Annotated in this window: 50 protein-coding genes and 1 pseudogene (2 of these 51 running past the window's edge); 31 read left to right on the top strand and 20 right to left on the bottom strand. The window is 73.8% G+C overall.

Annotated elements, in window-relative coordinates; genetic code table 11:
- The 3 genes in view from V5O49_RS14590 to V5O49_RS14580 are tightly spaced (each overlapping or abutting the next) and all read left to right on the top strand, a layout consistent with a single transcriptional unit that may run on beyond the window.
- Nucleotides 1–599 carry the 3' portion of a TetR/AcrR family transcriptional regulator gene (locus V5O49_RS14590; RefSeq protein ID WP_332902835.1) on the top strand. It extends 139 nt beyond the left edge of the window, so 599 of the gene's 738 nt are visible here — the last part of the coding sequence; its start codon lies beyond the left edge, outside the window; the stop codon is at nt 597–599.
- A complete protein-coding gene (locus tag V5O49_RS14585; protein ID WP_332902834.1) occupies nt 596–1,654 on the top strand; it encodes an ABC transporter ATP-binding protein in 1,059 nt (352 codons plus the stop codon). Before V5O49_RS14590 ends, V5O49_RS14585 begins: the two co-directional genes overlap by 4 nt.
- Nucleotides 1,651–3,315: an ABC transporter permease gene (locus V5O49_RS14580; RefSeq protein ID WP_332902833.1), complete on the top strand. Its 1,665-nt coding sequence runs from the start codon at nt 1,651–1,653 to the stop codon at nt 3,313–3,315. The genes V5O49_RS14585 and V5O49_RS14580 overlap by 4 nt, the downstream gene beginning before the upstream one ends.
- A 73-nt stretch (nt 3,316–3,388) precedes the next feature.
- Here the strand turns inward: V5O49_RS14580 and V5O49_RS14575 are convergent, their stop codons facing one another.
- Entirely contained in the window at nt 3,389–4,177 is a 789-nt protein-coding gene (locus V5O49_RS14575; protein ID WP_332902832.1) for an SDR family NAD(P)-dependent oxidoreductase, read from the bottom strand.
- A gap of 91 nt (nt 4,178–4,268) precedes the next feature.
- Here V5O49_RS14575 and V5O49_RS14570 point away from each other — a divergent pair, with 91 nt between their 5' ends.
- The 5 genes from V5O49_RS14570 (at nt 4,269) to V5O49_RS14550 (ending at nt 9,458) form a co-directional block, all read left to right on the top strand.
- Nucleotides 4,269–4,928, top strand: a complete 660-nt coding sequence (locus V5O49_RS14570; RefSeq protein WP_332902831.1) for a TetR/AcrR family transcriptional regulator — start codon at nt 4,269–4,271, stop codon at nt 4,926–4,928.
- Nucleotides 4,929–4,937: 9 nt separating this feature from the next.
- Nucleotides 4,938–6,389 carry an amino acid permease gene (locus V5O49_RS14565; RefSeq protein WP_332902830.1) on the top strand — a complete coding sequence of 484 codons (1,452 nt, stop codon included), beginning with the start codon at nt 4,938–4,940 and terminating at the stop codon, nt 6,387–6,389.
- Nucleotides 6,382–7,047 carry an MOSC domain-containing protein gene (locus tag V5O49_RS14560; RefSeq protein WP_332902829.1) on the top strand — a complete coding sequence of 222 codons (666 nt, stop codon included), beginning with the start codon at nt 6,382–6,384 and terminating at the stop codon, nt 7,045–7,047. The genes V5O49_RS14565 and V5O49_RS14560 overlap by 8 nt, the downstream gene beginning before the upstream one ends.
- Nucleotides 7,044–7,640 carry an isopentenyl-diphosphate Delta-isomerase gene (gene idi, locus V5O49_RS14555; RefSeq protein ID WP_332902828.1) on the top strand — a complete coding sequence of 199 codons (597 nt, stop codon included), beginning with the start codon at nt 7,044–7,046 and terminating at the stop codon, nt 7,638–7,640. The genes V5O49_RS14560 and idi overlap by 4 nt, the downstream gene beginning before the upstream one ends.
- Nucleotides 7,641–7,898: 258 nt before the next feature.
- The gene (locus tag V5O49_RS14550) at nt 7,899–9,458 is read left to right on the top strand and encodes an HNH endonuclease signature motif containing protein (protein WP_332902968.1); all 1,560 of its coding nucleotides are present in this window, start codon (nt 7,899–7,901) and stop codon (nt 9,456–9,458) included.
- A gap of 82 nt (nt 9,459–9,540) precedes the next feature.
- On the opposite strand, the gene V5O49_RS14545 is transcribed toward V5O49_RS14550, so the two are convergent.
- Nucleotides 9,541–10,203 (bottom strand): histidine phosphatase family protein, encoded by a 663-nt coding sequence (locus tag V5O49_RS14545; RefSeq protein WP_332902827.1) that lies wholly within the window; start codon nt 10,201–10,203, stop codon nt 9,541–9,543.
- Nucleotides 10,204–10,299: 96 nt separating this feature from the next.
- Here V5O49_RS14545 and V5O49_RS14540 point away from each other — a divergent pair, with 96 nt between their 5' ends.
- Both V5O49_RS14540 and V5O49_RS14535 read left to right on the top strand, forming a co-directional pair.
- Complete coding sequence (locus V5O49_RS14540; RefSeq protein ID WP_332902826.1) at nt 10,300–10,776, top strand: hypothetical protein; 477 nt, start codon at nt 10,300–10,302, stop codon at nt 10,774–10,776.
- A 40-nt stretch (nt 10,777–10,816) separates the two neighbouring features.
- Entirely contained in the window at nt 10,817–12,274 is a 1,458-nt protein-coding gene (locus V5O49_RS14535) for a flotillin family protein (RefSeq protein ID WP_332902825.1), read from the top strand.
- A gap of 28 nt (nt 12,275–12,302) precedes the next feature.
- Here the strand turns inward: V5O49_RS14535 and V5O49_RS14530 are convergent, their stop codons facing one another.
- Complete coding sequence (locus V5O49_RS14530; RefSeq protein ID WP_278236163.1) at nt 12,303–12,893, bottom strand: RNase H family protein; 591 nt, start codon at nt 12,891–12,893, stop codon at nt 12,303–12,305.
- 212 nt (nt 12,894–13,105) lie between these two features.
- Between V5O49_RS14530 and V5O49_RS14525 the strand changes: the two genes are divergently transcribed.
- The 3 genes from V5O49_RS14525 to V5O49_RS14515 are packed head-to-tail and all read left to right on the top strand — an operon-like array spanning nt 13,106 to nt 14,859.
- The gene (locus V5O49_RS14525; protein WP_332902824.1) at nt 13,106–14,194 is read left to right on the top strand and encodes a VIT1/CCC1 transporter family protein; all 1,089 of its coding nucleotides are present in this window, start codon (nt 13,106–13,108) and stop codon (nt 14,192–14,194) included.
- 21 nt (nt 14,195–14,215) lie between these two features.
- Nucleotides 14,216–14,566: a GNAT family N-acetyltransferase gene (locus V5O49_RS14520; protein WP_332902823.1), complete on the top strand. Its 351-nt coding sequence runs from the start codon at nt 14,216–14,218 to the stop codon at nt 14,564–14,566.
- A complete protein-coding gene (locus V5O49_RS14515; protein ID WP_332902822.1) occupies nt 14,563–14,859 on the top strand; it encodes a GNAT family N-acetyltransferase in 297 nt (98 codons plus the stop codon). The genes V5O49_RS14520 and V5O49_RS14515 overlap by 4 nt, the downstream gene beginning before the upstream one ends.
- Nucleotides 14,860–14,898: 39 nt before the next feature.
- Here the strand turns inward: V5O49_RS14515 and pgm are convergent, their stop codons facing one another.
- The 3 genes from pgm to V5O49_RS14500 all read right to left on the bottom strand — a co-directional run bounded on the left by pgm (nt 14,899) and on the right by V5O49_RS14500 (nt 18,544).
- Nucleotides 14,899–16,584, bottom strand: coding sequence for a phosphoglucomutase (alpha-D-glucose-1,6-bisphosphate-dependent) (pgm, locus tag V5O49_RS14510; protein ID WP_332902821.1), 1,686 nt, complete (start codon nt 16,582–16,584; stop codon nt 14,899–14,901).
- Nucleotides 16,585–16,642: 58 nt separating this feature from the next.
- The gene (locus tag V5O49_RS14505) at nt 16,643–18,244 is read right to left on the bottom strand and encodes a Na+/H+ antiporter NhaC family protein (RefSeq protein WP_332902820.1); all 1,602 of its coding nucleotides are present in this window, start codon (nt 18,242–18,244) and stop codon (nt 16,643–16,645) included.
- 108 nt (nt 18,245–18,352) lie between these two features.
- On the bottom strand, nt 18,353–18,544 hold the full coding sequence (locus V5O49_RS14500) for a hypothetical protein (protein ID WP_332902819.1): 192 nt from the start codon (nt 18,542–18,544) through the stop codon (nt 18,353–18,355).
- A gap of 133 nt (nt 18,545–18,677) precedes the next feature.
- On the opposite strand from V5O49_RS14500, the gene V5O49_RS14495 reads away from it, so the two are divergent.
- The gene (locus tag V5O49_RS14495) at nt 18,678–19,898 is read left to right on the top strand and encodes an SH3 domain-containing protein (protein ID WP_332902818.1); all 1,221 of its coding nucleotides are present in this window, start codon (nt 18,678–18,680) and stop codon (nt 19,896–19,898) included.
- Between the two features lie 31 nt (nt 19,899–19,929).
- Here V5O49_RS14495 and purB read toward each other — a convergent pair whose 3' ends face one another.
- Nucleotides 19,930–21,414, bottom strand: a complete 1,485-nt coding sequence (gene purB, locus V5O49_RS14490) for an adenylosuccinate lyase (RefSeq protein ID WP_332902817.1) — start codon at nt 21,412–21,414, stop codon at nt 19,930–19,932.
- A gap of 95 nt (nt 21,415–21,509) precedes the next feature.
- Between purB and V5O49_RS14485 the strand changes: the two genes are divergently transcribed.
- Both V5O49_RS14485 and V5O49_RS14480 read left to right on the top strand, forming a co-directional pair.
- The gene (locus tag V5O49_RS14485; protein WP_332902816.1) at nt 21,510–21,740 is read left to right on the top strand and encodes a hypothetical protein; all 231 of its coding nucleotides are present in this window, start codon (nt 21,510–21,512) and stop codon (nt 21,738–21,740) included.
- Entirely contained in the window at nt 21,737–23,299 is a 1,563-nt protein-coding gene (locus V5O49_RS14480) for a hypothetical protein (protein ID WP_332902815.1), read from the top strand. Before V5O49_RS14485 ends, V5O49_RS14480 begins: the two co-directional genes overlap by 4 nt.
- Before the next feature lie 16 nt (nt 23,300–23,315).
- Here V5O49_RS14480 and V5O49_RS14475 read toward each other — a convergent pair whose 3' ends face one another.
- Complete coding sequence (locus tag V5O49_RS14475) at nt 23,316–23,717, bottom strand: phage holin family protein (RefSeq protein ID WP_332902814.1); 402 nt, start codon at nt 23,715–23,717, stop codon at nt 23,316–23,318.
- A gap of 75 nt (nt 23,718–23,792) precedes the next feature.
- Here V5O49_RS14475 and hisC point away from each other — a divergent pair, with 75 nt between their 5' ends.
- Entirely contained in the window at nt 23,793–24,872 is a 1,080-nt protein-coding gene (hisC, locus tag V5O49_RS14470) for a histidinol-phosphate transaminase (protein WP_332902813.1), read from the top strand.
- 4 nt (nt 24,873–24,876) lie between these two features.
- Here hisC and V5O49_RS14465 read toward each other — a convergent pair whose 3' ends face one another.
- Nucleotides 24,877–26,616, bottom strand: coding sequence for a pyruvate dehydrogenase (locus tag V5O49_RS14465; RefSeq protein WP_332902812.1), 1,740 nt, complete (start codon nt 26,614–26,616; stop codon nt 24,877–24,879).
- A 112-nt stretch (nt 26,617–26,728) separates the two neighbouring features.
- On the opposite strand from V5O49_RS14465, the gene V5O49_RS14460 reads away from it, so the two are divergent.
- From V5O49_RS14460 to V5O49_RS14450, 3 genes and pseudogenes are all read left to right on the top strand, one after another.
- Nucleotides 26,729–27,070, top strand: coding sequence for a hypothetical protein (locus V5O49_RS14460; RefSeq protein WP_332902811.1), 342 nt, complete (start codon nt 26,729–26,731; stop codon nt 27,068–27,070).
- 37 nt (nt 27,071–27,107) lie between these two features.
- A pseudogene (locus V5O49_RS14455) lies at nt 27,108–27,497 on the top strand (VOC family protein); the annotation flags it as partial.
- Nucleotides 27,480–28,376, top strand: coding sequence for an alpha/beta hydrolase (locus V5O49_RS14450; RefSeq protein WP_332902967.1), 897 nt, complete (start codon nt 27,480–27,482; stop codon nt 28,374–28,376). The pseudogene V5O49_RS14455 and the gene V5O49_RS14450, both read left to right, overlap by 18 nt.
- Nucleotides 28,377–28,529: 153 nt before the next feature.
- Here V5O49_RS14450 and V5O49_RS14445 read toward each other — a convergent pair whose 3' ends face one another.
- Both V5O49_RS14445 and V5O49_RS14440 read right to left on the bottom strand, forming a co-directional pair.
- Entirely contained in the window at nt 28,530–29,735 is a 1,206-nt protein-coding gene (locus V5O49_RS14445) for a Fic family protein (RefSeq protein WP_332902810.1), read from the bottom strand.
- Nucleotides 29,736–29,785: 50 nt separating this feature from the next.
- Nucleotides 29,786–30,475 carry an SDR family oxidoreductase gene (locus V5O49_RS14440; protein WP_332902809.1) on the bottom strand — a complete coding sequence of 230 codons (690 nt, stop codon included), beginning with the start codon at nt 30,473–30,475 and terminating at the stop codon, nt 29,786–29,788.
- A gap of 121 nt (nt 30,476–30,596) precedes the next feature.
- Here V5O49_RS14440 and V5O49_RS14435 point away from each other — a divergent pair, with 121 nt between their 5' ends.
- Complete coding sequence (locus tag V5O49_RS14435; RefSeq protein ID WP_332902808.1) at nt 30,597–30,884, top strand: DUF4440 domain-containing protein; 288 nt, start codon at nt 30,597–30,599, stop codon at nt 30,882–30,884.
- Between the two features lie 51 nt (nt 30,885–30,935).
- Here the strand turns inward: V5O49_RS14435 and soxR are convergent, their stop codons facing one another.
- Nucleotides 30,936–31,406 carry a redox-sensitive transcriptional activator SoxR gene (gene soxR / locus V5O49_RS14430; RefSeq protein ID WP_332902807.1) on the bottom strand — a complete coding sequence of 157 codons (471 nt, stop codon included), beginning with the start codon at nt 31,404–31,406 and terminating at the stop codon, nt 30,936–30,938.
- A gap of 52 nt (nt 31,407–31,458) precedes the next feature.
- Between soxR and V5O49_RS14425 the strand changes: the two genes are divergently transcribed.
- Nucleotides 31,459–32,190: a thiamine pyrophosphate-dependent enzyme gene (locus V5O49_RS14425; protein WP_332902806.1), complete on the top strand. Its 732-nt coding sequence runs from the start codon at nt 31,459–31,461 to the stop codon at nt 32,188–32,190.
- Nucleotides 32,187–33,182 carry a transketolase family protein gene (locus V5O49_RS14420; protein WP_332902805.1) on the top strand — a complete coding sequence of 332 codons (996 nt, stop codon included), beginning with the start codon at nt 32,187–32,189 and terminating at the stop codon, nt 33,180–33,182. Before V5O49_RS14425 ends, V5O49_RS14420 begins: the two co-directional genes overlap by 4 nt.
- A gap of 42 nt (nt 33,183–33,224) precedes the next feature.
- On the opposite strand, the gene V5O49_RS14415 is transcribed toward V5O49_RS14420, so the two are convergent.
- Nucleotides 33,225–35,291 (bottom strand): BCCT family transporter, encoded by a 2,067-nt coding sequence (locus tag V5O49_RS14415; RefSeq protein ID WP_332902804.1) that lies wholly within the window; start codon nt 35,289–35,291, stop codon nt 33,225–33,227.
- Between the two features lie 319 nt (nt 35,292–35,610).
- Between V5O49_RS14415 and pdhA the strand changes: the two genes are divergently transcribed.
- The 4 genes from pdhA (at nt 35,611) to V5O49_RS14395 (ending at nt 41,585) form a co-directional block, all read left to right on the top strand.
- Nucleotides 35,611–36,807 (top strand): pyruvate dehydrogenase (acetyl-transferring) E1 component subunit alpha, encoded by a 1,197-nt coding sequence (gene pdhA / locus V5O49_RS14410; protein ID WP_332902803.1) that lies wholly within the window; start codon nt 35,611–35,613, stop codon nt 36,805–36,807.
- Nucleotides 36,804–37,811, top strand: coding sequence for an alpha-ketoacid dehydrogenase subunit beta (locus V5O49_RS14405; RefSeq protein ID WP_332902802.1), 1,008 nt, complete (start codon nt 36,804–36,806; stop codon nt 37,809–37,811). Before pdhA ends, V5O49_RS14405 begins: the two co-directional genes overlap by 4 nt.
- A gap of 25 nt (nt 37,812–37,836) precedes the next feature.
- Nucleotides 37,837–39,354, top strand: a complete 1,518-nt coding sequence (locus V5O49_RS14400) for a dihydrolipoamide acetyltransferase family protein (RefSeq protein ID WP_332902801.1) — start codon at nt 37,837–37,839, stop codon at nt 39,352–39,354.
- Between the two features lie 191 nt (nt 39,355–39,545).
- Nucleotides 39,546–41,585 (top strand): bifunctional copper resistance protein CopD/cytochrome c oxidase assembly protein, encoded by a 2,040-nt coding sequence (locus V5O49_RS14395; protein WP_332902800.1) that lies wholly within the window; start codon nt 39,546–39,548, stop codon nt 41,583–41,585.
- 24 nt (nt 41,586–41,609) lie between these two features.
- On the opposite strand, the gene V5O49_RS14390 is transcribed toward V5O49_RS14395, so the two are convergent.
- From V5O49_RS14390 to V5O49_RS14375, 4 genes are all read right to left on the bottom strand, one after another.
- On the bottom strand, nt 41,610–42,503 hold the full coding sequence (locus V5O49_RS14390) for a carbohydrate ABC transporter permease (RefSeq protein WP_405001186.1): 894 nt from the start codon (nt 42,501–42,503) through the stop codon (nt 41,610–41,612).
- A complete protein-coding gene (locus V5O49_RS14385) occupies nt 42,500–43,402 on the bottom strand; it encodes a carbohydrate ABC transporter permease (protein WP_278236189.1) in 903 nt (300 codons plus the stop codon). The genes V5O49_RS14390 and V5O49_RS14385 overlap by 4 nt, the downstream gene beginning before the upstream one ends.
- A gap of 61 nt (nt 43,403–43,463) precedes the next feature.
- On the bottom strand, nt 43,464–44,762 hold the full coding sequence (locus tag V5O49_RS14380; protein ID WP_405001185.1) for an ABC transporter substrate-binding protein: 1,299 nt from the start codon (nt 44,760–44,762) through the stop codon (nt 43,464–43,466).
- A 214-nt stretch (nt 44,763–44,976) separates the two neighbouring features.
- Nucleotides 44,977–46,149: an FAD-dependent oxidoreductase gene (locus tag V5O49_RS14375; protein ID WP_278236191.1), complete on the bottom strand. Its 1,173-nt coding sequence runs from the start codon at nt 46,147–46,149 to the stop codon at nt 44,977–44,979.
- 185 nt (nt 46,150–46,334) lie between these two features.
- Here V5O49_RS14375 and V5O49_RS14370 point away from each other — a divergent pair, with 185 nt between their 5' ends.
- Nucleotides 46,335–48,464, top strand: coding sequence for a S9 family peptidase (locus V5O49_RS14370; protein WP_332902798.1), 2,130 nt, complete (start codon nt 46,335–46,337; stop codon nt 48,462–48,464).
- A gap of 22 nt (nt 48,465–48,486) precedes the next feature.
- Here V5O49_RS14370 and V5O49_RS14365 read toward each other — a convergent pair whose 3' ends face one another.
- Complete coding sequence (locus tag V5O49_RS14365) at nt 48,487–49,125, bottom strand: TetR/AcrR family transcriptional regulator (protein ID WP_278236193.1); 639 nt, start codon at nt 49,123–49,125, stop codon at nt 48,487–48,489.
- A 126-nt stretch (nt 49,126–49,251) separates the two neighbouring features.
- Between V5O49_RS14365 and V5O49_RS14360 the strand changes: the two genes are divergently transcribed.
- Together V5O49_RS14360 and V5O49_RS14355 are read left to right on the top strand one after the other, a co-directional pair.
- A complete protein-coding gene (locus V5O49_RS14360) occupies nt 49,252–52,119 on the top strand; it encodes an efflux RND transporter permease subunit (RefSeq protein WP_332902797.1) in 2,868 nt (955 codons plus the stop codon).
- The gene (locus V5O49_RS14355) at nt 52,116–54,662 is read left to right on the top strand and encodes a YhgE/Pip domain-containing protein (protein ID WP_332902796.1); all 2,547 of its coding nucleotides are present in this window, start codon (nt 52,116–52,118) and stop codon (nt 54,660–54,662) included. The genes V5O49_RS14360 and V5O49_RS14355 overlap by 4 nt, the downstream gene beginning before the upstream one ends.
- Nucleotides 54,663–54,679: 17 nt before the next feature.
- On the opposite strand, the gene V5O49_RS14350 is transcribed toward V5O49_RS14355, so the two are convergent.
- Complete coding sequence (locus V5O49_RS14350) at nt 54,680–54,901, bottom strand: hypothetical protein (protein WP_332902795.1); 222 nt, start codon at nt 54,899–54,901, stop codon at nt 54,680–54,682.
- Nucleotides 54,902–55,026: 125 nt separating this feature from the next.
- On the opposite strand from V5O49_RS14350, the gene V5O49_RS14345 reads away from it, so the two are divergent.
- Nucleotides 55,027–56,178, top strand: coding sequence for a chymotrypsin family serine protease (locus tag V5O49_RS14345; RefSeq protein WP_332902794.1), 1,152 nt, complete (start codon nt 55,027–55,029; stop codon nt 56,176–56,178).
- Here V5O49_RS14345 and V5O49_RS14340 read toward each other — a convergent pair.
- A protein-coding gene (locus V5O49_RS14340) for a GntR family transcriptional regulator (protein WP_332902793.1) crosses the window boundary here: on the bottom strand, nt 56,121–56,379 show its end. Its footprint extends 488 nt past the window's final position; only the last 259 of its 747 coding nucleotides appear in the window; its start codon lies off the right edge, out of view; the stop codon is at nt 56,121–56,123. The genes V5O49_RS14345 and V5O49_RS14340 overlap by 58 nt on opposite strands.

Below are 56,379 nucleotides of genomic sequence, written 5' to 3'. Positions count from 1 at the left end.
GCACGATCGCCGCCGACGCGGGTGTCAGCCCGGCCCTGGTGATCCACCACTTCGGGTCCAAGGACGCCCTGCACCGCGAGTGCGACGAGCACGTGCTCGCCTGGATCGTGGAGTCGAAGCGGCAGAACATGGGCCGCGCCACCGACGGTCAGCTGTTGCAGGTGCTCGCCGAGTCCGACGAGTACGCCCCTCTGCTCGGCTACGTGATGCGGTCCCTGCAGGCCGGCGGCGACGTCGCCCGGGCGTTCGTGGAGCACATGGTCGACGACGCCCGGGTCTACACCCGCGAGGCCGTCGCCGACGGGATCGCCAAGCCGAGCGTCGACGAGGACGCCCGCGCCCGCTACCTGGTGCTGTCCGCGCTCGGCACACTGTCCCTGGCCCTGACGCTCCACCCGCCCGAGGACTCCGAGAACCTCGGCTCCACGTTGCGGACGTTCATGGCGGAGCACTACCTGCCGATGATCGAGATGTTCGCCCAGGGGTTCCTCACCAGCCGCCGCATGCTCGACGACTACCTGCTCTACCTCTCCGACCCCCCGGCGGACGGCGAGTCCGACGACGCACCCGCCACCGAGACCCCGAGCGAGGAACCATGACCAGCACCGCACCGACCGGCACCCGGAGCGCCGACGCGCCCCCGATCGAGATCCACGACCTGCACAAGCACTTCGGCCCCACACGCGCCCTGGACGGCCTCGACCTGACCGTGGCCGAGGGCGAGGTCGCCGGCTTCCTCGGCCCCAACGGCTCCGGGAAGTCCACCACCATCCGGGTGCTGCTCGGGCTGCTGCGCGCCACGGCCGGCGACGCCCGGCTGTTCGGCGCCGACCCGTGGCGCGACGCCGTCGACCTGCACCGCCGGCTCGCCTACGTCCCCGGGGACGTGACGCTCTGGCCCCACCTCACCGGCGGCGAGGCCATCGACTTCCTCTCCCGGCTGCGGGGCAAGCCCGACCCGCGCCGCAAGAAGGACCTGCTGGAGGCGTTCGAGCTCGACCCGACGAAGAAGGCCCGCACCTACTCCAAGGGCAACCGGCAGAAGGTCGCGCTCGTGGCCGCCTTCGCCACCGAGGTGCCGCTGCTCATCCTCGACGAGCCCACCGCCGGTCTCGACCCCCTGATGGAGGCCGTCTTCACCGAGCACGTGCGCCAGGCCGCCGCGCAGGGCACCTCGGTGCTGCTGAGCAGCCACATCCTGTCCGAGGTCGAGAAGGTCTGCGACACGGTGACGATCATCCGTGCCGGCCGGGCCGTCGAGTCCGGGACGCTGGACGAGCTCCGGCACCTGACACGATCGAGCGTCACCGCCGTCGTGGAGGGCGACCCGGCCGCGGTGGCCCGGATCGACGGGGTGCACGACGCCGTCGCAGCGACCGACCCCGAGGGCACGCGGCTGACCTTCGACGTCGACAACACCGCGATGGGCGCCGTGCTCACGACGCTGTCCGGCCTCGGCGTGCGCTCGTTCACCGCCGCGCCGCCGTCGCTGGAGGAGCTGTTCCTGCGCCACTACGGCGACGACGTGTCCGACGACGGAGCGTCCGACGACGGCGGCGCCGCGGACGGCGCAGGCTCCCGGTCCGGTACGGGCTCGGGGCCCGGCGCCGGTCGGCACGCCGCAGCCACGACGAGCGAGGCGGGTGCGCGATGAGCGCCGCGGTGGCCACGGCGCCGGGCGCCCGGGCCGAGCCGGCCCGGGGGGCCACCCTGACCGGCACCGGGGCCCTCGTCCGCTTCATGCTGCGTCAGGACCGGGTGCGCCTGACCGTGTGGGCCGTCTCGGTCGTGTTCTTCTACACCTACTTCACGTTCGCGCTGAACCTGTTCTTCGACGACACCGCCGCGATGCAGGGGCGTGCGGCACTCATGGAGACCCCCGTCGGGATCGTCATGGGCGGGCCGGGCTACGGCCTCGAGGACTACTCGACCGGCGTGGCGATGTCGAACGAGGGCATCACCTGGATGGTCCTGGCGCTCGCGATCCTGTCGATCCTGCACGTCGTGCGCCACACCCGCGCCGAGGAGGAGTCGAACCGCTCGGAGCTCGTCCGGGCCGCCGTCGTCGGACGCCATGCGCCGGCCGTGGCGGCCGTCGTCACGCTCGTGCTCGCGCAGGCCGTCATCGCCGTGCTGTCCGCCGGGGCTCTCGTCGCGGTCGGCGACCTGGCCGTGGCCGACTCGTTCGCGCTCACCGTCGGGTCCGGGCTCAGCGCGATGGTGTTCGGAGCGGTCGCTCTCGTCGTGTGCCAGGTGGTCGGCCACGCCCGCACCGCGACCGGCGCGAGCCTGGCGGTGTTCGCCGTCGCCTTCGTCGTCCGGGCCGTGGGGGACATCCGCGAGCTCGGCGGGTCGACGCTGTCCTGGTTCTCGCCGATCGCGTGGGCCCAGCAGATGCGCGCCTTCGTCGACCTGCGCTGGTGGCCGATCGCCCTGAGCGTCGTCGTGATCGCCGTCCTGCTGGTCGTCGCCGCCCTCCTCGCCTCGCGGCGGGACTTCGGCGGGAGCCTCGTCGAGACCCGTGCCGGTCGGGCGGACGCCGGGCCCGCGCTGCGCGGCCCGCTCGCCATGGCGTGGCTGCAGCAACGCTGGGCGCTGCTGTGGAGCTGCCTGGGCCTCGGGCTGATGTGGTTCGCCTCGGGCACGATGCTCCCGGGCATCGGCGACATGATCGGCGACATGATCATCGACAACCCGATGCTCGCCCAGCTCTTCGGGGCCGACCCGTCCCAGCTCGCCGTCGGGTTCATCAGCGTGCTGGTGCTGTACGGCGCGGTCTGCTGCGCGGCCTACGCCGTCGTCATGGCGCAGCGGCCCAAGGCCGAGGAGTCCTCGGGGCGCGCCGAGGTCGTCTTCTCCCACCCGGTCTCCCGGCACCGCTGGCTCGGTGCCCAGGCCGCGGTCGCGGGGGTGGGCACGGCCGTGCTGCTCGCCGTCAGCGTCTACGCGTTGTGGGGCGGCGCCGTGATCGCCGGCTGGGGCGATCAGACCTTCTCCGACTACTCCGTCGTGGTGTGGACCTACCTGCCGGCGCTCGCCGTCTTCCTCGGGCTGGTCCTGGCGCTGTACGGCTGGGCACCGCGCCTGACCGGGATCGGGTGGGCCCTGGTGGCCTACACCTTCGTCGTCGGGATGTTCGGCCAGGTCTTCGACCTGCCGGACTGGGTCTACCGCGTCTCGCCGTTCGACTGGGTGCCCGAGGTGTTCTCCGGCGAGCCGTACGCCGGTGACGTCGCGGTCCTGTGGGCGGTCGCCGTCGGGCTCGGTGTCCTCGGGTTCGTCGGGTTCCGCCGTCGCGACCTCGCCACGGGGTAGCGGCTCGGCCGGCTCGGCCGGACCAGCCGGACCAGCCGGACCGGCCGGACCGGCCGGACCGCTCCGGCTCGCTTCAGCCGGCCGTGAGGCGGGACGCCGCGGCGAGCACCACCCGGCGCGGCAGCGCGCCCACCACGGCGCCGGCCAGGGCGTTCGCGCGGCCGGACACGACCGTGGCCGGCGGCCGACGGCGGTCCAGCGCGCGGAAGAGCGTGTCGGCGACCTGCTCGGGGGTCTGGAAGCGCCCGACGGCGGCGTCCTCGGTCCCGACGACGTCGAAGAACTCCGTGCGCGTCGCGCCCGGGCAGAGCGTGATCGCGTGCACGCCGGTCCCGCGCAGCTCGACCGACAGCGCCTCGGTGAAGCTGAGGACGTAGGCCTTGGTCGCGCCGTAGACGGCCATGCGCGGGACGGGCTGGAACGCCGCCGTGCTGGCTACGTTGACCACGGCCCCGGAGCCGTGGGCGACCAGGTCGGGCAGCAGCGCGCGGGTCAGGTCGGTCAGGGCCGCCACGTTGAGGGCGACCTCGTCCTCGATGCGCTCGGGGTCCTCCTCCAGGAGGGCTCCGTGGGTGCCGAACCCCGCGTTGTTCACGAGGGTGCCGACCGGCTTCGTGGCCGCCCGGGCGGCCTTGACGACCGCGGTGACGCCGTCGGACGTGCGCAGGTCGGCCGGGACGACGTCGGCCTCGACGCCGTGCTCGGCGCGCAGCCGGGCCGCGAGCTCCTCGAGGCGGTCGGTCCGGCGGGCCACGAGCACGAGGTCGGCGCCCCGGGCGGCGAGGCGGGCCGCGACGACGGCGCCGATGCCGGAGCTGGCGCCGGTCACCACGGCGGACGAGCCGTGCAGGTCGAGGGTCATGGCGTTCTCCTGGGTCGAGGTGCCGGGGTTCCTCAATGTAGGCAGCGCCTACCAATGTTGTCAACGCCTACATCGACGCTATCCTGAGGGCGTGACCGGTACCTACCACCACGGCAACCTGCGCGCCGCCCTGCTCGACCGCGCGGAGGAGGTGCTGGCCGACGACGGCGTCGACGGACTCTCGCTGCGCGGCCTGGCCCGCGACCTCGGCGTCAGCCACGGCGCCCCGGCCCGGCACTTCCGCGACCGGCAGACGCTCCTCGACGCCCTGGCGTTGCGCGGGTTCGAGCGGCTCGACGCGGCGCTGGCCGCCACCGGCGGCACGTGGCAGGAGCGGCTGCGGGGGCTGGCGCGCACCTACGTCGACTTCGCCACCGCGAACCCCGCCCTGCTCGCCGTGATGTACGCCGTCAAGCACGACCCCGACGCCACCGCGGCGCTCCGGGCCGAGGCCGGCCGCGGCCAGGAGCTGCTGCGCGACACCCTGCGCGCCGGTCAGCGGGCCGGGGAGGTGGTCGAGGGCGACGCGGACGAGCTGGGGACGGTGCTCTTCGCCGCCGTGCACGGGGTCGTCCAGCTCGCCGCCGGCGACCTCCTCGGCGGAGCCGACGTCGACGACGTGCTCGAGGCCACGGTCGCGGTGTGCCTGCGCGGGATCGCGCCGTCTGCGGGGTCCGTCCTGACCGCCGGGTCCGCGCCGGCCGCCGGGGCCGTCCCGCCCGTCGGGGCGCCGTCGTCGGACGCGGGCTAGCGTGACCCGGTGACCACGACACCCGACGACGGCCCCGACGAGGCGGTCGCGCCGCTGCACGAGCCGCTGGCGCACGGGCTGCGCCCCCGGCACCTGACGATGATGGGGCTCGGCTCCGCGATCGGCGCCGGCCTGTTCCTGGGGTCCGGCGAGGCGATCGCGACCGCGGGCCCGGCGGTGCTGATCAGCTACGCCGTCGCCGGCGCGATCGTCGTGGCCGTCATGCGCATGCTCGCCGAGATGGCCTCCGCCCTGCCGGCCTCCGGGTCGTTCTCCGTGTACGCCGAGGTCGCGCTCGGCCGGTGGGCCGGGTTCCTGCTCGGGTGGCTCTACTGGTTCATGCTGATCATGGTCCTCGGCGTGGAGGTCACCGGCGTCGCCGAGATCGTCACCGCGTGGTGGCCGGCCGTGCCGCAGTGGGTGGTCGCCGGCGTCGTCGTCGCCGTCTTCGGCGGGATCAACCTGGTCGGGGTGCGGCAGTTCGGCGAGGCCGAGTTCTGGTTCGCCCTGGTCAAGGTCGCCGCCATCGTGGCGTTCCTCGCCGTCGGCCTGCTCGTCGTCCTCGGCGTGATCCCCGTCGCCGGCAGCGTGCTCGGCGACTGGGCCACGCACGGCGGCTTCGCGCCCGCCGGCGTGCCGGGCATCGCCGCCGGGCTGCTCGCCGTCGCCTTCGCGTTCGGCGGGATCGAGATCGTGGCGATCGCCGCGGCCGAGGCCCGCGACCCGCGCGACGCCGTCGCCCGCGCCACCCGCACCATCCTGTGGCGCATCCTGGTCTTCTACCTCGGGTCCGTCGCGATCATCGTGGCGCTGGTGCCGTGGGACGACGCCGACGCCCTGACCTCGCCCTTCGTGGCGGTCCTGGAGCTCGCCGGGTTCGACGGCGCCGCGCGGCTCATGGAGGTCGTCGTCGTCCTGGCGCTGCTCAGCGCCTTCAACGCCCAGATCTACGGGACCTCGCGGATGCTCTTCTCCCTCGCCGAGCGCCGCGACGCGCCGGCGGTGGCGACCCGGGTGTCCCGGCGCGAGGTGCCGTGGGTGGCGGTGCTGGTGTCGGTGTTCTTCGGCGTCGTGGCCGTCCTGCTCAACTGGCTGCTGCCGGAGGTGCTGCTGTCCGTCCTGCTCAACGCCGTCGGCTCCGCCCTGTTCGTGGTCTGGCTGCTCATCACCGTCTCCCAGCTGCGGCTGCGGCCGCACCTGGAGGCCGAGGCGCGGCGCACCGGGGTGCCGCTGCGCCTGCGGATGTGGGAGTTCCCGTGGCTGACCTGGCTCACCCTGGCGTCGCTCGTCGGCCTGGCCGCCCTCATGCTGTCCGACGACGCGGCGCGCGCCCAGCTCGTCGCCACGGCCGGGCTGGTGCTCGTCATCCTGGGGGCCCACGCCCTGCTGTCCTGGCGACGTCGGGGCCGTCCGGGTGCCCCGACGCCGCCGGAACAGTGGGAGCATGACGTCCATGGCTGAACTCCTCGCCGTGTGCCGCGTGCACGAGCTGCACCCCGACCCCGGCACCGTAGGCGTGACGGCGATCGACAAGCGACCGGTCGACGGGCGCGTGCGTGCCGGACGGTTCGGCCTGTACGCGGACGTGCAGGCGGACCGGGCGAACCACGGCGGCGTGGACCAGGCGGTGTACGCCTACGCCGAGGAGGACGCCGGCTACTGGGCCGAGGAGCTGGACCGCGACGTGACCCCGGGGCTGTTCGGGGAGAACCTGCGCACCCGCGGTCTCGACGTCTCCGGCGCCCTGATCGGTGAGCGGTGGCGGATCGGCACGGCGGTGCTCGAGGTGACGCAGCCGCGCACCCCCTGCGCCACGTTCGCGCGGCGGCTCGGGTCGCCCGAGCGGTGGGTGCGGCGCTTCACCGAGGCCAACCGCACCGGTGCGTACCTGCGGGTCGTGGAGACCGGCGAGCTCGGCGCGGGCGACGCGGTGGAGGTGGTGCGGCGGCCGTCGCACGGTGTCTCCGTCGCCGGCTGGTTCGGCGCCTGGAACGCCGGCCCCTCGGGGTTCGCCGAGGCGGCCCGCCTGGCGACCGCGCTGCGGCGCTCCGCGGACGACGACGAGCTGCGACTGAGCGAGGACATGGACACCCGGACGACGAAGGCGATGACCCGATGAGTGCCACGCACGCCCCCACCACGGCCGACCACGTCGTCCTCTGCGACGACGCCGGCCACCGGACCGGCACGTTCCCGCGGGCCGAGGTCCACACCACGGACACGCCGCTGCACCTGGCGTTCTCCTGCTACCTGCTCGACGCCGCGGATAACCTGCTGATCACCCGCCGGGCGCTGGTCAAGCGCACCTGGCCCGGCGTGTGGACGAACTCGTTCTGCGGCCACCTGCGGTGGACCGAGGAGATCGAGGACTCGATCGCGCGGCACGCGGAGCACGAGCTGGGCGGGGCCGTCACCGACGTCGCCGTGGTGCTGCCCGACTTCCGCTACCGCGCCGTGGACGCCTCGGGCGTCGTGGAGAACGAGATCTGCCCGGTGTACGTCGCGCGCGTCGACGGCGGGCTGACGCCGAACCCGGACGAGGTCTCCGAGCACGTGTGGGCGCCGGCGGCGCAGGTGCGGTCCGCCGTGGCCTCGGCGCCGTGGGCGTTCAGCCCGTGGATCGGGTGGCAGCTGCAGGCGCTCGCGGCGGTCCCGGCCGCGGAGCGGACCCCCGGAGCCCGGGTGCTGGCCGGGGCGCTCGGGCTCGACTGAGCGGAGTTCTCGACTGAGCGGAGCGCTCGGGCTCGACTGAGCGGGAGCTCTCCACAGGCTTCGCCGCACCCCTTGCGGCCCGCACGGCCCGCCAGTAGTGTCGAACACATGTTCGAGAGCGACGCTTCCCACCCGGCGCGGCACGCCGTCGGGCCTCGTCGACCTCGGACCTCGGGGTCCGCTGCGGCCTGTGCCCCGGTCGCAGCGGACCCGGCGCCCGGCGCCGGCACCCGCGTCGAGCGTGCCCTCGTGTCGCTCATGGCCCGGTCCGTCGGCGCCGTCGCCGGCGTGATCGGTCCGGTCCGCGGATCGGCGCGGCGCCCCGGACGTGCCCCCGAGCTGTGGTGGGAACCGGCGGCGGTGAGCACGGCACCGGCCGCGGGTACGCCGTCTGCGCCGTCTGCGACACCTACCTCGCTGCCTGCCCCGGGGCCGACGCCGGTCGCCGGGCCGGACGTCGCACCCGGCCCGCCGTACGGCGCCCCGCTGCACGCCCTGCTCGACGCGCCGCCCGGCCCGGAGGTCGCCCGCGGGCTCGCCGCTCTCGATCCTGCCGACCTCGACGACCTGTCCCTGGTGGAAGTGTTGGCCGCGTGGGAGCGGCTCGCGGCCTGGGCCCAGGCGGGGTCGGCGCGGGTGCTCGCCGAGTCCCTGGAGCGGACGAGGGGATCGTCCCGGCACGAGTTCGTCGTCGACGAGGTCGCAGCCCGGCTCGGTCTCAGTCGCGCGGTCGCCGAGCAGCACGTCACGGTCGCCCACGGGGCGCACACCCTGCCGGAGGTGGCCGACGCCCTGGCCGAGGGCTCCGTGGACCGGCGCAAGGCCGAGGCGCTCGTGGCGACGGGTCGGCTCCCCGACGACCGGCGTCGCGAGGTCGTGCGGGAGCTGCGCCCCGAGCTCGAGCACCTCACCGTCCGGCAGATCCGCGACCGGATCCGCCGTGCGGAGATCGCCGCGGATCCCGAGGGTGCCGCCGAGCGCCACGAGTCCGCCCGGCGCGCCCGGCACGTGACGCTCGAACCGGTCGACGACGCCATGGCCTACCTCACCGCGTACCTACCCGCGGACGACGCCGCTCGGGCGTTCGCGCGGATCGACGACCAGGCTCGACGTGCGCGGAGCGAGGCGGGGGAGGCGCGCGGCCTCGGCGAGTGCCGAGCCGACGCGATGGTGGCTCTGCTCACCGGAACAGCCGGCAGCACGGACGGCACCGACGGCCCGGACGACGCCCGCGGCCGGGCCGTGCCCTCGAGCGCGGTCGTGCCCGGCGGCGCGCCCGGCACTGCTCGTGTGCACGTGACCGTCGCGGCGTCCACGCTGCTCGGCACCGACGACCTGCCCGCGATCCTCGCCGGCCACGGTCCGATCCCGGCGGCGATGGCTCGCACCCTCGCCACCGACCCGGACGCCGTCTGGCAGCGGATCCTCACCGACCCGGTCACGGGGGTGCTCACCGACACCTCGTCCCGGAGCTACCGACCGGGACGGGCGCTGCGCGCGGCCGTCGTCGCGCGGGACGCCACGTGCACGTTCCCCGGCTGCCAGGTGCCGGCCCGGCACGCCGACCTCGACCACATCGAGCCCTTCGACGCGGCCGACGACCGTCCGCAGACGACCGGGGACAACCTGCACGCGCTGTGCCGCACGCACCACCGCGCCAAGACGGTCGGGGGGTGGGACGTCGTGCGCGACCCGGTCTCCGGGATCACGACCTGGACGTCCCCGAGCGGCCGGCGCTACCGGCGGTCCCCGCATCCGGCCGACCCTGCCGCCGGGTCGCGGGCGGATCCTGGTGGGGGACCACCCGCTCCGGGCTGACCGCTTCGGAGCTGACCCTCTCCGGGCTGACCGAGTCCGTCGTCCGCACCCGGCGCCGTGCACCACACTCGCCGACACCTGCCTACACCGCGTGGTCGTCCCCGACGAGGTTCCACGCCTCGATCGTGGGGCGGCCGTGCGCGCTGCCGAGCGCGCAGATCGCCGCGCAGCCGAGCTCGAGGTGGACGCCGAACGAGGCGTCGACGTCGAGCCAGCTCGTGGCCAGCACCCGGAGCAGGTGACCGTGGGCGACGACGAGCACGCTGCCGCCCCCGGCGAGTACTGGGCGGGCGCGCGCCAGGAATCGGTCGGTGCGCGCGCGGACCTCGGCCAGCGTCTCCCCGCGTGCTCCGGTCGTGCCGGGGTCGCCGGTGCCCGGGTCGACCGGCCCGGGGACGTCCACCCCGTCGCGGAAGATCTCGTACGGGTGCCCCAGGGCCTCGCCCACCTCGGCGGACGTGCGTCCTTCCACCGGTCCGTAGTCCCACTCGGACAGGTCGGGGTCGACGATGCCGTCGGCGAAGCCCGCCAGCTCGGCCGTTCGGCGCGCGCGGGTGAGGGGCGAGCAGAACACCGCCACCGGCGCCAGCCCGGCCAGCCGCCGTCCCGCGGCGCGTGCCTGCTTCTCACCCTCCGGCGTCAGGGGGACGTCCGTCCGACCGGTATGACGCCCGGCGCGCGCCCACTCGGTGTCGCCGTGCCGGAGGAGGACGAGCCGGGGCGAGTCCGTCGCGGGGAGGGCCATGGCCCGATCGTCCCGCATCGCGTCGGAGGTCGCGCCCGGAGGGCGAATTGTGGCAGTCTTCACACGTTTACCACATCTGCGTCCTGGAGGGCGTCCGTGCTCGTCTTCGCTCTGATCGGCGCCGCCGGTCTCGTCCTGCTCCTGCTGTCGCTCGTCGTCGGGGAGATCGTCGACGTGGGGGACGGTGCCCTGTCCGGGACCTCCCTGGGCGTCGGTGCCGTCGTCTTCGGTGCCGTGGGCTCCGTCGTCACCGTCAACGGCTGGGCCCCGTGGATCGCCTACGTCGCCTCGGCCGTCGTCGGTCTGCTGGCCGTGCTCGTGGCCCAGCTGCTCATCCGGCGGCTCAGCGCCACCGAGGACAACGCCCACGTCGACCTGGTCGGCGTCCAGGGCACGGCCATGACGGACATCTCCCAGTCCTCCGGCGAGGTCGCCCTCGACGCGGTGAGCGAGCTCGAACGTCGTCTGGCGTGGTCGATGGAGCCCATCGCCTCCGGGACACGCGTCGTCGTCCTCGAGCACCAGCCCAACAGCGTGCGTGTCGGGCCGTACCGGCCCGAGGACGCGCGCTGACCGTCACTCTCCGAGAGGAGTCGCGCTCCGGCGCGCAACCATGGACAGCTCCACCAGCTTCGTGACCACGATCGCCGTGGCCGCCGTCGTCGTCGCCTTCCTGGCGATCGGCATCTTCGTGGCCCAGCGGATCCGCCGCGTCCCGCCGAACCAGGCCCTCGTCATCGTCGGCCGGGGTGCCGGCCGCAAGGACATGGCCGGGCAGAAGGTCGTCATCGGCGGGCGCACCTTCGTCTGGCCGATCCTGCAGCAGGGTTTCGCCATCTCGCTCGAGCAGCGCCAGATCGGGATCACCGTCGAGGGCGTCGACTCGAACCGCATCAAGATCGCCATCAAGGCGTCCATCAACTTCAAGGTCCGCGGTGACGACGAGGGCGTGCGCCGTGCCGCGCAGCGCTTCCTGTCCCAGCAGGAGCTCCTCACCGAGATCATCGCCGAGTCCCTCGAGGGCTCGCTCCGCTCGATCGTCGGCGACATGTCGATCGAGGAGATCATCTCCGACCGCAAGGGTCTGTCGGACCGCGTCGTGGAGTCCACCAAGCGGGACCTGGCCGAGCAGGGGCTGCAGGTCGACATCCTCAACATCTCCGACATCTCGACGCCCGGTTCGGACTACCTGGAGAACCTCGGTCGTGCCGAGTCGGCCCGCGCGCTGCAGGTGGCCGAGGTGTCCGAGGCCGAGGCGCGCCGCGCCTCGGAGTTCGCGGCCATCGAGGCGGCCGAGCAGATCGCCGAGCGGCAGAAGGCCCTCGACCTGAAGAAGTCCGCGATCCAGGCCGACACGGACAAGGCCCAGGCGGAGGCCGAGGCGGCCGGACAGCTCGCCCGGGCCGAGCAGGACCGTCTCGTCGCGCTCCAGGAGCGCGAGGCGCTCTCGGAGAAGGCCCGCGTCGAGCAGGAGCGCCTCGACATCGAGGTGCGCAAGCCGGCCGAGGCCCAGGCCTACGCCGAGGTCCAGGAGGCCACCGCGCGGCGCGACTCGCAGAACGCCGCCACGGAGGCCGAGGCGTTCAAGCGGACCACCATCGCCGAGGCCAACAAGTCCGCCGCGATCCAGGACGCCGAGGCGGCCGCGGAGGCCGTGCGCCGTGCCGGTGAGGCCGACCGCGACAAGCAGGTCGCGCTCGCCGCGGGTATCCGGGCCGAGGGCGAGGCCCGCGCCGCCGCGACCGAGGCCGAGGGCCGTGCGGAGGCGTCCGCCACCGATGCCAAGGCCGAGGCGCTGAAGAAGTACGGCGAGGCCGCGCTCGTCCAGGAGCTCATCGAGCGCCTGCCGGAGATCGTGCGGGCCGCGGCGGAGCCGATGGCCTCGATCCAGGGGATGACGGTCGTGTCCACCGACGGGGCGTCCGCGGTGACCAAGAACGTCAGCAGCGTGCTCGGCGAGGGCCAGGCGGTCGTCAAGGAGCTGACCGGTATCGACCTCCACCAGCTCCTCAGCGGGCTGGCCGATCAGCAGGAGCGGGGCACGTCGGTGGCCGCGTCCAACGGCGGCTGAGCTCACGAGCCGGGACGCTCGGCCCCCGTCAGTCGAACAGGGTGCCGAGCTCCCAGCCCGGGCCGCTCGTCGGCGTCGACGACGCACGTCGCGCGCCGACCGGCTCGGGCTCGGGGCCGTCCACGGGACCGTGCGACGTCTCGCGGGCCGCGGAGTCGTCCAGGAGCAGCCCGTCGAGCTCGCCGCGCCCGGCCGCCCAGTCCTGGGCCGCCAGCTCGGCGAGCTCGCGCGCACGGGTGGTGAAGGGGCTGTCGACGTGGCCCCGGACCCAGCGGAACCGGACCGGCCCCGGGCGTGCGGAGATCGCCTCGTCGAGCGCCTGGACGGCGTCGCGGTGCGGGACCTCCTCGCCGGAGGCCGTCCGCCACGCGTGCGCCTTCCAGCCCTCCAACCACTCGGAGGCGCACCGGATCGCCCACTGCGACCCCGACTCGACGAACAGGGGCTCGTCGCCCGGGTGGGCCTCGACGGCGTGGCGCAGCGCGGTCAGCTCGGCGACCTGCGCCGTCCCGTCGGCGGCGCCGCCGGAGTCGAAGCGGCCGGAGCCATGGGCGACCCATGCCCAGCCGATCGCGTCGCCGTCGGTCGGGCAGGAGCCGTCGGTGCTGACAATGATCACGCCGGTGTCCCTCGGAGTCCGCGGATGCTGTCGCGTGTCGGGCGACGGGTTCCATTGTGCCTTCTCCCGGTGACATCCAGGTGAATCCTCCGGGTGCGGATCCTCCGGCGTCCGGCTCGCGGAGGTCCGCAACCCTCCCGGGCGGTCCCGGCAACCGGCGGCGGCGACCACCGGAACGCACGGACCGCCGTCGGACGCCATGATGGTGCCCCATGGACGCGACCACGCCTGCCCGCACGCCGGCCGAGATCCGCCGGTGGCGACGCTATCTCGCCGCCGAGCGCGCCGAGGCCGCCGTCTACCGCGACCTCGCCTCGCGGCGCACCGGCGAGGATCGCGAGATCCTGCTCGCCCTCGCGGCGGCCGAGAAGCGGCACGAGCAGCACTGGCTGGACCTGCTCGGCGACGACGTCGGCATGCCGCTCCAGGGCGACCTGCGCACCCGGACGCTGGCCTTCCTGGCGCGCCGGCTGGGCGGGGTCTTCGTGCTGGCGCTCGTGCAGCGCGCCGAGTCGCGGTCCAGCTACGCCGACGACGACCATGCCACCGCGCAGATGGCCGCCGACGAGCAGATCCACGAGGAGGTCGTGCGCAGCCTGGCGACCCGGGGCCGCAACCGGCTCTCGGGCTCCTTCCGGGCCGCCGTCTTCGGGGCCAACGACGGTCTCGTGTCCAACCTCGCGCTCGTGCTCGGCATCGGCGCCGCCGGCGTGACGACCGGGACGGTGCTGGTGACCGGTCTCGCCGGCCTCCTCGCCGGCGCGCTCTCCATGGGCGCCGGCGAGTACGTGTCGGTGCGCTCCCAGCGCGAGCTGCTGCAGGCCTCGACACCGGACCCGTCGGCCACCGAGGCGCTGCCGGACCTCGACGTCGACGCCAACGAGCTCGCGCTCGTCTACCGCGCGCGGGGGATGGAGGCGTCCGAGGCCGAGGCGCGGGCCGACCGCGTGCTGGCCCGGCTGGAGGCCACGGGCGTCGTCGAGGGGATCGCGGACGACGAGGAGCCCGACGACCACGAGACGCACGGCACCGCCTGGGGCGCGGCCGTGTCCAGCTTCCTCTTCTTCGCCTCCGGTGCGATCGTCCCCGTCCTGCCGTACCTGTTCGGGCTCGAGGGGACCGTCGCCGTCGTGGTCGCCAGCGTGCTCGTCGGCGTGTGCCTGATCGTCACCGGTGCGGTGACGGGGCTGCTGTCGGGGACGTCGCCGATCACCCGTGCGGTGCGTCAGCTGCTCATCGGTTTCGGCGCTGCCGGCGCCACCTACGTGCTCGGCCTGGCGTTCGGCACGAGCGTCGCCTGACGAAGGAGTAGATTGCCTCGGGTGTCATCCCCAGTCGACGTGGACATCCATCACGACCCCGAGCACGGTCGGTACGAGGCACGGGTCGCCGGTCCCCCGGGTTCGGCCGCGGAGGAGCCGCACGCGATCGGGGTCCTGCGCTACCATCGCGAGGGTGACGTCGTGGTGATCCCCGGGACCGTCGTCGTCCCCGAGCACCGTGGTCAGGGGGTCGCCGACGCGCTCGTGCGCCGTGCGCTCGACGACGTCGCCGCTGCGGGAGCGACGGTGCGACCGGACTGCTGGTTCGTCGAGACGTGGCTGCGGCACCACCCCGACTACCAGCACCTGCGGTGGCCGCAGGACTCGTCCGGCGGGAGCATGGACGCATGACCGACACCCCTGCCGTGACCGTCCGCGACGACCCGGAGCGTGGTGTCTTCCTCGCCGTGCTCGACGACGGCACCGAGGCCGGCGGGGCGTACTACCGCCACGCCGACGGCGTCGTGACCTTCACGCACACCGAGGTGCCCTCCGACTACGAGGGCCAGGGCGTCGGGTCCACGCTCGCCCGTGGTGCCCTGGACGCCGTGCGCGAGCGCGGCGAACGAGTCGTCGCGGAGTGCCCGTTCATCAAGGCCTACGTCGAACGCCACCCCGAGTACCAGGACCTGCTCGCCGGGTAGTCCCGGCTGCGGGCCGGAGCCGGCCCGCAGCGGTCGCGGTCAGGCCAGCGCGTCGGAGACGACCTGCTTCGCCTCGGCCTGCACCTCGGCCAGGTGGTCGGCGGACACGAACGACTCGGCGTAGATCTTGTAGACGTCCTCCGTGCCCGAGGGGCGGGCCGCGAACCAGGCGTCCGACGTCGTGACCTTCAGCCCGCCGATCGCCGCCCCGTTGCCGGGGGCCTCTGTGAGCTTGGCGGTGATGTCCTGGCCGGCGAGGCTGGTCGAGGCGACCTGGTCGGGGGAGAGCGCGCCGAGCCGGGCCTTCTCCTCGCGGGACGCGGGGGCGTCGACCCGGGCGTACCAGGACTCGCCGTACCGTGCGACGAGGTCGGCGTGGTGCTGCGACGGCGTCCTGCCGGTCGTGGCGATGATCTCCGAGGCCAGCAGCGCCAGCAGGATGCCGTCCTTGTCCGTCGACCAGACGCGGCCGTCGCGGCGCAGGAACGACGCGCCGGCCGACTCCTCGCCGCCGAAACCGACCGCGCCCGTCAGCAGTCCGGGCACGAACCACTTGAACCCGACGGGCACCTCGACGAGGCGGCGGTCCAGGCCGGCCGCCACCCGGTCGATCAGCGCGCTGGACACCAGGGTCTTGCCGATGGCGGCCGTCGACGGCCAGTCCGGCCGCGCCCCGCCGTACAGGTACTGGATCGCGACCGCGAGGTAGTGGTTCGGGTTCATCAGCCCGGCGTCCGGGGTGACGATGCCGTGGCGGTCCGCGTCCGCGTCGTTGCCCGTCGCGACGTCGTACGGCGCGCTGCCGCCGTCGTCCGGGCGCATGGCCTGCACGAGCGAGGCCATCGCGTGCGGGGACGAGCAGTCCATGCGGATCTTGCCGTCCCAGTCCAGGGTCATGAACGCCCAGCGCGGGTCGACCTGCGGGTTCACGACCGTCAGGTCCAGGCCGTACCGTTCGCCGATCTCGCCCCAGTAGTCCACCGAGGCTCCGCCCAGCGGGTCGGCGCCGATGCGGACGCCGGACTCACGGATGGCGTCCAGGTCGAGCACGTTGGCGAGGTCGTCGACGTAGGTCGACAGGTAGTCGTGCCGGTGCGTCGTCGAGGCGGCCACCGCGACGTCGAGGGACACCCGGTGGACCCGGGAGAGGCCGCCGGCCCGCAGCAGGTCGTTGGCGCGGTCGGCGATCCAGCGGGTCGCCTCGGAGTCCGCGGGACCGCCGTGCGGCGGGTTGTACTTGAAGCCGCCGTCGCGCGGCGGGTTGTGCGACGGCGTCACGACGATGCCGTCCGCCTGCCCCGGACCCGAGGTCCGCACCCCTCCCTCGGCGGCCGCACCGTTGTGGATGAGGATCGACTGCGACACCGCCGGGGTCGGGGTGTACGCGTCGCGCGCGTCGATCATCACCGTGACGCCGGCCCCCGCGAGCACCTCCATGGCGGTCTGCCACGCCGGCAGGGACAGCGCGTGCGTGTCCCGGCCGAGGAACAGGGGCCCGTCGATGCCCTCGAGCGCGCGGTACTCGACGATCGCCTGCGTGATCGTGGCGATGTGGGCCTCGTTGAAGGCGCCGTCCAGGGAGGACCCCCGGTGCCCGGACGTGCCGAACGCGACCTGCTGGGCCGGGTCCTCGACGTCGGGCCTGATGTCGTAGTACGCGCCGACCACCTGGTCGACGTCGATGAGGTCGTCGGGCTGGGCCACCTGGCCGGCGCGGGGATCCATGCTTCGATCTTGCCAGCAGGGGCGCGGTGTGTCTCCCCTGGACGGCGGGTGAGACGGGTCAGGACTCCTCGACGCGGCCACGGGCCGGTGCGTCCGTCTCGACGGGCCGCCGCACCGCCCGGGTGACGAGCACCAGCGCGAGGAGCACCACGAGCGTCACGAGGAGCCCGAGGGCGGTCCCGGCCCCGAGGGCGATCGCGACGTAGCCGCACAGCGCCGCCACGGCCGCGCCGCCGGCGTACGGCAGCTGGGTCAGCACGTGCGTGATGACGTTCGCCCCGGCGCCGGTGGAGGACAGGATGGTCGTGTCGGAGATCGGCGAGCTGTGGTCGCCGAGGACGGCTCCGGCCAGCACGGCGCCGAGGGCCGGCAGCAGCAGGTCGGGTTCGCCCAGGCTGTTCATGATGCCGCCCACCAGGGGCAGCAGGAGGGCGAACGAGCCCCACGAGGTGCCGGTGGCGAAGGCCATCGCCGCTGCCAGCACGAACACCACCGGTACCAGCCAGGAGGCCGCCAGGTTCGCGTCCTCGACGAGGCCGCCCAGGTAGGCACCGGTGCCGAGCTGGTCGATGAGGCCGGTGAGCATCCAGGCCAGGACGAGGATGCTCACGGCCGGCCACATGGAGCGCAGGCCCTCGACCCAGCCCCGGCCGAAGTGCCGGGCCGCGAACGCCGGGTTCGGGCCCGTGTAGCGCAGGTAGTAGAAGACGGCGGCGGCCAGACCGAGCACGCCGCCGACGAGCAGCGCCGCGCTCGTGTCCGTCGCGGCGAGGATCTCCACGGGGTCCCAGGTGCCGGCCGCCGCGTACCCGGTCCACACGATGCCGGCGAAGACGCCGACGACCAGCAGCACGAACGGGACCACGAGCGCCCGCTTGGCACCGGGGTGGTGGACGGGCAGGTCCTCGGCGAGCCGGCCGGGGATGTCGTCGTCGGGGTCGAACGGCTGGTCCTCGTGGACGGCCCGGTGCTCCTCGCGGCGCATCGGGCCGACGTCGAGCCGCAGCAGGACGGCGAGCCACACGGTCACCGCCGCGGCGATCGCGTAGTAGTTCGCGGCGGCCGCGCCGAGGAACGCCTGCACGCTGGAGGCCGTGATCGCCGAGGCCGCGACGATCGGGGCGAGGATCCCCATGATGTAGGCGCCCCAGCTCGAGAACGGCGCGAGCACCGCGACCGGCGCCGACGTCGAGTCGATGATGTACGCCAGCTTGGCCCGCGAGACGCGGTGGCGGTCCGTGACCGGGCGCGAGGCCTGCCCCACGGCGAGCGCGTTGAAGTAGTCGTCGATGAAGATGACGATGCCCATGATCGCCGGGAGCAGCTGGGCGCCTCGTCGGGTCCGGATGCGTACGACGGCCCAGTCGGCGAAGGCCTTGGTCCCGCCCGACATCATGATCAGGGCCGCGATCACGCCGAGGACCAGCGTGAACACCAGGATGTAGACGTACCAGGTGTTCACCGCGCCGTCGACCCAGAAGATGACGGCGAAGGACTCCCCGACCAGCCGCAGCGTCTCCAGCGGGTTCAGGTCGGCCACCAGCAGGGCGGCCGCCAGGACGCCGGCGCCGAGGCTCAGCAGCACTCTCTTGGTGAGGATCACCAGGGCGATGGCCAGCACCGGTGGGACGAGCGTCAGGATCGGGTAGTTCTCGAGCACGACGTCTCCTCGCGGCCGGATGGCACGACGCTAGGGCCACGGGGCGCATCCGGCATCCCGGCGGGACGAGCACGGCCGATCAGGCAACCCGGCCCGGCCACTGACCGCTCAGCCGGCGTCGAACCGGTCGTGCTCGTCGGTCTCCTCGTAGCCCGCGTCGGCGTCGATCGCCTCACCCTTGAACCGGGGGTCGGTCACCGCCGGGTCGTGGGCCAGCAGCAGCCGTGCGAACGCGTTGGGCGGGATCTGTCGGGCGGGCCGGTCGTGCCGCGGCTCCTGCTCCGGCGCGGGGGTCGTCATCGTCGCCTCCTTTGCCGGTCCCTTCCAGACTAGGCCCGCGAGGTGCCTGGGCGCGCGTGGTTGCGCAGAGCGACTTACCGTGCTCGAGGCGGGCGTCCCGACCCGTCACCGACGAGGCGACGGAGACGGTCGCATGGTCCAGCTCAGCAGTCTCTCGCGCAGGATCGCCGCCCTGCTGCTCGCCGCCGCCGTCGTGATGGTGCCCGCCGCGGCAGACGTCGCGGTGGCACCTCCCGCCGACGCCGCCGCGAGGCCGGTGGCGGCTCCGCTGAAGAACGACACCTACGTGCTGTCCTCGTACTACGGCCCGCGGTGCATGCCGGTGCGTTCGGCCTCGGCGTTCCACCGGGGCCAGGACCTCGGGGCCGCCCGCGGCACCGACGTCCGGGCCGTGGCCGGGGGCACGGTGCGGCGCGCCGGCGCCGTGCGTGGCTTCGGTCAGTGGGTCGTCGTCGACCACACGATCGACGGCGTGCGGTTCTCCTCCCTGTACGCGCACCTGATCGACGGCGACCGGCGCGTGACGGCAGGTCAGCGGGTCAGCAAGGGACAGCACATCGGCGACGTCGGCTCGACGGGCACGTCGACCAGCCCCCACCTGCACCTGGAGATCTGGCGCGGGGGCTACGGCACGGGCCGGACCGTCGACCCGCTGCGGTTCCTCGAGAGACGGGGCATCGACCTGACGACGAGGTCGATCCGCAACTACTCCCGGTCGGTGCCCTCGTCCTGCCGGTACTACACCGCCGCCAAGGTCAACTTCCGCACCGGCCCCGGGACGGGGTACCGGGTGATCCGCGAGCTGCAGTCCAACGTGACCCTCGGCGCGCTGCCCGGTGACGAGTCGGGGGTCTGGCGCAAGGTCACCCGCTCCGGGCGCACCGGGTGGATCCACCGGGACTACGTCTCGCCGGGCTACACGTCGCAGGGGACCCGCTACGTGCTGGCAGGGTCGCTCAACCTGCGCTCGGGGCCCTCGACGTCGCACCGGGTCAAGCGTGCTCTGCCTCGCGACGCGAAGGTCGCCCTGCTGCGCACCGGATACCGCAACGGCGTGTGGCAGCGGGTCCGCCACGGTGGCACCAACGGCTGGGTGTCGGCGCGCTACCTGGCCCTGAACCGCGACGGGGCAAGCATCGTGCCGAAACCGTCGGGACGGACGTACGCCTGGGTCGACACCAGCACGCTCAACCTGCGGTCCGGCCCCTCGGCCTCCGACCGGGTGCGGCTGCGGCTCCGTCGCGAAGAACGCGTGCGCCAGCTCGAGCGGGTCACGGACGGCTGGGTGAAGGTGCGCCACGACGGCAGGACGGGCTACGTGGCAGCGCGCCACCTGACCTCGTCCCGGCCCTGACGACCGGGCCCGTACCGACCCGGCACGCGGCTCAGTCCAGGTAGTCGTCCACGAGCCGCGCCGCGATGCCGGTGTACGACGCCGGGGTGAGCTCGGCCAGCCGCGCCGCGACGTCGTCGGGCAGGCCGAGGCCGCCGACGAACTCGCGCATCCGCGCCTGGTCGACGCGGTTCCCGCGGGTGAGCTCCTTGAGGCGCTCGTACGGGTTCTCCATGCCCTCGACGCCGGCCACGGACGCGGCGCGCATCGCCGACTGGACCGGCTCGCCCAGGACCTCCCAGTTCTCGTCGAGGTCGGCGGCCATGAGGTCCGCGTTGACGGCGAGCGCCTGCAGACCGCGGCGCACGTTGTCGATCGCGAGCAGCGAGTGGCCGAACGCCGGGCCGATGTTGCGCTGCGTCGTGGAGTCCGTCAGGTCGCGCTGCAGGCGGCTCGTCACGAGCGTGGCGCTGAGCGTGTCCAGGAGCGAGCAGGAGATCTCGAGGTTGGCCTCGGCGTTCTCGAACCGGATCGGGTTGACCTTGTGCGGCATCGTCGAGGACCCCGTGGCCCCCGCGACGGGGATCTGGGTGAAGAAGCCCATCGAGATGTACGTCCACACGTCGGTGGCCAGGTTGTGCAGGATCCGGTTGAACCGCGCGACGTCCGCGTAGACCTCGGCCTGCCAGTCGTGGGACTCGATCTGCGTCGTCAGCGGGTTCCAGGTCAGCCCGAGGTGCTCGACGAACCCGCGCGAGACCGCCGGCCAGTCGGCGTCCGGGACGGCGACCGTGTGCGCGCCGAAGGTGCCGGTGGCGCCGTTGAGCTTGCCGAGGAACTCGGCCCCCTCGATGCGGCGCAGCTGGCGACGCAGGCGGTGCGTGAGCACCGCGAGCTCCTTGCCCATCGTGGTCGGGGTGGCCGGCTGGCCGTGGGTGCGGCTCAGCATCGGCACCTCGGCGTGCTCGCGGGCCATGTCGGCGAGCTGGTCGGCCAGCGCGGTGGCGGCCGGGAGCCACACCTCGGTGACGGCGTCGCGCACCATGAGCGCGTAGGACAGGTTGTTGACGTCCTCGGAGGTGCAGGCGAAGTGCACCAGCTCGCTCACGGCGGGCAGGTTCGTCTCCCCGAGGACCTCGGGGGCGTCGGCGATGCGGCGCTTGATGAAGTACTCGACCGCCTTGACGTCGTGCACCGTCTCGCGCTCGATGGCGCCGAGCTCGGCGATCTCCGTGGCGCCGAACGTCGCGGGGATCGCGCGCAGGTAGGTGATCTCGGTGTCGGTCAGCGTCGGGGCGCCGGGCACCACGGGGCCGGGGACGACACCCTGGGCCGACTCGGTGCCGTTGCACAGCGTGATCAGCCACTCGACCTCGACGTGCAGGCGCTCGCGGTTCAGGGCCGCCTCGCTGAGGTGGTCGACCAGCGGGCCGACGGCGGAGCGGTAGCGGCCGTCGAGAGGGCCGAGGGCGATCGGCGGGGTGACGTCGGCCAGGGACACACGGGTGGGCTGCGCAGTGGAGGTCACGCCCGGCATTCTCCCACGGGCGCCCTCCACCCCCAGGGGTGGGTGTCCACAGTGCGGGCGACGGGGCGGACGGCGGGGCGGCCACCGCCCCTAGCGTCCCCGGCATGCCCCTGCACACCTCCGACGTGGCCGACGCCGCGGCCCGGCTCCGTGACGCCCGTCGTCGCCTCGCCGACGCCGTGGCGACCCTGCACGTGGCCCGGGGCCCGGGCTGGGACTCGCCCGCGGCGGACGCGTGCCGGGAGGCCGTGGCCGACCGGCTCGCCGCGCTCGACACCGACCGCGGGACCGTGGACCAGGCCGTGCACCTCGTCGACGGGTGCCTCGGCCCGTGAGCCGCGACCCCCGGGACACGCTGCGCATCGTCGGCGGCGCCGTCGTCACCCGCGTCGACGCCGAGTCCGTGCGCTCCGCGGCGGGCCGGCTGGCCGACGCGGCGGCGTCGTTGCGCGCGGCCGCCGGCGACTGCGTCCGTGCCGGCCAGGCGCTGGAGCGCGCACGGTGGGCGCCGGCGCCGCTCGGGGAGACGGACCCCGGCCGCCCCGCCCGGCTGGCCCGGGCCGGTGCGCTCGTCGACGACGCCGCGGCGGCGCTGGGACGGCGGGCCGACGAGTGCGCGCTGCTCGGTGAGCGGCTGCTGCGCGCCGCCGGGCTGTACGAGCACACCGAGTCGCTGGCCGCGCGGGTCCTCGGTGCGGGCGTCACCGGCGCAGCCGGTCTGCTGGGGCTCGGGATGACCGGGTTCCTGCGGACGCCCGCCGGACGGCCCCTCCTGCTGACCGGGGCGGCGGGTCTGGCCGGGCTGTCCGTCCTCGCGCCCGACCCGGACGCCCCGCGCCCGGCGCCGCGGGCCGTGCCGCAGGGTCCGCCCGCCCCGCCGGCCGGGGACGGCGACGGGCCGGGGGGCTCGGTGCTGCGCACCGTCGCGCCGGTCGTCGACGAGGCGCTGACCGGCCTGGGCGTCGGTGTGGCGCTCGGCGCCCCGGGGCTGTCCGGCGGCGACTTCTCGGTGACCGGGGGAGCGAGCGTGCTGTCGAGGGCCGTCGAGGCCGTGCTCGGGACCCGTGCGGTGCTCGTCGACGCCGTCGACCCGGCCACGTTCACCGGGGGCCCGCCGGACCGGGACGACCGCCCCGCCGGGAGCGTCGCGGAGGCGTTGGCCCGCACGGCGGACCTCTACCCGCACGGCAGCGGGATCCCGGGACGGCCGGCCCCCGGGCCGCCGCCCGGCACGATCGCGGTCGAGCGGGTCACCCACGCCGACGGCAGCACCTCCTGGACGGTGCTGATCCCGGGCACCCAGGCCCTGCTGTCCCCGCGCAACCCGTTCGACGTCGACACCGACCTCGACCTCGTGGCGCGCAGGACCGCCGACGTCGCCGACGGCGTCGTCCGGGCGCTGGCGGCGGCCGGGGCCGGGCAGGGCGAGCCCGTCGTGCTGGTCGGGCACTCGCTCGGCGGGATCGCTGCGGTGTCCCTCGCCGCGTCCCCGGCGTTCCGGCGGCGGCACCCGGTGGGCGGCGTCGTCACCGCCGGCGCCCCGACGGCGACCTTCCGCACGCCGCCGGGGGTGCCGGTGCTGCACCTGGAGAACACCGAGGAGCTCGTCTCGCCGCTGGACGGTCGCTCCAGCACCGAGAACCCCGCCACGGCGGACCGGGTCACCGTCGGGCGCGACCTGGCGGACTCCCGGGACCCGGCCGACCGGGCGGCGTCGGGCGGCGTCGCTGCGGCGCACTCCGTCGGCACCCACCTGCGCACGCTGGCGCACGCGCGGGACGCGGGCAGCGTCCAGGTCGCCTCGGTCGCCGGCCGCCTCGACCGTCTCCTGGACGGCGAGCGCGCCGAGACCCGCTACTACCGTCTCCGGCGCGCCCGCGTCGGGGACGGGTGAGGCACGGCCCCGGGGATCAGCTCTTGTCGCCGGGGACGACCCAGCCGATGACGGTCTGCAGGATCGCCAGGATCAGCGCGATCCACAGGTACCACCAGAAGCCGCCCTCGATCTCCAGCCCCCAGTTGCCGAGCCAGTTCTGGCTGGTCAGCCACTCCGTGAGCCACAGCATCCCGGCGTTGATGATGAGGTAGAACAGCCCGAGCGTGAGGATCAGCAGCGGGATCGACACGATGCTGACGATCGGCTTCACGATCGAGCTCACCAGCGTGAAGATCAGCCCCACGCCGACGATGGCGAGGACGCGCCCGAGGACGTCGTCACCGCCGAAGATCTCGAAGCTGTCGAAGATCAGGTCGCAGATCCACAGGGCCAGCGACGTCACGACGAGACGTGCGATGAAGTTCATGGCGGTCATCGTTCCACGGTCCCGTCCGGGGTGACACCCCTGCCGGGCGTCGTCGGGCCACCGGAGGTGGCATCCTGGACCGCTGTGAGCTCACCGGCATCCGACCAGACCGTCCCCCTGCGCGCCGCCGTCGCGGCCCTGCCCGCCTACGTCCCCGGCGCCCGCCCGTCGGGGCAGGCGTGGAAGCTGTCCTCGAACGAGAACCCGTACCCGCCGCCGTCGGCCGTCGTCGCGGCGATCACGGAGGCCGCCACGGAGGTCAACCGGTACCCGGACATGTTCGCCACCGAGCTGGTCGAGGCGCTCGCGGCGCACGTCGGCGTCGCGCCCGAGCAGGTCGTGGTCGGCAACGGTTCGGTGGCGGTGCTGCAGCACGTGCTGGAGGCCGTCCTCGAGCCGGGCGACGAGGTCGTCTACCCGTGGCGGTCCTTCGAGGCGTACCCGATCATCACCACGATCGCCGGGGGCACCTCGGTCACCGTGCCCGTCGCGGCCGACGGGCGGCTCGACCTGCCCGCCATGGCCGCCGCCGTCGGGCCGCGGACCCGCGCGGTGCTCGTGTGCACGCCCAACAACCCCACCGGCCCCGTGGTGCACGCCGACGAGCTGGAGACGTTCCTGGCCACGGTGCCGCGGGACGTGCTCGTCGTCGTGGACGAGGCCTACCTCGAGTTCATCCGCGACCCCGAGGCCCCGGTCGGCATCGACCTGCTGCGCCGGCACCCGAACGTCGTGCTCGTGCGCACGATGTCCAAGGCGTCCGGGCTGGCCGGTCTGCGCGTCGGGTACGCCGTCGCCGAGCCGCGCCTCGCCACGGCGGTCCGCTCGACGTCGACGCCGTTCGGCGTCAACCACGTCGCCCAGCGGGCGGCGCTCGCCACCCTGCAGCCCGCCGTGCAGGCCGAGCTCGCCGAACGCGTCGAGCACCTCGTCGCCGAACGCACCCGCGTGTGGGACGCGCTGCGCGCGCAGGGCTGGGACGTGCCGGCCACCCACGCGAACTTCGTGTGGCTCGCCACGGGGGAGCGGACGGCGGAGCTCGCAGCCGAGGCAGCGGCGGCCGGCGTGCTCGTGCGCCCGTTCGCCGGCGAGGGCATGCGGGTGAGCATCGGTGAGGTCGAGGCGAACGACGCGTTCCTGGAGCTCGCGGCCGGCTGGCTCTGACGGCTCAGCGGGGCAGGTTGCGCAGGTTCGAGCGCGCCATGGACATGACCTCGCCCATGCCGCCGCCGAAGATCTCCTTCGTCATCGCCGTCGTGAACCCGCGGATCTGACCGGAGGTGATCGACGGCGGGATGGACAGCGCCCGCGGGTCGGTCATGACCTCCACCAGGGCGGGGCCGTCGGAGTCCAGCGCGCTCGAGAAGGCCTTGGCGAGGTCCTTCGGCTTCGTCACGCGCTGCGAGGGGATGCCGACGGCGGTGCCGATCGCGCTGTAGTCCACCTCGGGCGAGTCGGTGCCGTGCGAGGGCAGCCCCTCGACGAGCATCTCCAGCTTCACCATGCCGAGGGTGGAGTTGTTGAAGACGACGACCGTCACCGGCAGGTCGTAGGCCCGGACCGTGATCAGCTCGCCCAGCAGCATCGACAGCCCGCCGTCGCCGGCCAGCGCCACCACCTGGCGGTCGGGCTGGGACATCGACACCCCGATGGCGTGCGGCAGGGCGTTCGCCATCGACCCGTGGATGAACGACCCGATCACGCGGCGTCGGCCGTTCGGCGTGAGGTACCGGGCGGCCCAGACGTTGTTCATACCGGTGTCGACGGTGAACACGGCGTCCTCGGCGGCGGCCTCGTCGAGCTGCACGGCGGCGTACTCCGGGTGGATCGGCGTGTGCTTCTCCACCTTGCGGGTGTACGCGCCGACCACCTTGGTCATGACCTTGGCGTGCCGGTCGACCATCGCCTCGAGGAACTTCCGGTCGCTCTTGCGCTCGATCCGGGGGTTGAGCAGCCGCAGCGTCTCGCCGACGTCGCCGTGCACCGGCAGGTCCAGGCGCGTGCGCCGGCCCAGGTGCGAGGCGTCGATGTCGATCTGCGCGGTGGGGACGTCGTCGGGCAGGAACGAGTCGTACGGGAAGTCGGTGCCGACGAGGATCAGCAGGTCGGCGTCGTGGACCGCCTCGTGGCAGGAGCCGTAGCCGAGCAGGCCGGACATCCCGACGTCGTGCGGGTTGTCGTACTGGATGATCTCCTTGCCGCGCAGCGAGTGCCCCACCGGGGCCGCGGCGAGGTCGGCGAGCTCGAGGACCTCTGCGCGGGCGTCGCGCGCACCGGCGCCGACGAACAGCGTCACCTTGCGGGCGGCGTTGATCGCCTCGGCGAGCGCCGCGACGTCGGTGTCGTGCGGGACCACGCGCGCGGGGCAAGCCCCGGGGATGAGGATGGGTGCGTCGTCGTCGGGGACCTCCTCGTCGGCGACGTCGCCCGGCAGGGTGAGGACCGCGACGCCTGGCTCGGCCAGGGCGTGCTGGATCGCCGAGCGCGTGACCCGGGGGAGCTGGGCGGCCGTCGAGATCATCTCGGAGAACACCGACGCCTCGGTGAACAGCCGGTCCGGGTGGGTCTCCTGGAAGAACTTGGTGCCGATCTGCGCGCTGGGGATGTGCGAGGCGATGGCCAGGACCGGCACCCCGGACCGGTTGGCGTCGTACAGCCCGTTGATCAGGTGCAGGTTGCCGGGGCCGCAGGAGCCGGCGCACACGGCGAGCTTCCCGGTGACCTCGGCCTCGGCCGCCGCGGCGAAGGCGGCGGCCTCCTCGTGGCGCACGTGCACCCAGTCGATGCCGTCGGTGCGGCGGACGGCGTCCACGACGGGGTTCAGGGAGTCTCCGACGATGCCGTAGACGCGTTCCACGCCGGCGGCGACGAGCTGGTCGACGAGGTGTTCGGCGACGGTGCGAGCCATGCGGGGCCTCCTGCGGTGGCGGGACGGGTCTCTGGCGATGCTGCCGCAGGCGTCGGCGATGTGCGCGGGGAAGGGGCGTGGCACCGGTCACCGCGCGTGGTGGGATGGCCGGATGAGCGAGGAGGACGACACGGAGCAGGTCTTGCTGGCCGACGACCACGGCGTGCGGTGGCCCGTGTGGGCGGACGGCGAGCCGACTGTCGAGCTCCGGCACGTGCTCACCGAGGAGCTGTGCCTCCGGCTCCGGCGCTGGGCGGCGGAGTTCAACGCGTCCTACGACGAGCTGCTCGGTTGGCCTCGTCGCGAGGAGATGGAACGCCATCGTGCGGAGGGCATCGAGCTGTACCGCGCGCTCCGTGCCGAGCTGGTGGGCGTCCGAGTTCGCTTCGAGTACTGGGAGGTCGACGTCGACGGCGTGGCGGACGAGGACGACCAGCTCTCGCTCGGCGGCTGACGGGCTGGGTGCATCACCGGCATGGTGGGATGGCCGGATGCCGGGAATCCACCACCTCGAGCTCTGGGTCGACGACATCGAGGCCGTCGCGGTCGACTGGGGCTGGCTGCTGCCCCGGCTCGGCTTCCGTCTGACGCAGGAGTGGCCGCAGGGGTGCACCTGGTCCGACGGCGGGGCGTACCTGACGCTGACCACCTCGCCGAACCTCTCTGCGGACCGCCACGACCGCCGTCGTCCCGGGATGAACCACGTGGCGTTCGACGGCGGCACCCCGGCCGCTGTGGACGCGCTGATGGCTGCCGCACCCGAGCACGGCTGGGCGCCGCTGTACGCCGAGCGGTACCCGCACGCGGGCGGGCCCGACCACTACGCCGGCTGGCTGGAGAACGCCGCCGGGTTCAAGGTCGAGGTGGTCGCCGACAGCGCCGCCCGCGCCGACGAGGCCCGCGAGGCCGCAGCGGCCGCGTACCGTCCCCTGTCGCTCGACGACGGCCCGGTGCAGTACGTCCACGGCCCGGACTCGTCACCCTGCCCGGACGTCCCCGTGGGCAGCACCGAGTCGTTCGACCTGCTCAGCGACGTCTTCCCCGGCACGACACGGCGGGTGTGGGTCCACGTGCCGGCCGGTGTCGACCCCGCCGAGCCGGTCGGTGTCGCCGTCTTCCACGACGGCTGGTGGTACCTCGACCCCGACGGCGAGATCCGCGGCGGCGTGGTGCTCGACAACCTCGTCCACCGCGGCGAGATCCCGCCCACGATCGGGGTGTTCGTCGATCCCGGGGTCTTCCCCGACGTCGAGGATCCCGAGGCGCGCACGAACCGCAACGCCGAGTACGACGCCGCGGACGACCGGCTGGCCCGGCTGCTGCTGGACGAGGTGGTCCCGGAGGTCCGACGGCGGCACGTGCTCAGCGACGACCCGAGCCGGTGGGCGGTGGTCGGCGGGAGCAGCGGCGGCAACGCCGCCTTCACCGTCGCCTGGCACCGCCCGCAGCGGTTCGGCCGGGTGATCGGGTTCCTGTCGAGCTTCGCGCAGATGCCCGGCGGCAACCCGTACTCCGAGCTGATCGCCCGCACGCCCCGCAAGCAGCTGCGCGTCCTGCTGCAGGCCGGCCATCGTGACCTCGGCTGGAACGAGCCCGAACACAACTGGTTCGCGGAGAACCTGCGCACCGCCGCGGCGCTCGCGGAGGCCGGCTACGACGCCCGGCTGGTGCTGGGCGACGGCGGGCACGACCCCAACCATGCCGGAGTGCTGCTCCCGGACGCGCTGCGCTGGCTGTGGCGGGACGTGGAGGTGCGATGAGCGCCTCGACGTCGAACGGCGTGATCCCCCGGGGAGCGCGCCCGCACCTGGCCGTCCTCGCCCGCCGTCGGGGAAACGAACATCCGCAGGAGTTCTGCACCAGCGTGAGCAGGGCTGGTGGAATCGCGTCGAACCGGCATCGCCCCGTGGGAGTCAGCGTCTGAGCAGGCTCTGGGAGTACTGGTCGAGGACGATGAGGATGCCCTGGTGCTCCCAGACACGGTTGCGGCGCAAACCGGTCCGCTCGGTGAGAACCCCGGCCTCGGTGAGCTGGGTCAGCGCGTTCTGGGCTGTCTGACCTGCCATGCCCAGGTGCTCGGTGAGGAAGCGTGCGTTGATGACCGGGTGGGAGACGAGGTGCGGGAGCACCCGCCAGGCGACTGCTTGCCGCCGGAGGCCCCGGAGCTGTTCGCGAGCGGCGTCGACCTGAGCAGCCAGGTCGTCGACGAGTCCGGATCCGGAGGAAGCGGCGAACCGGGCAGCGTCGGCGAACCGCTCCACGATGGGACGGGCGTCGCCGTCGCGGTAGGCGGTCAAGGCCGCGAAGTACTCCTCTGTCTGCTTGAGCAGTCCCGCGGAGACGGGGGCGGTGGTCGCGGTGACGATCCGTTGGGCCCGCAGGATCGAGTGGACGACCGCGCGTCCGGTCCGACCGTTCCCGTCCACGAAGGGGTGGATGTTCTCGAACTGTGCGTGCGCAACGGCTGCCTGGAGCAACACCGGCAGGTCGTCCCTTCGCATGAAGTCGACCAGATCGTCCATCGCGGGCGGAACCAGTGGGGCCTGGGGGGCGACGTGCGTGGCCCCTCGTGGGCTGATCGCGCTCGTTCCGATCCAGACGAGCTGGTCGCGCCACCGGCCGGCACGGTCTGCCCAACCGGGTTGCCCCGACATCAGGGCATGGTGCATCGCCAGGATCGCCTCGGCGTCCAGCCGGTCGGCGAGTGCCAGGGCCGCTTCCATCGCGCGGACGTTCGCCACCACCAGGCGGGCGTTCTGGGACCGGGACTGCTCGATCTCGGCAAGTGCGAGCTGACGCGGCCCCACGGTGAGGTCCTCGATCTGGGAGGACGACGCCGACTCGGTGCGCAGAAGGATGGAGCTCATCGGCCCTAGCGTCGGACTCGTCGTGCCGAGCATCTTCGCTGCGTACTCGTCGAAGCGGCTCAGCGCCGCGGAAGCCTCCTCGACGTTCGCGGCCAGGTCGGTGGGGGTCTTGGGCATCCATCGAGCGATCGCCGGTGGGACTGTGGAGCGGTACGGACCTGAGGCTGCGGCCCGAGCCGACCGACTCGCCATCCCCTCCGCGTCGGCGACCCAGTACTCGTCGACGTCTCCGAACGCGGGAACCGTGATCATGACCTCATCTTAATCAAGGTTTCCGCGAAAGTTTGACCAACGGGCCAGGCCTACTCCAGGTTCTCCAAGTGTCGCAGCGCCGCCGGGATCGTCTCGTCACCGGTCGTGAAGCGTACGAACTGCCCGATCGTGGTGTCGATGCGCAGCGAGGCGGCCGCGACCTGGGCGACGTCGGCGCGCGGCACCTGCGAGGGCTCGCCGCGCTCGACCCGCTCGTCGGCGCCCAGGACCCGGATCCGCCCGGTGGGCGGGTCGTCGGTCAGGCTGCCCGGTCCCAGGATCGTCCAGTCCAGGTCGGTGGTGCGCAGGTGGTCGTCGGCGGCGAGCTTGGCGTCCGCGTACGGGTAGAAGCTCGCGTCGGACGGGACGCCGTGGTCCGGCACGGAACCGACCCACGACACCATCACGTAGCGGCGCACGCCCGCGGCGGCGGCGGCGTCCATGGAGCGGATCGCGGCGTCCCGGTCGACGGCGTAGGTGCGGTCGGGGTTGCCGCCGCCCGCGCCGGCGGACCAGATCACGGCGTCGGCGCCGTCGAACGCCTGGGCCATCTCCTCGGTGCTCGCGTGCTCGACGTCGAGGAGCAGCGGCTCGCCGCCGATGTCGGCGACCCGGTCGATCTGCTCCTCCCGGCGCACGACACCGACGACGTCGACCGCGGGGCCGGACCCGCCGTCGGACAGGAGGGGGACCAGCTGGCGGGCGACCTTGCCGAGCGCGCCGATGACGACGACCTTCATGACGGACCTCCGTGGTGTCGGGGGAAGACCTTCCCACCGTCGCGCACCCTGCGGCGGAGCGCCAGCGATGCCGTCACGTCGCGACGGTGTGACAGCGGCCCGTCCCGGCTACGGTCGGGGGATGGACGCGACCGCGGACGAGCTCATGGTGAGCGAGAGACGGCTCGCGCGGGGCGCCGGCGGCGACTACGCCGAGGTGCTGCACCCGGACGCCGTGGTCGTCGTGCCGGGCGCTGTGCTCGACAAGGCGGCTTGCGTCGCGGCGATGGACTTCTCGCCGGGCTGGGACGACGTGGATCTCGGCGACGTGCGGCTCGTGCGGACCGCCGACACCGCGACGGTGGTCTACCGGTTCACGGGGCGCCGGGCGGGGACACGTACGCGGCGACACTGGCCAGCACGTACGTGAGCACCGACGACGGCTGGCGACTGCTCGTCCACCAGCAGACACCCGACTGACTCACCGACCTTCGCCCACGACGTCGGAGGGCGAGTCGCCCTCGAGGTAGCGCGGCCCGGGGCCCAGGACCGCGGCCCGGTCGTCGGGGTTCTGCAGCGCGCACCGGTCCAGGGACAGGCAGCCGCAGCCGACGCAGGAGTCGAGGTCGTCGCGCAGCTGTTCGAGGACGGCGATCCGTTCGTCGAGCACGCTGCGCCAGGACTGCGACAGCCGCCGCCAGTCCGCGGCGGTGGGGGTGCGCCCGTCGGGCAGCGTCGCCAGGGCGTCCCCGATCTGCTCGAGCGTCAGGCCCAGCCGCGACGCGGTGCGGATGAAGGCCACGCGGCGGAGCGTCGTGCGCTCGTAGCGGCGTTGGTTCCCGCCCGTGCGGTGGGCCGCGATCAGGCCTCGTTCCTCGTAGAAGCGCAGGGCCGACGGCGCGACGCCGCTGCGGCGCGCGACGTCCCCGATCGTCAGGTAGCGCTCGACCATCACGGGACCCTCCCCTTGACCTGAAGTCAACTTGAACTCCGAGTATCGTCCCATGACGGCGCCCCTGATCCCACCTGCCCACCGGCTGGACGCCGGCAGGGTCCGTGACCTCGTGGCCCGGGTGACCGGCGACGAGAAGCACGACCCCAGCGCCCACTCCACGCTCGACGTCGTGCGGGTCCTGTACGACCGGGTCCTGCGGGTCGACCCCGCGGTCCCCGAGCACCCCGACCGCGACCGGTTCGTGCTGTCCAAGGGCCACGGGCCCGCCTCCACCTACGCCGTGCTGGCCGCCCGCGGCTTCTTCCCCGAGCCCTGGCTGGACGACGTCGCCTCGTGGGACTCGGCGCTCGGGCACCACCCGGACCGCACCCTCGTGCCCGGCGTCGAGATCGGCAGCGGCTCGCTGGGCCACGGGCTCCCGCTCGCCGTCGGCATGGCTCTCGGCCTGCGAGGACGCTCCCCGGCGCGCGTCGTGGTGCTCGTCGGGGACGCCGAGCTGGACGAGGGCAGCAACGCCGAGGCGATCCAGGTCGCGGGGCGGTTCGCGCTGGGCAACCTCACCTGCGTCGTCGTCGACAACCGCAGCGACGGGCACGGCTGGCCGGGCGGCCTCGCGGCACGGTTCGCCGTCGAGGGGTGGACGACGACGGACGTCGACACCCGCTCGGACGACTGGCTCGCGGCCGTGTTGCGCCGGACCGAGCCCCACCGGCCCACCGCCGTCGTCGTCGACACGACCCGCGCCGCCGCGGCGGCTCCGGGACGGACGGTGCCGGCATGAGCGCCCCCGGCACGAGCGCCGGCCCGGACCTCGACATGCGCACCCGTTTCTACGCCGAGCTCGACCCGCTGCTGGACGCCCACCCGGACCTGGACGTCGTCCTCGCCGTCATCGGCGCCGCCCGGCTCGCCCGGGTGGCGGACCGTCACCCCGGCCGCGTGGTCGACGTCGGCATCCGCGAGCAGGCCATGATCGGCGTCGCCGGCGGGCTGGCGCTGACCGGACGGCGCCCGGTCGTGCACACGTACGCCCCGTTCCTGGTCGAACGTCCCTACGAACAGCTCAAGATCTCGCTCGGTCACCAGGACGTCGGCGCGATCCTCGTCAGCATCGGCGCGTCCTTCGACGCGAGCGCCGCGGGACGCACCCACCAGGCCCCGGCCGACGTCGCCCTCGTCGCGGCGCTGCCCGGGTGGACCGTGCACGTCCCCGGGCACCCGGACGAGGTCGCCGCCCTCCTGCACGCCGAGGCCGGCCGGTCGGGACGCGCCTACGTCCGGCTGTCCGGGCAGCGCAACGAGCGGCCACGGCCCACCGACGGACGGGTCCACCTGGTGCGCGACGTCGCCGACGGACCCGGCGCCGGGGCCGGCGCCGCACCGCTCGTGCTCGCCGTCGGGCCGATGCTCGACACGGTGCTCGCCGCCACCGCCGACCTGCCGGTGCGGGTCGCGTACACCGCGACGCCGCACCCCCTGGACGCGGTCGGGCTGCGGCGGCTGGCCGGGTCGACGCCGGCGCTCGCCGTCGTCGAGCCGTACCTGGAGGGTACGAGCGCGGCCGCCGTGGCGGCGGCGCTCGCCGACCGGCCGGCGCGCGTCGTCCACGTCGGGGTGCCCCGGGACGTCGAGCTGCGGCGGTACGGCTCGCCGGACGACCACGCCGCGGCGCACGGCCTGGACGTGGCGGGCGTGCGCCGTCGGGTCGAGACGTTGGTCGCTCGTCGCGTCGGCAGTCCGTCGTCAGGTCGGAAGTCCGAACTGCCGACCTGACGACGGACTGCCGACGAGATCGGCGGTCGCCGAGCCGGTACGTCAGGACGTCGAGCGCGGTTCCGGCTCCTCCGACCGGTCCGCCGGGTCCCCGTCGTCCCCGGTGCCGTCCTCGTCGGTGTCCAGCGGGATCGGGTTCCCCTCCTCGTCGAGCTGGCCGCCCTGGTTGAGGAACTCCTGGGAGGACTCGAACTCCGGGGTGTCGAACACCTCGCCGGCCAGCGGGTCCTCGACCTGCTCGACCTCGACGGGGTCGCCCGTCTCCGGGTCGAGCACGACGTCGCTCGGGTGCAGAGTCCGGTAGGTGATGATCTGCGGCTCCGGTTCCGCCTCGGGCTCCGGTTCCGGTGCGGCCGCCGTCCGTCCGTTCGTGCGCGTCGTCGACAGCCCGTCGAGCGTCATCGAGACGTCGCCCAGCTGCGGACGGCGGCGCAGCGCGGAGGCCAGCGGTGGCGGCTCGGGCTCGGCCTCCTCGGACTGCGGCAGGACCTGGATGTAGCTCGGCATCGTGGCCACCTCGTGGCGGAACGCCTTGATCAGGGAGATGCACGCCAGGACGAGGATGATCGAGAACGGTGCGGCGGTCGAGATCGACAACGTCTGCAACGCCGTCAGGGCGACGTTGCCGCCGACCACGAGCAGCACCGCGGCGGCCACGCCCTCGAGCACGGCCCAGTAGACGCGGGTCGTGGCGGAGGTCTGGGTGCTGCCACCGGAGGCGAGCATGTCGATGACCAGCGAGCCGGAGTCGGAGGACGTGACGAAGAACAGCACGACCACGACCATCGCGACCACGGACAGCAGGACGGGCAGACCGCCGGGGAACGACTCGAAGAGCTGGAACAGCGCCGTCGTGCTGTTGACCACCATGTCGCCCGTCTCGGGGTCCTCGACCAGCATCGTGCCCTGCTCGCGCTGCTGCAGGATCCCCGAGTCGCCGAAGATCGTGAACCACAGCAGGGAGGCCATGGTCGGCGCGAGGAGCACGCCGACGACGAACTCGCGGATGGTGCGCCCGCGGGAGATGCGGGCGATGAACATGCCGACGAAGGGCGCCCAGCTGGTCCACCAGCCCCAGTAGGCGATGGTCCAGGCGGCCTCCCAGCCGTCGCTGGAGAACGGGCCGGCGTGGAACATCGTCTCGGGCAGCAGCGAGAGGTAGACGCCGGCGTTCTCGGGGATCGACTTCAGCAGGAAGATCGTCGGGCCGAGCAGGAAGACCACCAGGGCCAGCAGCGCGGCCACGGACATGTTGAAGTTCGACAGCCACTTCAGACCCTTGTGGACGCCGGAGACCACGGACCAGACGGCGACGGCCGTGATGCCCGTGATCAGGCCGATGATCAGCGGGTCGGACGTCTCGGCCCAGCCGAGGAACTCCAGGCCGCCGAGGATCTGGCTGATGCCGAACCCGAACGAGGTCGCGACGCCGAACAGGGTGCCCACGATGGCGACGGTGTCCACGGTGTGGCCCATCCAGCCCTCGACGCGCTTGCGGCCGATGAGCGGCTCGAGCAGCCAGCGCACGGCCAGCGGTCGTCCGCGCCGGAAGGACATGTACGCCAGGCCGAGGCCGACGACGGCGTAGATGGCCCAGGGGTGGAAGCCCCACTGCAGCATCATCAGGCCGACCGACTCGCGCGCGGCGGCGTCCGACTCCGGGGCGTTGCCGAAGGCCTCGGGCGGGGCCACGTAGTGCCACAGCGGCTCGGCGACGCCGAAGAAGACGAGCCCGATGCCCATGCCGGCGCTGAAGAGCATGAGGAACCAGGAGACGACCCCGAACTCGGGGCCCTCGCCGTCCCGGCCGAGCCGGATGAGCCCGATCTTGGAGAACGCGCAATAGAGCGCGAACACCAGGAAGATGTTGACGGCGATGACGTACCACCAGCCGACACCGTCGGTGATCCAGGTGTTGAGCTGCGTCGTGGCCTCCTCGAGCGCGTCGCCGGCCACGTTGGCGAAGACGATCGTGGCGACGATCAGCCCGATGATGATGATGGAGGCCGGGATGAAGACCGGCCGCAGGATCGCCGAGCGACGGCCCTCGGAGCCCGGGTCGTGCTCCGACGAGGTGGCGGAGTCCTGTGTCGGCGGTGTGGAGGTCACGGTACGTCTCTCTTCGTGTCGCGAGGCGTCGGTCACATGCTCTCCACGGTAGATGATCCACGGAAGGTCGCGGGAAAGTGGTCCGCGACCATGCCGTTCGCCGCGCACTCCCTCGCGGCCTGTTGGAGGAATCCTCCAAAGCGGGACGGCGAGCCTTGGACGGCTTGCCGGGGGGCGATCCCCCGGTCCGGCAACCTACGCTGGCGTAGGCTACGAAGGCGTAGGTTCGGGGTCGCCGCAGTCGCGGCGGAGGACTCCGGGCCTCGCGCGCAGCCGGAGCAGCCCAGCCCCGCCCGGGGCCGCCAGCGAAGGAGACCGTGTGCCGCACCAGGTCATCGACGGGTCCGACGTCGGGTCCGCCGACGTCACCCCGCTCGTCCAGCTCGTCGCCCCCACCGGGGAGCGCGTCCACGAACCCGACAACGACGGTGACCATCCCGGTTACGCGGCACGGGTCGCCCACCTGACCGGTGACGACCTGCGCGCGATGTACCGCGACATGGTCCTGACGCGCCGGTTCGACGACGAGGCCACCGCGCTGCAGCGACAGGGCGAGCTCGCCCTGTACGCCCAGGCGACCGGCCAGGAGGCCGCGCAGGTGGGCCCCGCCCACGCGCTGGCCGCCCCGGACATGGTGTTCCCCTCCTACCGCGAGCACGGCATCCTGCACGTCCGCGGCGTCGACCCGGTCGACCGGCTGCGGCTGTACCGCGGTCAGGACCACGGCGGCTGGGACCCCGCGGAGCACAACGTCGCGCTGTACACGCTCGTCATCGGCTCCCACGTGCTGCACGCCACCGGGTACGCCATGGGCGTCCAGCGCGACGGCGCCGTCGGGACCGGCGACCCGGAGCGGGACACCGCCGTCGTCGCCTGCTTCGGCGACGGCGCGACGAGCCAGGGCGACGTCAGCGAGGCGCTCGTCTTCGCCGCCGTCAACGACGCCCCCGTCGTGTTCTGGTGCCAGAACAACCAGTGGGCCATCTCCGAGCCGACCACCCGCCAGTCCAGCGTCCCGCTCTACCGCCGCGGCGAGGGCTTCGGCGTGCCGAGCGTGCGCGTGGACGGCAACGACGTGCTCGCCTGCTACGCCGTGATGGCCGAGGCGCTGGAACGGGCCCACGCCGGTCACGGACCTACGTTCGTCGAGGCGTACACCTACCGGATGGGCGCCCACACCACCTCCGACGACCCCACCCGGTACCGCGAGCGCGCCGAGGAGGAGCACTGGCGCCAGCGCGACCCCATCGACCGGCTCGCGGCCCTGCTGCGCGCCGAGGGCCACTGGGACGACGACTGGGCCGGGGATGTCGCCGCCGAGGCCGACGCCCTCGGGGAGACCCTGCGGGCGGGCGTCCGCGCCCTGGACGCCCCGGAGAAGACGTCGATGTTCGACCACGTCTACGCCACGCCGCACGCGCAGGTCGCCGCCGAGCGCGCGTGGTTCGAGCAGTACGAGGCCGAGACGGCCGAGCAGACGGCGCAGGACGCCGCGACCGCGGAGGTGGCCCGATGAGCACCCAGACCATGCCGCTGGCCAAGGCGGTCACCGCCGGCCTGCGGGCTGCCCTCGAGGCCGACCCGTCGGTGATGCTCATGGGCGAGGACATCGGCCGGCTCGGCGGCGTCTTCCGCGTCACCGACGGGCTCCAGAAGGACTTCGGCGAGCACCGGGTCGTCGACACCCCGCTGGCGGAGTCCGGCATCGTCGGCACCGCCATCGGGCTGGCGATGCGTGGCTACCGGCCCGTGTGCGAGATCCAGTTCGACGGGTTCGTCTTCCCCGCCTACGACCAGATCACCACCCAGCTCGCCAAGATCCACAACCGCTCGCGGGGCCGCATCCAGGTGCCCGTCGTCATCCGGATCCCCTACGGCGGTGGGATCGGTGCCGTCGAGCACCACTCGGAGTCGCCGGAGGCGCTGTTCGCGCACACGGCCGGCCTGCGGGTCGTCTCCCCGGCCACGCCGCAGGACGCCTACGACATGATGCGCGCCGCCGTCGCCTCCCCGGACCCGGTGATCTTCCTCGAGCCCAAGGGCCGCTACTGGTCCAAGGGCGACGTCGACCTGGACAGCCCGGTGCCGTCCCTGGACGACGCCGCCGGCCCGGACCCGCTCGGGACGGCCCGGGTCGCCCGGTCCGGGACCGACGTCACCCTGGTCGCCTACGGCCCGACGGTCGCCACGGCGCTGTCCGCGGCCGAGGCGCTCGCCACCGAGGGCACCAGCGCCGAGGTCGTGGACCTGCGGTCGGTGTCCCCGCTGGACGTGCCCACCGTCGCGGAGTCGGTGCGCCGCACCGGGCGCTGCGTCGTCGTGCACGAGGCGCCGTCGTTCTTCGGCTCGGGGGCGGAGCTCGCCGCACGCCTGACCGAGGAGTGCTTCTACTCCCTCGAGGCGCCCGTGCTGCGGGTCGGCGGGTACCACGCGCCCTACCCGGTGGCGAAGCTCGAGCACGAGTACCTGCCGAGCGTCGACCGCGTCCTGGACGCCGTCGACCGCACCCTGGCCCACTGACCCGCCTGCTGACCGGAGGAACGAGATGAGCACCCAGCGTTTCCCCCTGCCGGACGTCGGCGAGGGGCTGACCGAGGCCGAGATCGTCGAGTGGAAGGTCGCCGTCGGCGACACCGTCGAGGTCAACCAGGTCGTCGTCGAGATCGAGACCGCCAAGTCCCTCGTGGAGCTGCCCAGCCCGTGGGCCGGCACCGTGACCGCGCTGCTGGCCGAGGAGGGCACCACGGTCGACGTGGGCGCGCCGATCCTCGAGATCGGCGACGGCGCGGCACCGGCCGCCGAGCCGGCGGCACCGGCCGCGCCCGTCGAGGAGACCGCCGCGCCGCAGAGCCCGTCCAACGGGGAGTCCTCCGGGTCTGTGCTCGTCGGGTACGGCACCGCCGACGCCGGGGCGGGCGGTCGGCGCCGGCGTCGGCGCGGCGGGGCCGCTGCGCCGACGGCCGAGCTTGCCGCGACGCCGGCCCCGGCTCCTCCGGCCCCGCCGGCCCCGAAGGCTCCGACTGCCGAGGCGGCGCCGGCCCCGGCCATGGTGGCCCCGGCGCCGGAGCCCCCCGCGCCGTCCGGCCCCTCGATCGACCGTGCGATGGTCAGCGTGCCGGCGGCCTCGTCCCCGGCCGACGCGCCGTCGTCGACCCGGGTGCGGGTGCTGGCCAAGCCGCCGGTGCGCAAGCTGGCCCGCGACCTGGGGGTCGACCTGGCCTCGGTGCACCCCACCGGCCCCGGCGGGATCGTCACCCGTGAGGACGTCACCGCCCACGCGGCGGCGGCCGAACCGCGGGCTCTGGCGACCTACCCCGGCGACGACCAGCCCTGGATGGCCTCGGGCGGCGTCTCCGACGACGGCCGCACCACCCGCGTCCCGGTCAAGTCCGTGCGCCGGCGGACCGCGGAGGCGATGGTGGCCAGCGCGTTCACCGCCCCGCACGTGACGGTCTTCCACACCGTCGACGTGACGAAGACGATGAAGCTCGTCGAGCGGCTCAAGAGCGACCGCGACTTCGCCGACGTGCGGGTGACGCCCCTGCTCATCGCGGCCAAGGCGGCGCTGCTGGCCATCCAGCGGCACCCGGAGATCAACGCGAGCTGGGACGACGAGGCGCAGGAGATCGTCTACCAGCACTACGTGAACCTCGGGATCGCCGCGGCGACCCCCCGGGGCCTCGTGGTGCCCAACGTCAAGGACGCCCACCGCCTCGAGCTGCTCGGGCTCGCCCAGGCGCTCGGTGAGCTGACGGCGACCGCGCGGGCCGGACGCACGACCCCGGCGGACATGTCGGGCGGCACGTTCACCATCACCAACGTGGGTGTGTTCGGCATCGACACCGGCACCCCGATCCTCAACCCGGGGGAGTCGGGCATCCTCGCGTTCGGGGCGATCCGCCAGCAGCCGTGGGTGCACAAGGGCAAGATCAAGCCCCGCTGGGTCACCCAGCTCGCCCTGAGCTTCGACCACCGGCTCGTCGACGGCGGTCTGGGCTCGCGCTTCCTGTCCGACGTGGCGAAGGTGCTGGAGGACCCTGCGCAGGGGCTCGTCTGGGGCTGACCGGCGCCCCCCGTGCCCGCGCGCTTCCCGTGGCCGCGTCCTCCCCGTGGCCGCGAGATCGACCCACCCGGACCGAGATCGATGCACCGTCAGTCGATCTCGGCCGCGGTGGGTCGATCTCGCGCGGAGGCGGCGAGGGTCACAGCGACGGCGGTCCGGGACGTCCCCGCACGCCGCCTACCCTGGATGCTGTGACCGCGCCCACCGCCCCGACGACCCGCCCCGCCCCGGCACCCACGTCGGCGCGCCCCTGGTGGCTGATCGCCGCCGGGCCGGGCGCCGTCGTCGTCGCCCTGCTCGCCCTGCTGGCCGCCGGCTCCTACTCGGGCGCCTTCGACCCGCTGGGGACCTTCAGCGACCCGGGGCCGGCGGTGCGCTGGGGGCTGCCGGCCGCGACGGTGCTGTCCGAGCTCGCGCTCGCCGTGACCGTGGGCGGCCTGTTCGCGGTCGCGTTCCTGCTGCCGCGCGGACGGCACACCGACCGCGTCCTGCTCGTGGCCGGCTGGGCGTCGAGCCTGTGGGCGGTCGCCGCCGTCGTCCAGCTCGTCCTCCGCTACTCCTACGTCTCGACGATCTCCCTGGCCGCGGAGACCTTCGGGCAGGGCCTGTGGCAGTTCGTGCTCGACGTCGAGCTGGGGCAGATCGGGCTGTGGACGATCCTGCTGGCTGCGGTCACGTCGGCCCTCGCGCTGGGCGTGCGGGGTCCCGTCGGTGCCCTGTGGACGGCCGTGCTGCCCGGGGCGGCGCTCGCCCTGCAGTCCACCACCGGGCACGCCGCCGGGGCCGTGAACCACGACCTGGCCGTCGGGGCGATGCTGCTGCACCTGGTCGGAGCGGCGCTGTGGGTCGGGGGACTCGCCGCCCTGCTCGTGGTCGTGCTCACCCGCACCGGCCGCCGCGGCGACGACGACCGGCTCGCCGCGTCCGCCGTCGCCCGCTTCTCCCCGGTCGCGGCCTGGTGCTTCGTCCTGGTGGCCCTGTCGGGCCTGATGAGTGCGGTGATCCGCATGCAGCACCTGGACGACCTCGTCACCCGCTGGGGCGTCCTGCTGCAGGCCAAGGCCCTGCTGCTGCTCGCGCTCGGTGCGTTCGGCTGGGCCCACCGGCGCTGGATCGTGGGTCGGCTCGCCACCGATCCCGGGCGGGTGCGGCGGCTGTACTGGCAGCTCCTCGCCGCCGAGCTCGTCACCATCGGGGCGGTCTCCGGCGTGGCGGTGGCGCTCGGGTCGACGGCGCCGCCGGTGCCGGACGAGGAGCTCGTCGACGCCTCCCCGGCCTTCCAGCTCACCGGCTACGCCCTGCCGCCCGAGAACACCCTGGGCAACTACTTCACGCAGTGGAGCGTCGACCCCCTGTTCGCCGTCGCCTGCGCCGCCGGGGCGCTGGTCTACGTCACCTGGGCGCTGCGGCTGCGGCGCCGCGGCGACCGCTGGCCGGTGGGGCGGACGATCTCGTGGTGCGCCGGCATGGCGATCATGGTCTGGGTGACGAACGGCGGCCCGTCGGTGTACGGGCACGTGATCTTCTCCGGGCACATGACCCAGCACATGGTGCTGGCGATGGTGATCCCGCTGCTGCTGGTCCTCGCGGCCCCGGTCACGCTCCTCCTGCGGGCGGTCCCGGCGCGCAAGGACGGCTCGCGCGGGCCGCGCGAGTGGGTGCTCGCGATCGTGCACTCCCGTGTCGGCAGCTTCGTGGCGAAACCGGTCGTGGCGGCGGTGATCTTCGCCGGCGGCATGATCGCCTTCTACTTCACGCCGGTGTTCGGCTGGGCGCTGTCGAACCACGCCGGCCACGTGTGGATGATCATCCACTTCACGCTCGCCGGATACCTGTTCGCCAACGCGCTCGTCGGCATCGACCCCGGTCCGCAGCGCCCGCCGTACCCGCAGCGGCTGCTCCTGCTGTTCGCCACCATGGTGTTCCACGCGTTCTTCGGGGTCGTGCTCACCACCGGCACGTCGCTGCTCGTGGCCGACTGGTTCGGGAACATGGGACGGCCGTGGGGGCTGCCCGCGATCGACGACCAGCAGCTCGGCGGCGCCATCGCCTGGGGGATCGGGGAGCTGCCCACGCTGGTGCTCGCCGTCGTCGTGGGCGTGCAGTGGGCCCGGTCCGACGAGCGCGAGGCCCGACGCAGCGACCGCCGGGCGGAGCGGGACGACGACGCCGAGCTGCGGGCCTACAACCGGATGCTGGCCGACATGGCCGAGCGCGACGGGCGGGACTGAGCCCGCCTGTCCCGGCGGGGTCGGTCAGCCCTTGACCGACCCCGACATCAGCCCCCCGACGAAGTACTTGCCGAGCAGGATGTACACCAGCAGCGGTGGCAGGGAGGCGAGCAGGGCGCCCGCCATCGAGACGCCGTAGTCCTGCAGCAGCGCGCCGTTGGCCAGGTTGTTCAGCGCCAGGGTGACCGGGCCGTTCTGGCTCGAGGAGAAGAACACCGCGAACAGGAAGTCGTTCCACGCGTTGGTGAACTGCCAGATGAGCACGACGACGAAGCTCGGCACCGAGATCGGCAGGATGATCGACCAGTAGGTGCGCAGCATCCCCGCGCCGTCGACCCGTCCGGCCTCGACCAGCTCGTGCGGGACGGTCTGGTAGTAGTTGCGGAAGATCAGAGTGGTGATCGGGATGCCGTAGACGACGTGCAGGATGATCAGCGACGGGACGCCGCTGGGGACCCCTGCCCCGAGCATCAGCTCCAGCAGCGGGATCATCACCGCCTGGTACGGGATGAACATGCCGAACAGGATCAGCGTGAAGACGACGTCGGCGCCGCGGAACGACCAGCGCGACAGCACGAACCCGTTCATCGACCCGAGCATCGCCGAGATGAGCGCGGCCGGGACGACCATCTGGAAGGTGCGTCCGATGGCGGGGGACAGGGCGTTCCAGGCGCCGACCCAGTTGTCGAGGGTCCAGTCGGTGGGCAGGTTCCAGGCGCGCGCCGGGGAGGCGTCACCGGCCCCCTTGAAGCTCGTCACGAACAGCACGTAGACGGGGATCAGCACGATGAGGACGAACACGATCATCGCCGCGTACTTGGCGGTGCGGCCGACCGTGAACCGGGGGCGCGCGGTGTCGTCCCGGAGCTCGACGGGTTCGCCCGTGACGCCCGGTGGCGTGGAGACGTGGGTGCTCATCGCTTCTCCGCCTTGTGGGTCCGGACGAGGTAGGGCACGACGACCAGCGCGACGATGACCAGCAGGATCGTCCCGACGGCGGCTGCGTCGGCGTAGTTGAAGCTCGACTTGAACACGTACATGTCGACCGCCGGCACCTTGGTCTGGTAGTTCGCCGGCTTCGAGATCGACATGATGAGGTCGAACGACTTCAGCGACATGTGACCGATGATGATCAGCGCGGACAGGGCGATGGGCGACAGCTGCGGGAAGAGCACCAGCCGGTAGAGCTGCCACTCGCGGGCCCCGTCCACGCGGGCGGCCTCCCGCAGCTCGTCGGGGATGCCGCGGAAGCCGGCGAGGAACAGCGCCATCACGTATCCCGAGAGCTGCCAGATCGCCGGCAGGGCGATCGCCAGGATGCCGAACGTGATGTTGTTCCACCAGTTGTTCTGCAGGAAGTCCAGCCCGACCATCTGGAACAGGCGGTTGAGGCCGCTGGCGCCCTCGCCCTGGTTGGAATTCAGCAGCCACCGCCACACGACGCCGGAGGCCACGAACGACACCGCCATGGGGAACAGGTAGATCGAGCGGAAGAACCCCTCGCCGCGGTCCGGCTTGTCGAGCATCCAGGCCCAGCCGAACCCCATCACCATGGTCCCGACGAGGAACGCGACCGTGAACAGCACGAGGTTCGTCAGCGAGTGCTGGAAGTCGTCGCTGCCCAGCAGGGCGACGTAGTTCTCGAACCAGACCGTCGTCACGGGCTGCTGCCCGGTGGCCTGGGCCGCGGTGTGGTTGTCCGTGATCGAGGTCCGGAAGTTCGCGGCGATGAGGCCGTAGACGAACACGGCCAGCAGGATCAGCGACGGGGCGAGCAGCAGGAGCGGTGCTCCGAACCGCCGCAGACGGTGTCTCATGCGTCCTCCCGGGGGCGGACGGTGGCCGGCCGGCCTGCGGGCCGGCCACCGTCCGACGGCGTCACATGGTCGCCGCGGCCAGCTCGGACTGGAACGTGGCCAGGTCCGAGGCGCCGGTGGTGAACTTGCTCGTGGCGTCCGAGATCGCGTTGAGCGTGGCGACCGGTGTCGCGGCGCCGTGCGCGAGCGAGGACACGATGGTGTCGCTGGCGAACGCCTCGACGGCGGTCTGCTGGTACTCGGAGAAGTCCGAGGTGTCGGCGTCCGTGCGGGCCGGGATGGACCCCTTGGCCTTGTTGAACGCCTCCTGGCCCTCGGTCGACCCGGCGGTGTCGAGCCAGGCGCGCGTCCCGTCGGGGTTCGGGGCACCGACCGGCATGGTGAACGAGTCCGCCAGGAAGTCGAACTCCCCGTCGGTCCCCGGGACCGGGAAGTAGACGTAGTCGTCGGGCGCCATCGAGCCCGCCTCCTGGAACGCCGCCTCGGCCCAGTCGCCCATCACGTTGAAGCCGGCGTCGCCGTCGATGACCTGCTGGGTCGCGTCGGGCCAGTCGAGGCCGTCCCGGTCGCCGTTGGTGTAGCTCATCAGCCTCTCGAAGTGCTCGAGCGCCGCCGTCACCTCGGGGCCCTCCCAGTCGGTCGACCCGTCCCACAGCCCGGTGTAGGCCTCGGGACCGAGCGTGGACAGCAGCACCGTCTCCAGCAGGTGGACCTGCGTCCACGTCGTCGCGATCGACAGCGCGGTCGCGCCGGACTCCTGCACGGCGTCGAGCGCCTCGTACCAGGCGTCGAGGTCGGCGTACTCGGCGGCGGGGTCCAGTCCCGCGTCCTCGAGCACGGTGGGGTTGGCCCACACCACGTTCGCGCGGTGGATGTTCGACGGGACCGAGTAGATCGCCCCGTCCTCGGTGGTCAGCCGGTCGACGAGGTCGGGCGGGAACGCGTCGGTCAGGCCGAACTCGTCGTACAGGGCCGAGACGTCCTCGATCTGCGCGGCGTCGATGTAGTCCTGCAGCTCCGCTCCGGCGTGCGCCTGGAACGTGTCCGGCGGGTCGCCCGCCTGCAGCCGCGACTGCAGCAGGTCCTTCGCCGCGGAGCCCGCGCCGCCCGCCACGGCGCCGTTGACGAAGGTGAAGTCGGGGTGCTGCTCCTCGAACACCCCCACCAGGGCGTCGAGCCCGGCCTTCTCCGAGCCGGCGGCCCACCAGGTGAAGACCTCGACCTCGCCACCGGCCATGTCCTCGCCGCCGGTGCTCCCGTCGGAGGTGTCGCCGGTGTCTCCGGATCCGCCGCAGGCCGCCAGGCCCAGGGCGAGGACGGCGGCACCCGCCGTCGCTGACACGAGTCGTCCGCTACGCATGCTCCTCATCGCCTTCGGTGCGGTGCGAGGGGATCGCGAGCCCGGGGCCGCGACCAGGCGCGTCGGTGCGCCCGTCATCCCCACTTTTCAGAGAACGCCTGGCAGAAACCGTTGTCAACACGCCGTCCGAACTTCACCCGAACCGTGACCGGTGCGTGATCCTGCGGCTGACGAGCCCCGCGGGCGACGGGTCCCCTCGCGCTGGTGCCGCGGTTCAGAAGAGCTCGTCGAGCACCCGCGGGGCCAGCCCCAGCGCCGTCGTCGTGGCCAGCCCGTCCGTGACGTTGACGGTCCGCACGCCGGGCAGCGGCTCGGTGACGACGAACGGGTCGGCCACCGGCGCGGTGCGGGCACGCACCGGCTCGGTCGCCGTCCAGCGGCCGAGCACCGTGAGCGGACCGGTGCCGAGCAGCTCGGCGGTCGCGTCGAGCAGCAGCCCGTCCACCGCCTCGGAACGGCCCGGCACGTCGGCGGGCGCCCGCCCGTCACCGACGACGACGGAGCCGTCGGCCTGGGAGTGCAGCGACAGGTGGATCTCCGCGGCGAGCAGGTCCGGCCGGTGCCGGCGCCACCGGTCGCGCACCTCGCCGAGGGCCCGCGAGTGCAGGTAGGCGGCGTCGCGCAGCACGGTCGTGCCGCCGAGCACGACGGGCCCGGAGGCGAGCCGGGCCTGCGCGGCGACGTCGTCGGGCGTGGGCGGTGCGACGCGCAGGAGCTGGCGGCGCACGGGGGTCAGGTCGGCCCCCGCGGACCAGAAGAGGGAGCCGACCGCCTGCCCCGCGGCGACCACGACCCGCTTGGCCACGACCTCGCCCCGCGAGGTGCGCACCAGGGTGCAGCCGCTGCCGGCGTCGAAGGTCTGGGCGGCGGTGCGCCAGGCGACGTCCACCTGGGGGCGCGAGGAGAGCCAGTCGCAGATCGCCAGCAGCGCGGCGTAGGGGTCCAGCCGCAGGTCGAGGGGGAGCCACACGCCCCCGACGGCGTGCGCGACCGGGGTCCGGTCGGCCACGCTGCGGTGGTCGAGCAGCTCGGCGTCGCCGGCCCGCGCGGCGACGAGGTCGTCGAGCACGGCGAGCTCGTCGGCGTGCTGGGCGACGACGACCGCGCCGCTCTCGCGCACCCCGAAGCCGGCGTCGCGGCCGAGCTTCAGCCAGCGCTCCCGGGAGGCCAGGGCGCAGGCCAGCGCGGTCGAGTCCTGGGTGGTGACGGCCACGTGCCCGCTGCGCCGGGCGGTGGACCCGTCGGGCCGGGCGGCGCCGTCCAGGACGAGCACCGAGTGGCCCCGGGCGTGGGCCTCGACGGCGTGCGCCAGCCCCACGATGCCCGCACCGACGACGACGAGGTCGACCTTGGCGGGCAGGGGAGGCGGGGCGCTGTCGTGACTCACGTCCAGAATCTGCCTGAGCCCGAGGGCGCCGTTCAAGGCGCACGTTGCCCCCCGACGAGGTGTTCGGCCACTGTTCACCTGGGGTTCGGCCCGGCGTTCCCGGAGCGTCGCGAGCGCCCAGCGGCAGCCCTGTCGACGGCGTCGTGCGGGCTCGGCCGTCCGGGGCGTGTGGTAGACCCGGGAGGGTGACTCAGGACACCTCCGCGGAGACCCCGCGCACCCCCTTCGACGACCTCGACGACTACCTGGCCCTCGGCCGCCTCGGCGGCCTCGCCCTCAGCGCGGACGGGCGGCGGCTCGTCACGACCGTGCAGACCCTCGACCCGGAGCGCACCGGCTCCGTCTCGGCGCTGTGGGAGATCGACCCGACCGGCGCCCGGCCGGCGCGACGCCTGACCCGCAGCGCGGCCGGCGAGTCCGCGGCCGTCTTCACCGCCGGCGGCGAACTGCTCTTCACCTCCGCCCGCCCCGACCCCGAGAGCACGGGGTCCGACGACGAGAAGAAGGCGGCCCTGTGGGCGCTGCCTGCGGACGGCGGCGAGGCGCGCGTGGTGGCGACGACGCCGGGCGGCGTCGGCGGGGTCCTCGCCGCCCGCGACGCCGACGTCGTCTCCCTCTCGACGGCCGTGCTGCCCTCGGCCGACGACCTCGAGGCGGACGCCGAGCTCCGCACGGCGCGCCGTGACACGAAGGTGAACGCGATCTGGCACACCGGCTACCCGGTACGCCACTGGGACCACGACCTGGGCCCGGACGCGCCGCGCCGGTACGCGTTCGCCCTCGGCGACGTGGCCGAGGGGGAGCGGGCCGAGCCGCGTCAGCTCACGGGGGCCGGCCGCCAGCTCGAGGAGCACGACGCGGCCCTGAGCCCGGACGGCGGCACGCTGGTCACGAGCTGGGCGGTCGCCGACCCGGGTGCCGCGCGCCGCACGATCCTCGTCGCGATCGACACCGCCACCGGCGAGCGGCGCACCCTCGTCGACGACCCCGACGCCGAGATCGGCGCGCCGACCGTCTCCCCGGACGGTCGGTGGGTCGCCTACGTGACCTCGACGATCACGACGCCCACCGACCCGCCGGTGGTCCGGGCCGCCCTCGTGGCGCTGGACGGCAGCGGCGAGCCCGAGGTGCTCGCCGACGACTGGGACCGCTGGCCGTCGTCGCTGACCTGGCTGCCGGACGCGGGCGGGCTGGTCGTGACCGCGGACGACGACGGGCGCGGCCCGGTCTTCCTGCTCACGTTCGACGGTGCGCCCGGCGAGGGGCCGGTGACCGTCGAGCGGGTGACCGCGGACGACGCCGTGCTCACCGACGTCCGCGTCGCGCCGGACGGGTCGGCGCTGTACGCGCTGCGCACCTCCTACGCCGCGCCGTCGGAGCCGGTGCGGGTAGACCTGGCGGCGTTCGTCGCCTCCGGGGAGCCGGGGGAGCGCGCGCCGGTCGACGCCGTCGCCCTGCCGTCCCCCGTGCCCGCCCCGGAGCTCCCGGGCTCGCTGACCGAGGTGGTCACGACGGCGGCCGACGGGACCCGCGTCCGGGCCTGGCTGGCGCTGCCCGCCGGGGCGTCGTCGTCGGACCCGGCGCCGCTGCTGCTGTGGATCCACGGCGGCCCGCTCGGCTCGTGGAACGCCTGGTCGTGGCGCTGGAACCCGTGGCTGATGGTGGCGCGCGGGTACGCGGTGCTGCTGCCGGACCCGGCCCTGTCCACGGGGTACGGCCAGGAGTTCGTCGCCCGCGGGTGGGGTGCGTGGGGCGACGCCCCGTTCACCGACCTCATGGCGGTCCAGGACGCCGCCGAGGCCCGCGACGACGTCGACGCGTCCCGGACGGCCGCGATGGGCGGCTCGTTCGGCGGGTACATGGCGAACTGGGTGGCCGGGCACACCGACCGGTTCCGCGCCGTCGTCACCCACGCCTCGCTGTGGGCGCTGGACGGGTTCGGCCCGACGACGGACCACGCCTACTACTGGGCGCGCGAGATGACCCCCGAGATGCGCGACGCGCACAGCCCGCACCGGTTCGTCGGGGACATCACCACGCCGGTGCTGGTGATCCACGGCGACAAGGACTACCGGGTGCCGATCGGCGAGGGCCTGCGGCTGTGGCGCGAGCTGCTCGCCGACTCGGGGCTGCCCGCGGCGGACGACGGCTCGACCGTGCACCGCTTCCTGTACTTCCCGGACGAGAACCACTGGATCCTGACCCCGCAGCACGCGAAGGTCTGGTACCAGGGCGTGCTGGCCTTCCTGGCCGAGCACGTGCTCGAGGTGCCGGCCGGTGAGGGCGACACGGTCCTGCCGACGACCCTCGGCTGAGGACCCGACCTCCTCGTGGCGCCTACCGGGGCGTCACGAGGAGGTCGACCAGCCGCTCCAGACGGGCGATGGCCTGCTGGTCGGCCGGGGCGCCGAGCACCGCGGCCCGCGAGCCGGCGTCCTCGACGCACATCAGCAGGTCGACGGCGGTCGGCGTGTCCACGATGAACCGCAGGTCGAACTGCTCCAGCAGCCCGTCGATCACGGCGGCGACCTCGCCGCGCAGGCGGTTCTGGGCGCCGACGTACTGCTGCGCGACCTCGGGGTCGCGCATGGCCATCAGCTCGAACTCGGCATTCATCAGGCACCACAGCCGGTGCTCCTCCTCGTCGAGCTCGAACGCGACGAGGACCTGCCGGACGGCGTCGCGGAACCCTTCGGGGGTCGCGGCGCGGGCGGCGGCGAGCTGGGGGCCGAGCTGCTCGAGCGACCGCAGATGGTCGCGGGCCTTGCGCTCCACGAGGGCGTGGAACAGCTCCTCGCGCGAGCCGAAGTTCGAGTAGAACGCGCCGCGGGTGAACCCGGCGGCCTCGCAGATCGCCTCGATCGGGGTGGCGGCCACGCCGTGCTCGGAGAAGAGCGCGAAGGCCGCGTCGAGCAGGCGCTCACGGGTGCGCTCGCGGCGCGCGGAGCGCACGCTGGTGGCGTGCTCGGTCGTCACGTGGGCCCTCCCTGGAACGTGGTGCGGTGCCCACTGTAGCCAGTGCACCGGTGTATCCGATACATTCGTGCATCGGATACAGTGGCGTATCGATCGTCCTGTCGTCCCAGCCCTCGGGAGTCCCGCGTGTCCTCCGTCCTGTACTCGCTCGGCCGCTGGGCCGCCGGCGCGCGTCGGCTCGTCGTCGTCGCCTGGCTCGGGATCCTCGTCCTCACGGGGGCGGCCGGCGGCCTGCTCTACCAGGGCTTCGACAACTCGATCACCATCCCGGGCACGGAGGCGCAGGAGGCGCTCGACCAGCTCTCGGCCACGTTCCCCGAGGTCAGCGGGTCCTCGGCGCAGATCATCGTCGTGGCGCCGGACGGCGAGACCGTCGAGTCCGACGACGTGCGCGGGCCGGTCGAGGACGCCGCCGAGGAGATCGGCGAGCTCGACGAGGTCCGGGTCGTCACCACGCCGTACGACGACCAGCTCTCCGCCTCGGTCAGCGACGACGAGCAGGCCACGATCCTGCAGGTCCAGCTCGACGGCGACGCGTTCTCGATCAGCGACGCCACCAAGGACGCCCTGCACGAGACCACCGACGAGCTGTCCGCCGCCCTCCCGGCCGGCGCGCAGGCCTCCCTGGGCGGGGAGCTGTTCTCCACCGAGCTGCCCGCGCTGAGCATCGTCGAGGCCGTCGGCCTGGTGATCGCGCTGGTGGTGCTCGTGCTCACCCTCGGCTCCTTCGTCGCCGCCGGGCTGCCGCTGGTCAACGCCCTGGTCGGGGTGGGCGTGTCGATGCTGCTGCTCCTGGCCACCACGGTGCTCGGCCCGATCAACTCCACCACCCCGATGCTCGGGCTGATGCTCGGTCTCGCCGTCGGGATCGACTACGCGCTGTTCATCGTCTCCCGCCACCAGGAGCTGCTGCGCGACGGCGTCGACGTGCACGAGTCCGTCGCGCGCTCGACCGCCACGGCCGGGTCCGCCGTCGTCTTCGCGGGGCTGACCGTGATGATCGCGCTGGTCGGCCTGAGCGTCGCCGGGATCCCGTTCCTGTCGATCATGGGTGTCGCCGCGGCCGTCGCCGTCGGGTTCGCCGTCCTGGTCTCCCTCACCCTGCTCCCGGCGCTGCTCGCCCTCGCGGGCGACCGGCTCCGCCCGAAGCCGCGCCGGAAGGCCCGTCGCGGGAAGGCGGTCGCCCCGGTCGCCGACGCGACCGGCCACGAGAACCGCTTCTTCGCCGCCTGGGTCTCGGCCGTGACGAAGAAGCCGATCGTCACCATCGTGCTCGTCGTCGTCGCGCTCGGGGCCCTCGCGTTCCCGGCCACCAACCTGCGCCTGGCGCTGCCCGACGCCGGCTACCTGCCCGAGGGCAACGAGGCCCGGCAGACGTACGAGCTGGTCGGGGAGAACTTCGGGGACGGGTTCAACGGGCCGCTGATCGTCACGGGCACGATCATCGAGTCGACCGACCCTCTCGGCCTCATGGACGACCTCGCCACCGAGATCGAGGCGCTGCCCGGCGTCGCCGACGTCCCGATGGCCACGCCCAACCAGAGCGCGGACACCGGCATCATCCAGGTGGTCCCCGAGGGGGCGCCGGACTCCGAGGCGACCAAGGCGCTCGTCAACGAGATCCGTTCGATGCACGACTACTGGATCGACGAGTACGGCGTCGACCTGTCCGTCACCGGGTTCACCGCCGTCGGCATCGACGTGTCCGACAAGCTCGGCCAGGCGCTGCTGCCGTTCGGCATCGTCGTCGTCGGCCTGTCGCTGCTGCTGCTCATGATGGTGTTCCGGTCCATCTGGGTCCCGGTCAAGGCGACCGTCGGGTACCTGCTGAGCGTCGGCGCGGCGTTCGGCGCGGTCACCCTCGTGTTCGAGAACGGGCTGTTCGCCGACGCGCTGCACGTGACCAAGCTCGGTCCCGTCATCAGCTTCATGCCGATCATCCTCATGGGCGTGCTCTTCGGTCTGGCGATGGACTACGAGGTGTTCCTCGTGTCCCGGATCCGCGAGGACTTCGTCCACAACGGACGTCGCGCCCGCCGTGCCGTGCACACCGGCTTCCAGGGGGCCGCCAAGGTGGTCACCGCGGCCGCCGTCATCATGTTCAGCGTCTTCGTCGCGTTCGTCCCCGAGGGCGACATGTCCCTCAAACCGATCGCGCTCGGCCTGGCGGTCGGCGTCGCCGTGGACGCGTTCGTGGTGCGGATGGTCCTGGTCCCCGCCGTGCTCGCCCTCCTGGGCGACCGGGCCTGGTGGATCCCGCGCTGGCTCGACCGCGCCCTGCCGACGTTCGACGTCGAGGGCGAGGGCATCGCCCGCGAGCTGCGCCTGGCCGACTGGCCCGGGCCGCGGCCCGACGGCCGCGAGGACGCCGTCGCCGCGCACGAGGTCACCGTCGCCGGGCCGCACGCCCGCCCCGGCGACGCGCCGCTCGTCGGCCCGGTGAGCGTCCGGGTCCCCGCGGGCGGAGCGCTCGCCGTGCACGGTGACGCCACCGCGGCCGTCAACGCCCTGCTGCTGGCCGTCGCCGGCCGCATCCACCCGGACGACGGCGTGGTCAAGACCGCCGGGTACGTCCTGCCCGAACGGGCCCCGGCTGTCCGGTCCCGCGTCGCCGTCGTCGACGCCGCCGCCCCCGACGTGCCGGCCGCCGGCACCGTGACGCAGGCCGTGCGCGAGGGCGCGCGCGTCGTCGTCGTCGACCGGACCGACGTCGTCGCCGACCGCGCCGACCGCGAGGCGCTCGCCCACGCGCTGTCGGCCGCCGCCGGCACCGGGACGACGCTGCTCGTGGGGTCCACCGGGGTCGCCGCGACCGACCTGCTGCCGACCGGAACGCCCGTCCTCGACGTCGGCTCCGGCTGGGGCTCCCCCGGCACGTTGCACGGCGGGGAGACCCCGCCACCGCCGCCGGCCGAGGAGCACGGCGCCGACGACGAGCACGCCGGGCACCCCGAGCACGACCAGAACTCCACCACCCAGGAGGTGCGGGCATGAACCGCGTCAGGCAGAACCCGTGGGCGGTCGCAGCGGTCGCCCTCCTCCCCGTGCTCGTGCTGGGCATCCTGCTGGCGTCCCTGTGGAACCCGGTCGACCGCCTCGACACGGTCCCCGCCGCGATCGTCAACGACGACGAACCCGTCGAGATGGACGGCCAGACCGTCCCGCTCGGCCGCCAGCTCGCCGCCGGGCTGGTCGGCGGTGCCGAGGACTCGGACGTGAACTACGACTGGACCATCACCGACACCGAGCAGGCGGCCGAGGGGCTCGACGACGGCACCTTCGCCGCCGTGGTGACGATCCCCGAGGACTTCTCGGCCGCCGCGACGTCGTTCGGGTCCGAGGACCCGACCGAGGCGCGCCAGGCGACGATCGACGTGTCCACGCCCGCCGGCGGCCGCGTGGTCGACGACGCGCTGGCCCGCATCGTCGCCACCACGGCCACGACGGTGCTGGGGTCCTCCCTGACCGAGACGTACGTGGACAACGTGCTGATCGGCTTCAACGACCTCTCCGACGGGATCGGGGAGGCCGCCGACGGGGCGAACCAGCTCGCCGACGGTGTCGACGAGACCGCCTCCGGGGCCGACGACCTGGCCGACGGCGCCCGGCAGTACGCCGACGGAGTCGGCCAGTTCGCCTCCGGTGTGGGCGAGGCGGCGGACGGTGGCTACGCGCTGGCCGACGGCGCGGACCAGTTCGCCTCCGGCGTCGGGCAGGCCGCGGACGGTGGCTACGCGCTGGCCGACGGCGCGGACCAGTTCGCCTCCGGCGTCGGGCAGGCCGCGGACGGTGGCTACGCGCTGGCCGACGGCGCCCGGCAGTACGCCGCCGGTGTCGGCGAGGCCGCCTCCGGGGCGGACGAGCTCGCGACCGGCGCCGACCAGTACGCGGCCGGCGTCGGGTCGGCGGCGACGGGGGCCGAGGAGCTGGCCGCCGGCGCCGGGCAGGTCGCCGACGGTGTCGACGGCATCACCGGGGGCATCGTGGAGAGCGCCGACGGGGCCGACGACCTGGCCGCCGGGGGCTACGAGGTGGCCGACGGCGCGGACCAGGTGGCCACCGGCGTGCGCCAGCTCGCCGACCAGGCCGGCCAGATCGACGAGCAGGTGCCCACCGAGGACCAGATCCAGGCCGGGCTCGACGAGATCTCCGCCGGCTACGAGGCCAACGCCGCCGAGATCGCCGCCGCCCTGGACGACGCCGAGGCGGCCCTGGGCTGCGCGACGACGCCGGAGAGCGACGCCTGCCAGCAGCTCGAGACGATCCGGACCGTCCTGGCCAGCCTGGACAGCGGGGTCACGGGCGAGTTCGACGAGCTCGCCGACCAGCTGCTCGGTGCCCGCGGGCAGCTCACCGACCTCGCCGAGGGGACCGACCAGCTCGCCACGGGGGCCGAGGGTGTCGCGACCGGTTCCCGCGGGATCGCCGACGGGACGGCCGAGCTCGGCGACGGGCTGCGGGACCTGGCCGACGGCAACCGACAGGTCGCCGCCGGTGCCGACGGCGTGGCCGACGGGGCCTCCGAGCTCGCCGCCGGGGTGAACCAGCTCGACTCCGGGGCCCAGCAGCTCGCGGGCGGCGTGGACGACCTCGCCGACGGCGTCGGGCAGCTCGACGCGGGCGCCCAGGAGCTGGCGACCGGGGTGACCGGGTTCGCCTCGGGTGTGGGTCAGCTGGACTCCGGTGCGCAGGAGCTGGCGACCGGGGTCAGCGGCTTCGCCTCGGGTGTGGGTCAGCTGGACTCCGGTGCGCAGCAGCTCGTGACCGGTGCCGACGGCGTGGCCGACGGCTCGGGGCAGCTCGCGGACGGCGTCGACCAGTTCGCCGACGGCGCCGACGAGCTCGCCGTCGGGCTGGACGAGGCCGCCGCGGGGATCCCCACCTACTCCGAGGACGAGCGGGAGAACCTCTCGGGCGTCGTCGCGAACCCGGTCTCGGCACCGGGGGTCGACGACCTGTCCACCGGTGCCACGGGACCGCTGTTCGCCGTCGTGGCCCTCTGGCTCGGGGCCCTCGGGCTGCTGACCGTGTACCCGCCGGTGGCGGCGCACGCGCTCGGCTCGACGCGGTCCTCGGTGCGGCTCACCCTCGAGGCTCTCGCCCTCCCGGCCGCGATCGGCGCCGGCACGGGTGCTCTCGTGGGCGGGATCCTCGCCGCGGTCGAGGGGGCGTCGCTCCTGGGCTGGGTCGGCGCGATCGCCATCGGCGTCCTGGTCTCGGTGTGCTTCGTCGCGGCGCACCTCGGCTTCCTCGGCTGGCTCGGCCACGTCGGGCGCGGCATCAGCCTGCTGATGGCGGTGCTGCTCATCGGCACCGGCGTCGTGGCCACCGTGCCGGACGCCCTGGTCTCGCTGGTCGAGTTCCTGCCCACCGGTGCCGGTCGGGACGCCTTCGCCGCGGTGCTGCTGCCCGCGGTGGGCGGACTGGGGCTGGCCCTGACCGCCCTGGTGCTGTGGACCGGCGTCGGGCTCGTGCTCGGGATCGCCGCCGCGGCACGCGCGCGGCGCACGCGGGTGGCGGCTCTGCTGCGCGCCTGACCGTCAGGACGCCTGGCTCAGCGCGTGGCCCGGGGCAGCGGCACCGGGTCACGCGTCCAGGCGACCGTCACGGCGTTGCCCGTGGCCTGCTGCCAGCGGGCGACCAGGGTCGCGTCGGCCTGCCACCGGGCGCTCGGCTCGAGCAGGGCGACCTCGCGGTAGTCCCTCAGCGCGGCGAGGTCGTGGCTCAGAGCCCAGCGGACAGCGGCGCGCACGTCGGTGACCGTCGGATTCCTCATCACACCCAAGAGAGGGTCCAGGACGGGATCCATGACGTGATTCACGACACTTTCTCGGACTTTTCCGTTCCTGCACCCGGCGCGCCCGCCGGACCCGTCGTCGACGGGTGGGTGAGACTCGCGGCATGGATCTGACCCAGGCGCGCGAGATCAAGGCCCAGCTCACCGGCTACGCCCGTGACCTGGCGGAACGCTACGGGGTCGCCGTCGGTCCGCAGTCCGCGGCCACGACGGCCCCCGACCCGGTGCGTGCCCCCACGCTCGCGATCGGCCTGGCCCCCGCCGGACGGTCCGGCGAGTTCGAGATCGCCGTGCGCTACCGGCTCGGCCTGCCGGCGGCCCGCGCCGTCGTCCGCCGGATCGCCGCCGAGGCGGGGCCGTCGCCCGACGTGCGGCGCACCGGCCGCATCCGCCGGCTCGGCCCCGGACGGCGGGGGTCCACCCGCGACCCCGGTCTCGACCCGCAGCCGCCGGTCGCCACCGCCCTCGCCGTCGGGGAGACGGGCCGTGTGCGTCCGCTGCGCCCCGGGGTGTCGCTCGCGCACGTCGACGTCACCGCCGGCACGCTCGGCGCGTTCGTGGTGGCCGACCCGGCGTGCACGGCCGTTGGGCACCTGCCCGGCGGCCCGGGCGCCCTCTACGCGCTGTCGAACCGGCACGTGCTCGACGGCGTCCCCGGCGACGGGGTGCTCCAGCCCGGGCCCGCGGACGGCGGTCGCGACCCCGTCGACCGCGTCGGCGCCGTCGCGGCCGTGGTGCCGCTGGCCGCGGGGGAGCGCGCGGCGGTCGACGCCGCCGTCGCCCTGCTGGACTCCGCGGAGGTGGACCCGACCTACCCGGTGGGTCCCGTGACGACGACGGCGGAGGCGGTGCCCGGCGACACGGTCGAGAAGATCGGGCGGACCACCGGCCACACGCACGGGCGGGTCAGCGCCGTGGAGATGGACGACGTGCTGGTCGGGTACGGGCCCGAGCTCGGCGTCCTGGCGTTCGACGGCCAGATCGAGGTGGAGTCGACCGGCACCGGGCCGTTCTCCCGGGGCGGGGACTCCGGGTCGCTCGTGTACCGCCACGACGCCACCGCCCTGGGGCTGCTGTTCGCCGGCTCGGAGACCGGGGGGCCCCACGGGACCGGGCTGACGTACGTGAACCCGATCGGCGCCGTCGTCGGTGCCCTGGGCGTGCGCCTCCTCGGAGCGGCCGGCCAGGACCGCACGGGTCAGGACCACACGGGGACGGGCGAGCGGGCCTCGCCGAGCGGGACGAACACGCTGTAGCGGTCGCCCCGGTAGGAGAACCGCGAGTGGATGAGCGGCGTCTGCGCGGCGTACGTGCGCCGCTCGATCCGCATCACGGCGTGCGTCCCCGTCATGCTCAGGAGCCGGCACTCGGTGTCGGTGGCGTCGGCGGCCGTGATCGTCTCGTCGCCCCCGGTCGGGACGTGGCCGCGGCGCCGCAGCTCGGCGTCGAGGCTCTCC

This window comes from Isoptericola haloaureus (assembly GCF_036689775.1).
Taxonomy (GTDB): domain Bacteria; phylum Actinomycetota; class Actinomycetes; order Actinomycetales; family Cellulomonadaceae; genus Isoptericola; species Isoptericola haloaureus.
Note: the sequence above shows the minus strand (reverse complement) of the source record. Positions and strands in the feature narration are given on the sequence as shown.

What these genes read in the sequence shown, in the direction of transcription:
- V5O49_RS14585 (WP_332902834.1), top strand. Translation starts at nt 596, where the DNA reads ATGACCAGCACCGCACCGACCGGCACCCGGAGCGCCGACGCGCCCCCG.
- V5O49_RS14580 (WP_332902833.1), top strand. Translation starts at nt 1,651, where the DNA reads ATGAGCGCCGCGGTGGCCACGGCGCCGGGCGCCCGGGCCGAGCCGGCC.
- V5O49_RS14575 (WP_332902832.1), bottom strand. Translation starts at nt 4,177, where the DNA reads ATGACCCTCGACCTGCACGGCTCGTCCGCCGTGGTGACCGGCGCCAGC.
- V5O49_RS14560 (WP_332902829.1), top strand. Translation starts at nt 6,382, where the DNA reads ATGGCTGAACTCCTCGCCGTGTGCCGCGTGCACGAGCTGCACCCCGAC.
- idi (WP_332902828.1), top strand. Translation starts at nt 7,044, where the DNA reads ATGAGTGCCACGCACGCCCCCACCACGGCCGACCACGTCGTCCTCTGC.
- V5O49_RS14550 (WP_332902968.1), top strand. Translation starts at nt 7,899, where the DNA reads ATGGCCCGGTCCGTCGGCGCCGTCGCCGGCGTGATCGGTCCGGTCCGC.
- V5O49_RS14545 (WP_332902827.1), bottom strand. Translation starts at nt 10,203, where the DNA reads ATGGCCCTCCCCGCGACGGACTCGCCCCGGCTCGTCCTCCTCCGGCAC.
- V5O49_RS14535 (WP_332902825.1), top strand. Translation starts at nt 10,817, where the DNA reads ATGGACAGCTCCACCAGCTTCGTGACCACGATCGCCGTGGCCGCCGTC.
- V5O49_RS14525 (WP_332902824.1), top strand. Translation starts at nt 13,106, where the DNA reads ATGGACGCGACCACGCCTGCCCGCACGCCGGCCGAGATCCGCCGGTGG.
- V5O49_RS14515 (WP_332902822.1), top strand. Translation starts at nt 14,563, where the DNA reads ATGACCGACACCCCTGCCGTGACCGTCCGCGACGACCCGGAGCGTGGT.
- pgm (WP_332902821.1), bottom strand. Translation starts at nt 16,584, where the DNA reads ATGGATCCCCGCGCCGGCCAGGTGGCCCAGCCCGACGACCTCATCGAC.
- V5O49_RS14500 (WP_332902819.1), bottom strand. Translation starts at nt 18,544, where the DNA reads ATGACGACCCCCGCGCCGGAGCAGGAGCCGCGGCACGACCGGCCCGCC.
- V5O49_RS14495 (WP_332902818.1), top strand. Translation starts at nt 18,678, where the DNA reads ATGGTCCAGCTCAGCAGTCTCTCGCGCAGGATCGCCGCCCTGCTGCTC.
- purB (WP_332902817.1), bottom strand. Translation starts at nt 21,414, where the DNA reads ATGCCGGGCGTGACCTCCACTGCGCAGCCCACCCGTGTGTCCCTGGCC.
- V5O49_RS14485 (WP_332902816.1), top strand. Translation starts at nt 21,510, where the DNA reads ATGCCCCTGCACACCTCCGACGTGGCCGACGCCGCGGCCCGGCTCCGT.
- V5O49_RS14475 (WP_332902814.1), bottom strand. Translation starts at nt 23,717, where the DNA reads ATGACCGCCATGAACTTCATCGCACGTCTCGTCGTGACGTCGCTGGCC.
- V5O49_RS14465 (WP_332902812.1), bottom strand. Translation starts at nt 26,616, where the DNA reads ATGGCTCGCACCGTCGCCGAACACCTCGTCGACCAGCTCGTCGCCGCC.
- V5O49_RS14460 (WP_332902811.1), top strand. Translation starts at nt 26,729, where the DNA reads ATGAGCGAGGAGGACGACACGGAGCAGGTCTTGCTGGCCGACGACCAC.
- V5O49_RS14445 (WP_332902810.1), bottom strand. Translation starts at nt 29,735, where the DNA reads ATGATCACGGTTCCCGCGTTCGGAGACGTCGACGAGTACTGGGTCGCC.
- V5O49_RS14440 (WP_332902809.1), bottom strand. Translation starts at nt 30,475, where the DNA reads ATGAAGGTCGTCGTCATCGGCGCGCTCGGCAAGGTCGCCCGCCAGCTG.
- V5O49_RS14435 (WP_332902808.1), top strand. Translation starts at nt 30,597, where the DNA reads ATGGACGCGACCGCGGACGAGCTCATGGTGAGCGAGAGACGGCTCGCG.
- soxR (WP_332902807.1), bottom strand. Translation starts at nt 31,406, where the DNA reads ATGGTCGAGCGCTACCTGACGATCGGGGACGTCGCGCGCCGCAGCGGC.
- V5O49_RS14425 (WP_332902806.1), top strand. Translation starts at nt 31,459, where the DNA reads ATGACGGCGCCCCTGATCCCACCTGCCCACCGGCTGGACGCCGGCAGG.
- V5O49_RS14420 (WP_332902805.1), top strand. Translation starts at nt 32,187, where the DNA reads ATGAGCGCCCCCGGCACGAGCGCCGGCCCGGACCTCGACATGCGCACC.
- V5O49_RS14405 (WP_332902802.1), top strand. Translation starts at nt 36,804, where the DNA reads ATGAGCACCCAGACCATGCCGCTGGCCAAGGCGGTCACCGCCGGCCTG.
- V5O49_RS14400 (WP_332902801.1), top strand. Translation starts at nt 37,837, where the DNA reads ATGAGCACCCAGCGTTTCCCCCTGCCGGACGTCGGCGAGGGGCTGACC.
- V5O49_RS14390 (WP_405001186.1), bottom strand. Translation starts at nt 42,503, where the DNA reads ATGAGCACCCACGTCTCCACGCCACCGGGCGTCACGGGCGAACCCGTC.
- V5O49_RS14385 (WP_278236189.1), bottom strand. Translation starts at nt 43,402, where the DNA reads ATGAGACACCGTCTGCGGCGGTTCGGAGCACCGCTCCTGCTGCTCGCC.
- V5O49_RS14380 (WP_405001185.1), bottom strand. Translation starts at nt 44,762, where the DNA reads ATGCGTAGCGGACGACTCGTGTCAGCGACGGCGGGTGCCGCCGTCCTC.
- V5O49_RS14355 (WP_332902796.1), top strand. Translation starts at nt 52,116, where the DNA reads ATGAACCGCGTCAGGCAGAACCCGTGGGCGGTCGCAGCGGTCGCCCTC.
- V5O49_RS14350 (WP_332902795.1), bottom strand. Translation starts at nt 54,901, where the DNA reads ATGAGGAATCCGACGGTCACCGACGTGCGCGCCGCTGTCCGCTGGGCT.
- V5O49_RS14345 (WP_332902794.1), top strand. Translation starts at nt 55,027, where the DNA reads ATGGATCTGACCCAGGCGCGCGAGATCAAGGCCCAGCTCACCGGCTAC.